This window comes from Collinsella sp. AM34-10 (genome assembly GCF_003469185.1).
In the GTDB taxonomy this organism is placed as follows: Bacteria; Actinomycetota; Coriobacteriia; order Coriobacteriales; family Coriobacteriaceae; genus Collinsella.
On record NZ_QSIL01000003.1, the window covers coordinates 57,672 to 115,342 of the forward strand.

Annotated in this window: 46 protein-coding genes, 4 tRNA genes, 1 other RNA gene and 1 pseudogene (2 of these 52 cut by a window edge); 45 read left to right on the top strand and 7 right to left on the bottom strand. The window is 59.5% G+C overall.

The window, feature by feature from the left end:
• An RNA gene (gene rnpB / locus DW823_RS03620) (RNase P RNA component class A) lies at positions 1–87 on the top strand (it extends 275 nt beyond the left edge of the window).
• A gap of 226 nt (positions 88–313) precedes the next feature.
• A complete protein-coding gene (locus DW823_RS03625; protein WP_199574335.1) occupies positions 314–952 on the top strand; it encodes a YigZ family protein in 639 nt (212 codons plus the stop codon).
• A 67-nt stretch (positions 953–1,019) separates the two neighbouring features.
• Here DW823_RS03625 and DW823_RS03630 read toward each other — a convergent pair whose 3' ends face one another.
• Positions 1,020–1,466, bottom strand: coding sequence for a C-GCAxxG-C-C family protein (locus DW823_RS03630; protein ID WP_233542976.1), 447 nt, complete (start codon positions 1,464–1,466; stop codon positions 1,020–1,022).
• A 231-nt stretch (positions 1,467–1,697) separates the two neighbouring features.
• On the opposite strand from DW823_RS03630, the gene DW823_RS03635 reads away from it, so the two are divergent.
• From DW823_RS03635 to DW823_RS03650, 4 genes are all read left to right on the top strand, one after another.
• Positions 1,698–2,981 (top strand): O-acetylhomoserine aminocarboxypropyltransferase/cysteine synthase family protein, encoded by a 1,284-nt coding sequence (locus DW823_RS03635; protein WP_055251624.1) that lies wholly within the window; start codon positions 1,698–1,700, stop codon positions 2,979–2,981.
• A 141-nt stretch (positions 2,982–3,122) separates the two neighbouring features.
• Positions 3,123–4,427, top strand: a complete 1,305-nt coding sequence (locus tag DW823_RS03640; protein WP_118080400.1) for an MFS transporter — start codon at positions 3,123–3,125, stop codon at positions 4,425–4,427.
• 158 nt (positions 4,428–4,585) lie between these two features.
• A complete protein-coding gene (locus DW823_RS03645) occupies positions 4,586–5,164 on the top strand; it encodes a xanthine phosphoribosyltransferase (RefSeq protein WP_022095227.1) in 579 nt (192 codons plus the stop codon).
• 83 nt (positions 5,165–5,247) lie between these two features.
• Positions 5,248–5,628, top strand: coding sequence for a peptide chain release factor-like protein (locus DW823_RS03650; protein WP_192919550.1), 381 nt, complete (start codon positions 5,248–5,250; stop codon positions 5,626–5,628).
• Positions 5,629–5,713: 85 nt separating this feature from the next.
• Here the strand turns inward: DW823_RS03650 and DW823_RS03655 are convergent, their stop codons facing one another.
• Together DW823_RS03655 and DW823_RS03660 are read right to left on the bottom strand one after the other, a co-directional pair.
• On the bottom strand, positions 5,714–6,679 hold the full coding sequence (locus DW823_RS03655; RefSeq protein ID WP_118080402.1) for a diacylglycerol kinase family protein: 966 nt from the start codon (positions 6,677–6,679) through the stop codon (positions 5,714–5,716).
• 87 nt (positions 6,680–6,766) lie between these two features.
• Positions 6,767–8,188, bottom strand: a complete 1,422-nt coding sequence (locus tag DW823_RS03660) for a chloride channel protein (protein ID WP_118080404.1) — start codon at positions 8,186–8,188, stop codon at positions 6,767–6,769.
• Positions 8,189–8,401: 213 nt separating this feature from the next.
• Between DW823_RS03660 and glp the strand changes: the two genes are divergently transcribed.
• The 25 genes from glp to DW823_RS03780 all read left to right on the top strand — a co-directional run bounded on the left by glp (position 8,402) and on the right by DW823_RS03780 (position 37,710).
• On the top strand, positions 8,402–9,664 hold the full coding sequence (glp, locus tag DW823_RS03665; protein ID WP_118080406.1) for a gephyrin-like molybdotransferase Glp: 1,263 nt from the start codon (positions 8,402–8,404) through the stop codon (positions 9,662–9,664).
• Between the two features lie 10 nt (positions 9,665–9,674).
• Entirely contained in the window at positions 9,675–10,154 is a 480-nt protein-coding gene (locus DW823_RS03670; RefSeq protein WP_118080408.1) for a molybdenum cofactor biosynthesis protein B, read from the top strand.
• A 203-nt stretch (positions 10,155–10,357) separates the two neighbouring features.
• Entirely contained in the window at positions 10,358–11,230 is an 873-nt protein-coding gene (gene modA, locus DW823_RS03675) for a molybdate ABC transporter substrate-binding protein (protein ID WP_118080410.1), read from the top strand.
• A 68-nt stretch (positions 11,231–11,298) separates the two neighbouring features.
• Positions 11,299–12,741, top strand: coding sequence for a molybdate ABC transporter permease subunit (gene modB, locus DW823_RS03680; protein ID WP_233542979.1), 1,443 nt, complete (start codon positions 11,299–11,301; stop codon positions 12,739–12,741).
• A gap of 3 nt (positions 12,742–12,744) precedes the next feature.
• Positions 12,745–13,815, top strand: coding sequence for a sulfate/molybdate ABC transporter ATP-binding protein (locus tag DW823_RS03685; protein WP_118080414.1), 1,071 nt, complete (start codon positions 12,745–12,747; stop codon positions 13,813–13,815).
• Positions 13,816–14,088: 273 nt separating this feature from the next.
• A complete protein-coding gene (gene selD / locus DW823_RS03690; protein WP_369831693.1) occupies positions 14,089–15,138 on the top strand; it encodes a selenide, water dikinase SelD in 1,050 nt (349 codons plus the stop codon).
• 60 nt (positions 15,139–15,198) lie between these two features.
• Positions 15,199–15,825 carry a sulfurtransferase-like selenium metabolism protein YedF gene (gene yedF, locus DW823_RS03695; RefSeq protein WP_118080419.1) on the top strand — a complete coding sequence of 209 codons (627 nt, stop codon included), beginning with the start codon at positions 15,199–15,201 and terminating at the stop codon, positions 15,823–15,825.
• A gap of 19 nt (positions 15,826–15,844) precedes the next feature.
• Positions 15,845–16,096, top strand: coding sequence for a DUF3343 domain-containing protein (locus DW823_RS03700; protein ID WP_118080421.1), 252 nt, complete (start codon positions 15,845–15,847; stop codon positions 16,094–16,096).
• A complete protein-coding gene (locus tag DW823_RS03705; protein ID WP_118080423.1) occupies positions 16,093–17,232 on the top strand; it encodes an aminotransferase class V-fold PLP-dependent enzyme in 1,140 nt (379 codons plus the stop codon). The genes DW823_RS03700 and DW823_RS03705 overlap by 4 nt, the downstream gene beginning before the upstream one ends.
• Positions 17,233–17,299: 67 nt before the next feature.
• Complete coding sequence (gene brnQ / locus DW823_RS03710) at positions 17,300–18,658, top strand: branched-chain amino acid transport system II carrier protein (protein WP_118080425.1); 1,359 nt, start codon at positions 17,300–17,302, stop codon at positions 18,656–18,658.
• Between the two features lie 91 nt (positions 18,659–18,749).
• Positions 18,750–18,826, top strand: a tRNA-Pro gene (locus tag DW823_RS03715).
• Positions 18,827–18,832: 6 nt separating this feature from the next.
• A tRNA-Gly gene (locus tag DW823_RS03720) sits at positions 18,833–18,906 on the top strand.
• A gap of 316 nt (positions 18,907–19,222) precedes the next feature.
• Positions 19,223–20,059 carry a formate/nitrite transporter family protein gene (locus DW823_RS03725; protein WP_118080427.1) on the top strand — a complete coding sequence of 279 codons (837 nt, stop codon included), beginning with the start codon at positions 19,223–19,225 and terminating at the stop codon, positions 20,057–20,059.
• Between the two features lie 185 nt (positions 20,060–20,244).
• On the top strand, positions 20,245–21,702 hold the full coding sequence (gene selA, locus DW823_RS03730; RefSeq protein WP_158567257.1) for an L-seryl-tRNA(Sec) selenium transferase: 1,458 nt from the start codon (positions 20,245–20,247) through the stop codon (positions 21,700–21,702).
• The gene (selB, locus tag DW823_RS03735; protein WP_118080431.1) at positions 21,699–23,669 is read left to right on the top strand and encodes a selenocysteine-specific translation elongation factor; all 1,971 of its coding nucleotides are present in this window, start codon (positions 21,699–21,701) and stop codon (positions 23,667–23,669) included. The genes selA and selB overlap by 4 nt, the downstream gene beginning before the upstream one ends.
• A gap of 41 nt (positions 23,670–23,710) precedes the next feature.
• A tRNA-Sec gene (locus DW823_RS09775) sits at positions 23,711–23,807 on the top strand.
• A 263-nt stretch (positions 23,808–24,070) separates the two neighbouring features.
• The gene (gene gdhA, locus DW823_RS03740; protein ID WP_118080434.1) at positions 24,071–25,426 is read left to right on the top strand and encodes an NADP-specific glutamate dehydrogenase; all 1,356 of its coding nucleotides are present in this window, start codon (positions 24,071–24,073) and stop codon (positions 25,424–25,426) included.
• Between the two features lie 134 nt (positions 25,427–25,560).
• Positions 25,561–26,463: a xanthine dehydrogenase family protein subunit M gene (locus tag DW823_RS03745; RefSeq protein WP_199574337.1), complete on the top strand. Its 903-nt coding sequence runs from the start codon at positions 25,561–25,563 to the stop codon at positions 26,461–26,463.
• Positions 26,463–29,294: a molybdopterin cofactor-binding domain-containing protein gene (locus DW823_RS03750; protein WP_118080436.1), complete on the top strand. Its 2,832-nt coding sequence runs from the start codon at positions 26,463–26,465 to the stop codon at positions 29,292–29,294. Before DW823_RS03745 ends, DW823_RS03750 begins: the two co-directional genes overlap by 1 nt.
• 140 nt (positions 29,295–29,434) lie before the next feature.
• Positions 29,435–29,518, top strand: a tRNA-Leu gene (locus DW823_RS03755).
• 87 nt (positions 29,519–29,605) lie between these two features.
• Positions 29,606–30,907: a trigger factor gene (gene tig / locus DW823_RS03760; protein WP_158567258.1), complete on the top strand. Its 1,302-nt coding sequence runs from the start codon at positions 29,606–29,608 to the stop codon at positions 30,905–30,907.
• 163 nt (positions 30,908–31,070) lie between these two features.
• On the top strand, positions 31,071–31,691 hold the full coding sequence (locus DW823_RS03765) for an ATP-dependent Clp protease proteolytic subunit (protein WP_022095182.1): 621 nt from the start codon (positions 31,071–31,073) through the stop codon (positions 31,689–31,691).
• A gap of 1 nt (position 31,692) precedes the next feature.
• Positions 31,693–33,102 (top strand): ATP-dependent Clp protease ATP-binding subunit ClpX, encoded by a 1,410-nt coding sequence (gene clpX, locus DW823_RS03770; RefSeq protein ID WP_118080440.1) that lies wholly within the window; start codon positions 31,693–31,695, stop codon positions 33,100–33,102.
• 287 nt (positions 33,103–33,389) lie between these two features.
• Positions 33,390–36,086: a valine--tRNA ligase gene (locus tag DW823_RS03775; protein ID WP_118080442.1), complete on the top strand. Its 2,697-nt coding sequence runs from the start codon at positions 33,390–33,392 to the stop codon at positions 36,084–36,086.
• Between the two features lie 280 nt (positions 36,087–36,366).
• Positions 36,367–37,710: a folylpolyglutamate synthase/dihydrofolate synthase family protein gene (locus DW823_RS03780; protein WP_118080444.1), complete on the top strand. Its 1,344-nt coding sequence runs from the start codon at positions 36,367–36,369 to the stop codon at positions 37,708–37,710.
• Between the two features lie 123 nt (positions 37,711–37,833).
• On the opposite strand, the gene DW823_RS03785 is transcribed toward DW823_RS03780, so the two are convergent.
• The 4 genes from DW823_RS03785 to DW823_RS03800 all read right to left on the bottom strand — a co-directional run bounded on the left by DW823_RS03785 (position 37,834) and on the right by DW823_RS03800 (position 42,641).
• The gene (locus tag DW823_RS03785) at positions 37,834–38,922 is read right to left on the bottom strand and encodes a Xaa-Pro peptidase family protein (RefSeq protein ID WP_118080447.1); all 1,089 of its coding nucleotides are present in this window, start codon (positions 38,920–38,922) and stop codon (positions 37,834–37,836) included.
• A gap of 483 nt (positions 38,923–39,405) precedes the next feature.
• Complete coding sequence (locus DW823_RS03790) at positions 39,406–39,804, bottom strand: DUF1667 domain-containing protein (protein ID WP_118080449.1); 399 nt, start codon at positions 39,802–39,804, stop codon at positions 39,406–39,408.
• Positions 39,805–39,808: 4 nt separating this feature from the next.
• Positions 39,809–41,167 carry an NAD(P)/FAD-dependent oxidoreductase gene (locus DW823_RS03795; RefSeq protein ID WP_369831697.1) on the bottom strand — a complete coding sequence of 453 codons (1,359 nt, stop codon included), beginning with the start codon at positions 41,165–41,167 and terminating at the stop codon, positions 39,809–39,811.
• A 19-nt stretch (positions 41,168–41,186) separates the two neighbouring features.
• Complete coding sequence (locus DW823_RS03800) at positions 41,187–42,641, bottom strand: NAD(P)/FAD-dependent oxidoreductase (protein WP_118080453.1); 1,455 nt, start codon at positions 42,639–42,641, stop codon at positions 41,187–41,189.
• 873 nt (positions 42,642–43,514) lie between these two features.
• Here DW823_RS03800 and DW823_RS03805 point away from each other — a divergent pair.
• The 14 genes and pseudogenes from DW823_RS03805 to DW823_RS03865 form a co-directional block, all read left to right on the top strand.
• Entirely contained in the window at positions 43,515–43,946 is a 432-nt protein-coding gene (locus DW823_RS03805) for a zinc ribbon domain-containing protein (protein ID WP_006234085.1), read from the top strand.
• A 211-nt stretch (positions 43,947–44,157) separates the two neighbouring features.
• The gene (thrS, locus tag DW823_RS03810; protein WP_118080455.1) at positions 44,158–45,921 is read left to right on the top strand and encodes a threonine--tRNA ligase; all 1,764 of its coding nucleotides are present in this window, start codon (positions 44,158–44,160) and stop codon (positions 45,919–45,921) included.
• Between the two features lie 326 nt (positions 45,922–46,247).
• Positions 46,248–46,838, top strand: a complete 591-nt coding sequence (locus DW823_RS03815) for a hypothetical protein (protein WP_118080457.1) — start codon at positions 46,248–46,250, stop codon at positions 46,836–46,838.
• 116 nt (positions 46,839–46,954) lie between these two features.
• Positions 46,955–47,620 (top strand): annotated as a pseudogene (locus DW823_RS09905) (sugar transferase).
• Positions 47,621–48,529 carry a glycosyltransferase family 2 protein gene (locus DW823_RS03830; protein ID WP_118080463.1) on the top strand — a complete coding sequence of 303 codons (909 nt, stop codon included), beginning with the start codon at positions 47,621–47,623 and terminating at the stop codon, positions 48,527–48,529. It abuts the pseudogene before it with no gap.
• Positions 48,530–48,590: 61 nt separating this feature from the next.
• Positions 48,591–49,862 (top strand): nucleotide sugar dehydrogenase, encoded by a 1,272-nt coding sequence (locus tag DW823_RS03835; protein WP_118080466.1) that lies wholly within the window; start codon positions 48,591–48,593, stop codon positions 49,860–49,862.
• Between the two features lie 51 nt (positions 49,863–49,913).
• Positions 49,914–51,029 carry a glycosyltransferase gene (locus DW823_RS03840; protein WP_118080468.1) on the top strand — a complete coding sequence of 372 codons (1,116 nt, stop codon included), beginning with the start codon at positions 49,914–49,916 and terminating at the stop codon, positions 51,027–51,029.
• On the top strand, positions 51,008–52,141 hold the full coding sequence (locus tag DW823_RS03845; RefSeq protein WP_118080470.1) for an EpsG family protein: 1,134 nt from the start codon (positions 51,008–51,010) through the stop codon (positions 52,139–52,141). Before DW823_RS03840 ends, DW823_RS03845 begins: the two co-directional genes overlap by 22 nt.
• 238 nt (positions 52,142–52,379) lie before the next feature.
• Complete coding sequence (locus tag DW823_RS03850) at positions 52,380–53,519, top strand: polysaccharide pyruvyl transferase family protein (RefSeq protein WP_118080472.1); 1,140 nt, start codon at positions 52,380–52,382, stop codon at positions 53,517–53,519.
• Between the two features lie 3 nt (positions 53,520–53,522).
• The gene (locus tag DW823_RS03855; protein WP_118080474.1) at positions 53,523–54,926 is read left to right on the top strand and encodes a lipopolysaccharide biosynthesis protein; all 1,404 of its coding nucleotides are present in this window, start codon (positions 53,523–53,525) and stop codon (positions 54,924–54,926) included.
• Between the two features lies 1 nt (position 54,927).
• Positions 54,928–56,145 carry a Coenzyme F420 hydrogenase/dehydrogenase, beta subunit C-terminal domain gene (locus DW823_RS03860; RefSeq protein WP_118080476.1) on the top strand — a complete coding sequence of 406 codons (1,218 nt, stop codon included), beginning with the start codon at positions 54,928–54,930 and terminating at the stop codon, positions 56,143–56,145.
• A 205-nt stretch (positions 56,146–56,350) separates the two neighbouring features.
• On the top strand, positions 56,351–56,506 hold the full coding sequence (locus DW823_RS09780; RefSeq protein ID WP_158567260.1) for a hypothetical protein: 156 nt from the start codon (positions 56,351–56,353) through the stop codon (positions 56,504–56,506).
• A 35-nt stretch (positions 56,507–56,541) separates the two neighbouring features.
• Positions 56,542–57,396, top strand: a complete 855-nt coding sequence (locus DW823_RS09665) for a macro domain-containing protein (protein WP_147350648.1) — start codon at positions 56,542–56,544, stop codon at positions 57,394–57,396.
• Between the two features lie 11 nt (positions 57,397–57,407).
• Positions 57,408–57,671 carry the 5' portion of a molecular chaperone Tir gene (locus tag DW823_RS03865; protein WP_118080478.1) on the top strand. The gene runs 252 nt beyond the window's last position, so only the first 264 of its 516 coding nucleotides appear in the window; the start codon lies at positions 57,408–57,410; its stop codon lies off the right edge, out of view.

The following is a 57,671-nucleotide window of genomic DNA, read 5'->3' on the forward strand; positions in this document are numbered from 1 at the left end:
GGTAGCGTGCGTGGAGCTGCACGGTAACGTGCAGACAAGATAAATGACCGTTCACGACAGAACCCGGCTTATAGGCCCACTTGGCAACTATGTTGACGCTGCGAACCCGTCAGCGCGGCAATCTGCCTTTCAAGCCTTCGGGCATGACCATAAGGTCAATGCCCTTGTCTTTCAAGGCACCTTGCTCGCGCTGACGGGTTCTCGCTGTTGGTGACGGTATCATTGGCGTTTCCGTTCTATTTACCGAGGTTATCGGTACGGCCTTTGCCGTATTATTGAGGCTGTTTGTTGCTTTGCTTGTTGTTGAGGGGCTTTGTTGGACAGCTATTTTACTCTGCAGTCGAATATTGAGGCTTCGGGCGAGTTTGTGGACCGCAAGAGCCGGTTTATTGCCCAGCTTGTCCATATTGAGTCCGAGGATGAGGCGAATGCCTTTATCGAGATGGTTCGCAAGCGTCATTACGACGCTCGGCACAATGTTCCCGCGTGGATTTTGGTCGATGGACGCGAGCGCCAGAGCGATGACGGTGAGCCGAGCCGCACGAGCGGTATGCCGACGCTCGAGGTGTTGCGCGGCGCAGAGCTCAAAAATGTTTGCTGTGTGGTGACGCGCTATTTTGGCGGCACACTATTGGGGCCTGGCGGCTTGGTGCGCGCCTATACCGCGGCGACGCAGGCGGCGGTGGCTGCGGCTCAGGAGGCCGGGCAGATCGTTGAGATGACAAGCGTCGTGCCGGTTGACGTGCATGTGGCCTATCCGCAGTATGAGCAGGTGCTTCGTTTGGCGCAGGATTTGGGTGCCAAGGTTTTGGATACCGATTACGCGGATGCCGTGACACTTCACTTGGTGTTTAAGGCGGGGGAGCAGGAGCTATTTTGCGCCAAGATGCGCGAGCTTATGGCGGGGCGCGAGGAGATCGAGGTCGGCGCTCCCGAATTTGCCGAGTTCTAATGGCGACGGCCGGCGTGCTTTTGGATGGATCCCAAGCGCGCCGGCCGTCGTTTTCTGTTGCTGCCGTTTACTCGGCGAGCTGCTTTAGCACATCGCAGGCGATCTCGACGGCATCGTCGATGCAACCAGGGCAGCTGCGGAGCGGACCCTTATCCGATCCGACGCCCTTGAGCGTGCCGCAGACGGTCGTTGTGTTCTTCGTTTTAAAACGCTTGGCGATTTCGCGCGACAGCTTGTAGGTCTGGCCCTTGGTCTTGGGGTTTTCCATGCCGTCGCTCATTACAAAACCCATGATGGCCACGGCGCCCGAGATGGCGCCGCAGGTTTCGGTCATGCCGCCCATGCCGGCGCCAAAGCCCTCGGTGAGGGTAAAGGCGACCTGGGGGTCGAGTCCGACGGCAGGTGCGAGCGTGCAGGCGACGGCCTGGGCGCAGTTGAAGCCACGGGCATGGTATTCGGCAGCCTGAGCCTGACAGGCGGTGATGTCGAGCTGGGCCGTATCGATTTGCTTCATCGTTGTCTCCTTAGTCACGGTGTACCCGCCTATGGTACCCATGACGGTGCGTGTAATCATCGAGAGCTTCATGGATGCCTCATTTTTATCTATCGAGCAAATGCCCAAGGCTTGAGATAAATACCCCTGATCAATTTGTCCCATAACCTACCTTGGGGATGGGTTGAGAGGGGTGCAGGGTAGCGGTATCGTGAACCGAATAAAAACAAAACCCAAGTAAGGGAGTTGGATATGAGCGAGCAGACCATCGGTACGACATGTGTTCAGGGCGGGTATCACCCGGGAGATGCGGAGCCGCGCCAGGTGCCCATCTACCAGTCCACCACGTGGAAGTACGACACGTCCGAGCACATGGGCAAGCTGTTTGACCTGGAGGAGTCGGGCTATTTCTACAGCCGTCTGCAGAATCCCACGTGCGATTTGGTTGCCGCCAAGATCTGCGAGATGGAGGGCGGCACCGCAGCGATGCTCACGAGCTCGGGCATGGCCGCGAACTTCCTCGCGATCTTTAACGTTGCCGGCGCCGGCGATCACGTGGTCGCGAGCTCCGCCATCTACGGCGGTACCTACAACCTGTTGGCTCACACCATGGGTCGTATGGGCTTGACCTGCACGTTCGTTGCCCCCGACTGCACCGACGAGGAGCTCGAGGCAGCCTTCCAGCCCAACACCAAGCTTGTCTTTGGCGAGACGATTGCTAACCCCGCCCTTGCCGTGCTCGATATTGAGCGCTTTGCCAAGGCCGCGCACGACCACGGCGTACCGCTGATGGTCGACAACACCTTCCCGACGCCCGTGATGTGCCGTCCCTTTGAGTGGGGCGCCGACATCGTCACGCACTCCACCACTAAGTACATGGATGGCCATGCGGCCTACCTGGGTGGCGTGATCGTCGACCACGGCCAGTTTGACTGGATGGCCCATGCGGACAAGTTCCCGGGTCTCACCACGCCTGACGAGAGCTACCACGGCGTGACCTATGCCGAGAAGTTCGGTCGCGAGGGCGCCTTTATTACCAAGGCCACTGCGCAGCTTATGCGCGACCTCGGCCCCATGCAGAACCCGCAGGCGGCGTTCTTCCTGAACAGCTCGCTCGAGAGCCTGCACGTGCGCATGCCGCGCCATTGTGAGAATGGTCTGGCGGTCGCCAAGTTCCTGCAGAGCCACCCCAAGGTACGCTTCGTGAGCTATCCGGGCCTGGAGGGCGACAAGTACTATGACATCGCTCAGAAGTACATGCCCAACGGTACTTGCGGCGTCGTGAGCTTTGGCTTTAACGGTGGTCGCGCGGCGGCCGAGACCTTTATGAAGAGCCTTAAGCTCGCCCAGATCGCCACGCACGTGGCCGACGCCCGCACCTGCTGCTTGCATCCGGCAAACGCCACCCATCGCCAAATGAACGATGAGGAGCTCATCGCCTGCGGCATCTCTGCCGACATGGTACGCCTGTCGTGCGGTCTCGAGGACACGGCCGATCTGATTGCCGACCTTGAGCAGGCGCTCGAGCAGTGCTAGGCTAGCGTTCGCACGAGGCGCCGATGCTGGCAGAAAGCTTCGACGACCTTTCGTTCCGATTCCGTAGGCGGGACCCCAATCGCGACTGTTTGCAGGCGATCGGGGTCCCGTTTTTGCGTTGCGCCACTCGAAAGGATGGATATGGAGAAAACCGCAGAGCAGCTGCGCCGCGAGCACATTGCCCTTGAGGGCGACACCCATGGCAAGAACAAGTGGGCGATTCTGTTTACCGTGCTCATCATGACGTTTATGGTGTGCCTGGATTCGACCGTCGTGACCGTGGCGTTGCCCGTGATGCAAAAGGAACTGGGCGTGGGCCTCGATCGCATTCAGCTGGTGAGTTCGGTGTACCTGCTTGCGACATGCGTGGCTATGCTGCCGTTTGGCCGCCTGGGCGACGTGCGCGGCAAGGTGAATGTGTTCCAGCTGGGCGTCATCGTCTTTACGGTTGGCTCGCTGCTTTGTGGCCTTTCGGCCTCGCTCGAGGTTCTTATTCTGGCACGTATTGTTCAGGGCGTCGGTTGCGCGGCGGCCATGGCCAACAACATGGGTATCATCACCGAGTCGTTTCCGGCGCGCGAACGCGGTCGTGCTATGGGTATTCTCGCGACCTTCGTGGCCCTCGGCATGATGTGTGGCCCCGTGCTCGGTGGCATGCTGGTGGCAAGCTTTCCCTGGGAGAGTATCTTCCTCATCAACCTGCCCATTGGCGTCATCTCGTTTATCGTGGGGCTCTATACGCTGCCGCATGTTAAGCCGGAGGCCGGCGAGCGTCCCATGTCCCTGATCGAGGCTGCTCGTCGCTGCTTTGCAAATTCGGCCTTTACCATCAACCTTGCCTGCATGCTCATCGTGTTCGTTGGCATTGGCGCATCCGAGTTTATTCTGCCGTTCTATTTTCAGGACGCCCATGGCTTTAGCTCCGATATTTCCGGACTGCTCTTTTTGGCACTGCCGATGGTGAATGCCTTTATCGGCCCGCTTTCGGGAACGGTTTCGGACCGTGTTGGCTGCGAGGGCCCCACGGCGGTCGGCCTGGGCGTGTACGTGTGCGGTCTCTTTGCGGTAAGCACGCTCGACGAGCACTCTTCTATCCCTGTGATCGTGTGCTGTGCCGCGTTTATGTCGTGCGGCACGTCGATTTTCCAGAGCCCCAACAACTCGCTGTATATGGGTTCGGCCCCGCGCGAGGCGCTCGGTTTTGCAGGCAGCTTGGGTAGTCTAGCGCGCTATGCGGGTATGGCGGTGGGCATTACGGCGGCGTCGCATATCCTGTATGGGCAGATGAGCGTGGCGATGGGCGAGGCCGTGACCAGTTTTGTTGCAGGCCGTCCGGATGTGTTCCTGTTTGGTTTCCGTTCGGTGTTCTACGTGCTCATGGCTGTGGCCGCCGTGGGCTTTGCGCTTGCCATGGTGCGTTTGGTGAGGGTGCGCGCCCGCCATTAGCTTGTGGAGGCAGGCTTGCCACGAATCGGCCCATCTACTGGTCTTGCGGCTTTATGGTGCGATGCGGCTTGTGGGGCGGGCGGGGTTCGGTCCGTGGTAGACTATCGAACAACGTTTATTAATCGCGCGGTATCGTTGCCGCGAGAAGGGGTTGCGCCATGCAGGAGCTTGAGGATCGTATTCGCCATGACGGCATCGTAAAGGCCGGTAACGTCCTTAAGGTTGATGCCTTCCTCAACCACCAGTGCGACGTTGAGCTGTTTGACCACATGGGTGCCGAGTGGGCCCGTCTGTTCGAGGGCGTCGAGATCAACAAGATTCTGACGATTGAGGCTTCGGGCATTGGCATGGCTTGCATCGCGGCTCAGCATTTTGGCGGTGTGCCGGTGGTCTTTGCCAAGAAGGCGCAGTCCATCAACCTCGATGGCGAGCAATATGCCACGACCATCTACTCCTTTACCAAGCAAAAGGAGTACCCGGTCATCGTTGGCAAGCGTTTCCTGTCCGAGGGCGACAAGGTCCTGATCATCGACGACTTCTTGGCCAACGGCTGCGCGCTCGAAGGTCTTATCAAGATCTGCGAGGCTGCGGGTGCCGAGGTGTCCGGTATTGGCATTGCAGTGGAGAAGGGCTTCCAAGGCGGCGGCGATAAGCTCCGCGAGCGCGGCTTCCGCGTCGAGAGCTTGGCCCGTATCGCCGATATGGACTGCGAGACCGGCGAGATTACCTTCGCCTAAGCGCGCAACACAAGCGATTGGTATGCGATGTGACAAAGGGACCGTCCCTTTGTCACATTTTTTGTATGAGGGGAGGTGTTGATATGGATGAGAACAAGATGGGATGGCGCGAGTATGCGCGCTATGCCGAGATGTCGGCCGAGGAGTTGGCGCGCGATTGCGAGGTGCAGGTGTTTCGCGCGACAGGTCCGGGCGGACAAGGCGTCAACACGACGGACTCGGCGGTGCGCATGAAACATATCCCTTCGGGAATTACCGTGACGGCGCGCGAGAGCCGCAGCCAGTTCCAAAACCGTAGTAGCTGCCTGCGTAAGCTGCGTGCTGAGCTTGAGCGTCGCGGGCGTCCACCGCGCCGACGCGTAAAGACCAAGGTGCCTCAGCGCTCTCGCCAGCGCAGGCTCAATGACAAGCACTTCAATGCCATTAAAAAGGCCAACCGTCGCAAGCCGGGCAGCGACGAATAGCCTCTCCATAAGTTGCGGTGAAATAGGGACTGTTTGCGGCTTTAGCTGCATAAATAGCCCCTATTTCACCGCAACTTAGGGATGGCTAGCGGGTTGGGTGCCAGACCTCGAGGGCGGCGGGAAGGATGTCCACCTCGATGCGCGAGGCGACGATGGGCTCGCCGTCGGCTTGGATGGGGTAGTCGGGCTCCTCGAACGTGAGATCGGCATGATGGCAGCGACGCATGCGTACCGGCGGCAACTTGGTATGGTGGCCGTCCTTGGCCGAAAGAAACATAGGCAGGGCAACCGCGCGAGGGACAGGGCCACATGCGTAGCAGACGTCGAGCATGCCGTCGCAGGGGTCGGCATCGGGGCAGATGCGGTAGCCCGAGCCATACGTGGGGCCCAGCTGAATCGCCATGATGATGATCGCCCTCACGCGCTCGGCAGGCGCGCCATCAAAGCTGGCTGTCATGGGGTAGTTGCGATAGCGCAGGCCAAACTGTTCAAGTCCCGAGAGTGTGTAGAGCGGAGCGCCCGTCAAGCCGGTCTTTTTGCGCAGCTCGGTGGTGCCAAGGCCGATGGCGGCATCGATGCCGATCGAAAGTGTCTGGTCGTAGTACTCAACGGTAGCCTCGCCGCTACCGCTTGCGGGGTTCCATGAGCGAATCCGCCCGATGTCCTGACGCTGCAGCTCACAGGTGAGTAGCGCGCCAAAATCCTTACCGGAGAAATCTTCGATACCGAGCGTTTGGGCAAAATCGTTGCCGGAGCCTACGGGCAGGACGGCAAGCGCCGGTCGAACCATCTCATCCTGCGTCATGAGTCCATTGACGACCTCGTGGATCACGCCGTCGCCGCCAAGGGCGATAACGGTACGATAGCCCTGAGCCTGTGCGGCAAGCTCCTTGGCGTGTCCCATGTGCTCGGTTAGCACCAGGTCAAACTGGGATGCGCGCGCGGTCATATCCAAAAAGCGTTGCAGGCGCTCGGCAACTTCGCGCGCCGCACCCGACTGGGCGGCTGGGTTGGCGATGATGAGCGTGCGACCAAAATCAGTTGCGTGCATGGGGCGACTCCCGGCGTATGACGTGACGGTGCGGTCGCGCTCGGGTCGAATTGCTCCCGATTGTGGCTGCACGGCGAATGTTTACGTCTACTCTATCAGGTCGTTGTGGCGCTCGATAGCCTCTGCCACCGTGCCGCCCTCGTCCACAATAAGCGAGCGGCGCTTAGGGGACACAATGCGCTGTGCGGGATACACGCCACGGTGGCCGCCGGCAAGGTAGCTAATAAACGAAACGATGACAAAGAAGCCCGCGGCCGTTCCATGGAACAGGTCGATGGCCATCATGCAGGTGGTGATGGGCACGTTGAGGCCGGCGCAGAAGACGCCGAGCATGCCAAGGGCCGCCATGAAGCTCGGGTCGAGTCCAGCGAGGCAACCGATCCATCCGCCGAGCGCCGCACCGATACCAAACAGGGGCGTGACCTCGCCGCCTTGGAAACCGGCGCCCAGGGTGAGCGCCGTTACGACGAGCTTGATTGCGGCGTCGGCGAGGGTGGTGTCGCCGGCAAACCCGGCGCTCGAAAGCCACGTGGAAAGGCCGGCATACTCCCAGGCGTCAAGCATCGCATAGGCCGCGAGAACCACGAGCGCACCGATGAGCGCACGGACAAGGTAGTTGGTGATAAAACGCGCGTACAGGCTCTTGACCGTACGGACCGACCAGGCAAAGAGACGCGCTGTGAGGCCAAAGGCGACAGCACCGATAACGACCACGGCAACTGTCCTAGGCGTCATATCGGGAACGCTGGCGATGACGTTGGCCTCGTACTGCGTGCCCAGGGCGAGTGACGTAAAGTAGCCGGTAAACGAGGCGACGAGGCAGTAGATGCCTGCGGTGTAGTCGATCTTGCCGATAAAGCACATCTCCATGCCAAAGAAAGCCCCGGCGAGAGGCGATCCGAACACGGCGCCAAAGGCGGACGAGATGCCGGCGAGCATCAGGTCGTGATGATCGTGCTTTTTGAGATGGGCGAGGTTCGAAACATTGCTGGCGATGGTGCCGCCAATCTGCACCGCAGCCCCCTCGCGACCGGCCGATCCGCCCGTTAGGTGTGTGAGCGTGGAGCAGACGAAGGTTAGGACGGCCATGCGCATATGGATGAGGCGTGTGCCCAGGGCGGAGTCGATGACCAAGTTGTTGCCGCGTTTGGCGGCAAGGCCGTGGTTCTTGTAGACCCACGCGGTGACCACGCCCACGACGGGGAGCAGGGCGTAAACCCACACATGGTGCTCGCGATAATCGGTTGCGATATCCAGCGAGGCTAAAAACGCCCAGGCGGCAACGCCCATGGCGAGCGAGACGACAACTACGAGCGCGAGCAGCTTGGTGCTCGCGAGCATGTTGCGGGCATTGCGGCGCGTATCGGCAGCCAAGAGCTGCTCGGAGCGGGTGAGCTGGTTGCGACCGCTGATGATCAGATCGGCGGGAGAGAAGCTGCTGCCGTCCTTGTCCTGGCGGGTATCATCAGATGGGTCGTGCGCGTTTTCACGTTTATCGATAAAAGCCATAACGTCCTCTTTTTGGTTGCGATGCATGCATTATAAGACGGCGGCCTGGGCTTAAGGCGATTGGCAGGTTTCGGATTTGTTGCCAAGGGCGCGTGGTCGACAGGTGTATTCGCGGTCGCGGGCAATGCCTTGAGCGGGCGGAGGGGGATTATACTGAATCAAATATAAAGAATCGGCGCCGTCGTTGCGCGCCGTGGCATGTAAGAGGTGTATATGGCAGAGACGCTTATCCCGCTGGAGGACGCGCAGTCGATTGTTCTGTCGCACGTTGCTCCGACCGATCTCGTCGAGATTCCTGTGTGGCAGGCGGCTGGTTTCCCCTTGGCCGAGGATGCTGTGGCCGATATCGACATTTCGCCGTTTGCCAACAGCGCTATGGACGGATATGCCGTGCGCTCGGCGGACTTGGCGCAGGCGTCTGGCGAGGCGCCGGTGACGCTCGACGTTATCGGACACGAGGCCGCAGGTCATGTGTTCGATGGCGTTATCGCCCCGGGCGAGACCGTCCGCATCATGACGGGCGCGCCGGTGCCCGAGAGTGCGGATGCCGTGGTGAAATACGAGATCGTCGAGGTGCTTGACGGCGACGGCAACGAGGGCTCACACGTGAGGTTCTCGGCGCCGGCCAAGGTAGGGGAGAACGTTCGCTCTGCCGCCGAGGAGGCCCATGCCGGCGATGTTGTGATGCACGCCGGCGAGGTCGTGGCTCCGGCGGGCGCCGGCCTGCTGGCAAGCGCCGGTTACGCGAGCGTGAAGGTCCATGCCGCTCCGCGCGTGGGCATTATCTCGCTGGGCACGGAGCTGGTCGCGCCGAGTGAGCTGCCGGCGCGCGGGCAGATTCGCGATTCCAACTCCTCGGCGTTAATGGCCGAAGCGCTCGATGCCGGCGCCGAGCCCGTGTTCTACGGCATCGCTCCCGATGATGAGCAGGCGATTGCCGAGCTGGTGCATCGTGCCGTGCAGGAGTGCGATTTTGTCATTACGAGCGGTGGCGCCTCGGCGGGCGATTACGATTTCGTGACGGCGCTGGTTAAGCGCGAGGGCGAGGTGCTGTTCGATCGCATCTCGATGCGTCCGGGCAAGGCCATCACGTTTGGCTTGCTCGGAGGTAAGCCCTACCTGGGGCTTTCAGGCAATCCGGCCGCGGCGTATGTGGGCTTTGAGATGCTCGCCCGCCCCGCGATCCGCAAGATGCGCGGCTTTGCCGAGGATGAGCGTCCCGTGCAGCAGGCGACGCTTACGCATAGCGTGAAAAAGCGCCAGCATCGCTGCTTCTTCGATCGCGCCACGGTTTTGCGCGACCCCAAGACCGGTGAGCTGATGGTGACCGAGGCCAAGACGCAGAATTCGGCGCTGCTCGGCACGATGCAGCGGGCCAACTGCCTGCTGCGTATTGACGAAGGACCGTGCGAGCTCAAGGCGGGAGATGTCGTGGACGTTGTTCGCGTCGACCTGCCCGAGGGCACCGTGTTGTAGGAGGAATGCTGTGGAGTTGAAGATATCGATTGTGACGTGCTCGGATACGCGTGATCTTGCCCAGGACGAGGCTGGAGCCGCACTCGAGGAACTTATCGAGGCACAGGGCTGGACGGTCGCCTCACATGTGGTCGTGCGCGATGACGTCAGCGAGATTGGTGATGCCATTGTGGAAGCCGCCGATGAGTGCCACGCCAATGTCGTGCTCACCTGCGGCGGCACGGGGCTTTCGATGCGCGATGTGACGCCCGAGGCGACGCGTGCCGTCTGCGACCGCGATGTGCCGGGTATTGCAGAGGCGATTCGCGCGTACTCCATGACCAAGACGCGCCGCGCCATGCTCTCGCGCGCTATTTGCATGCAACGAGGTCATACACTTGTCGTAAACTTTCCCGGTTCTACGAAGGCCGCCCGCGAAAGCTGGGAGGCCATAGCAGACCAGCTGGAGCATGCGGCTCAGATGACAGCGGGCGGCGGACATACCAACTAAGCGGTTTACCTGCGGCGGGGCGACCTGAACGGCTGCTCCGCCTTTGTTTTCCACCGAAGCGACGCCGAGGTGCACGCTAACTCGAAACTATATTCTCTGACGAGAATAATTTCTCACTATCATTATTCGCGCGAAAGTATAATCTGATTGCAGATTATAGCCCGCGGTGGGTTACCCGGGCACAAGGTCCGAAAGGGTTGAATATGTTCGATATGGTTTCTCGCCGCGGATTCGTCTCGCTTTCTGCTGTCGCCGCTGCCGGCCTTGGTCTTGCCGGCTGCTCGGGCAGCAAGACGTCCGAGCCGGCCGGATCCGATGCCGGTTCTGCCAAGGCATCTTCCAAGAAAGCTGTCGAGCTGCAAGTCTTTGCCGCCAACTCGCTTGAGAAGGCTCTGCCCGAGGTCCAAGAGCTTTACACCGACCAGACCGGCACCACCTTTGCCGACACGCAGTTTAAGGCCTCCGGCGACCTCGTTGAGCAGATGCGTGCCGGCGCCACGGTCGACGTGCTCATCACGGCCTCCAAGGGCACCATGGATGACGCTGAGACCGCCGAGCTCGTCGACGCCGACACGCGTGAGGACATGTTCGTCAACGACCTCGTGATCATTCGCGCCGAGGGCTCCGACACCAAGGTCGAGGCCATTGCCGACGTTGCGAACCTGGAAGGCATGATTGCCATTGGCGACGCCAAGACCGTCCCCGCTGGCAAGTACGCCAACCAGGCACTGGCTTCTGTGGGCCTCTACACCGGTACCGAGGGCGACGACGGCGAGTATGCTCCCGAGATCGCCGACAAGGTAGCGCTGGCCGACAAAGTTGGTACCGCTGCGGCCTACGTCTCTACGGGCGACTGCGTGGCAGGTTTTGTCTACAGCTCTGATATCTTCCGCTATGACGGCATCGAGGAGGCCTTCGTGTGCCCCGAGGATTCGCACAAGCCCATCGTGTACCCGGGTGCCGTTGCCGAGAGCTCCGAGCATGACGACGAGGCCAAGGCGTTCATCGACTTCTGTCTGACCAACAAGAAAGCTCAGAAGATTTGGGCTAAGTACGGCTTTGAACTTTCCGCGTAGTGCGGCTTGGCGCGATAATTCCATCGTTTTGCGTTTCACTCCGTCCTTGTATTCTCTTGGAGCTTTTCGTGCTTAATAGATTCCGCATGCTTGTCGCCTGTGCTTTGACCTTCGCGCTTTGTTGGGTGCCGGGATTTGCGTTTGCTGGGGACACTGAGGACGGAGCCCAGGTTGCCGCGACCGCTCATGGGCTTTCCTATGGGATCGAGGGTTTTGAGCGGTTGGCCAAGGGGACCGCTCGTGCCATGGAGGGCCAGCCTGAGGGCTACCGGTTTCCCGTTGACGAGGACGTGGACCTTGTAGTGGCGCCCGCTGCCGATCGCGTTGTGGTGTGGATATCCCCCAAGGCGGTCGAGAAGTATGGATTGGATCCGCAGGACAACGAGTGCGTATCGGGTCTCAAGGCCCTCGTCTGTGAGCTCGACAGCGCAAACTGCATGGGAGGTGCGCAGCTAGGGGACGTGGATCTTCCTTGGTATGTCACGGCGGAAACAACGTTTGATGCCGGCGGGTATACCTATGGCTTTGACGAGCGTGGTGCGGATGGGGACCGCTATGTTGTGATTGCATCGGCCTCGGGTGATGCCAAGGGCGGAGCGCGTTGGCTTGATAGCGCTCAAATGGTAGAAGCATCGTCTGTCGTGTTGCGGGATGAGCAGAGACCCTTGACCTCTCTGGCTTCCTTTTTGGGCGACATCGACTATCGCCCGTTTTGGGTGTCCATAAAAACGAGCGGCCTTGCCCTGCTGATCTCTTTTGCGCTGGGCCTGTTTGCCGCGTGGAAGACTATGGGTACCTCGAGTCGCATCAAAGGCCTGCTCGATTCGGTCTTTACGATTCCTATGGTGCTGCCGCCCACGGTCTGCGGCTTTCTGCTTCTCATGCTGTTTGGCCGCTCGACCGGGGTGGGCCAGTGGCTCATTGCGCACGGCATCTCGATCGTCTTTACGTGGCCGGCGGCGGTGATCTCTGCCGTGGTGGTGTCGTTCCCGCTCGTCTATCGTACGGCACTCGGAGCCTTCGAGAGCCTCGACACGCAGATGCTCGATGCGGCGCGCACGCTGGGCTGGTCCGAGCGTCGCATCTTCATCAAGCTTATGATGCCCCTTGGGTGGCCTTCTATTGCCGCCGGTACGGTCCTCGCCTTTGCCCGCGCCATGGGAGAGTTTGGTTGCACGCTGTTCTTTGCGGGCAACTACGCCGGCATTACCCAGACCATCCCTATTGCCATCTACTTTGAATGGATGGGCGGCAACACGTCGGTGGCCCTCTTTTGGGTCGTGGTCGTAATTGCGTTCAGCTTCCTGGTCATCCTATTCATCAACATGTACACGGCGCATTCGCAAAAGTACCGCGAGCACGGCCTGTCCCGCGCGGAGCGCAAGCAGGCCAAGCCGCTGGGCGGCCAGGTCGATTCGCTCGACCCAGTCGGCGGCGATGCGCTGCGTATCGATCGCGAGGCGTTGGCCGAGCTTATGCGCGATGATGCCGCTTTGCAGGGAGGTCGATAGGCCATGTCGCTCGTTCTGGATATCAAAAAGCGCTATCCCGGGTTTGTGCTCGACATGCAACTTGAGGCCGGCGAGGAGCGCGTGGCGCTGCTGGGCGCCTCGGGTTGCGGCAAGAGCTGCACGCTGCGCTGCATTGCCGGTGTGGAGACCCCCGACGAGGGCAAGATCGTTGTCAACGGCGTGACCTTTTTTGACTCGGCGGCGGGCATCAACCTGTCGCCCCAGGAGCGCAAGTGTGCCCTGCTGTTCCAAAACTATCAGCTGTTTCCCAACATGACGGTGGCCGATAACGTGTGCGCTGGCGTTGAGGGTGCAGGCGACGCCGCGGCGCGCAAGCAACTTGCCGAGCGCTACCTGAGTATCTTTGGACTGGCCGACTTTGCCGACCGCTATCCCGCGCGTCTCTCGGGCGGCCAGCAGCAGCGCGTGGCGCTTGCCCGTATGGTGGCGGCGCATCCGGGCATTTTTATGTTCGACGAGCCCATGAGCGCGCTCGATTCCTATCTTAAGAGCGCACTCGAGCAGAACATGCTCGACCTGTTCGATGTGTGCAACCGCACCGTGCTCTACGTGAGCCACGACATCGACGAAGCGTGCCGCCTGTGCCAGCGTATCTGCGTGATGCACGACGGGCATGTTGAGGAGATCGGCTCCATTGAGGACGTGGTCCGCCGCCCGCAGACGCTGGCGGCGCTGCGCCTGACGGGCTGCAAGAATACAAGCCGGGCGCGCAAGATCGGCGACGAAGAAGTTGAAGCCCTCGACTGGGGCATGACCTTTAACGTGGGCCGCGAGGTTCCCGATAATGTGGTGTACCTGGGCATTCGCGCAATCTACTTCCATGTTGACAATCGTGCTGAGCGTGGTCGCAACAGCTACGATTTGCACGTGGCGCGCGTGAGCGATTCGCGTTTTGAGCGCCTGGTGCTGTTGGATGCGCCGCGGGCCGATGCGCCCACGCGTCTGCAGTGGAAGGTCAACAAAGTGGGCATGCCTGTCGACGAGCTACCGCAAGCAGGCGAGACGCTGCGCATGCATTTTGATGCCAGCAGGATCCATTTGGTTTGTCGATAATGTGACAAAGGGACAGTCCCTTTGTCGCATGCGAGGGGGGACGCCGAGGTTGGCATTGGTATCGACATCGGTTCGACGGCCGCGAAGGCCGCGGTGGTGAAAAACGGATGGCGCCATTGCGTGGACCTGTGTCATGCCGTCGGGCTGGTCGTCGGTCGGTGCGGCCATTCGTGCCCAGGCGCTCGCGTAGAGGGGGCTGCGATGCGTCGCCCGCACTCGGCGCCACCATGCGTATACTGGGAGGAACTGATTGACCTATGAGAGGAGGAATCGATGGCTGACGATTTCATCAAGCTCACGCAGATGACCGCCGCCTCTGGTTGAGCCGCTAAGTTGGCTCCTGGAGCCCTCGCCCAGGTCCTGGGCGACTTACCCAATGTGCATAACGACAACCTGCTCGTGGGGTTCGATACCTCCGACGATGCGAGCGTCTTTCGCGTAGGTGATAACTTGGGCCTTGTGCAGTCCATCGACTTCTTCCCGCCGATGGTCGACGACCCGTTTCTGTTTGGCCAGATCGCCGCGGTCAACTCGCTGTCGGATATCTACGCCATGGGCGGGCGGCCGAGCCACGCCATGAACCTGCTCTGCATACCCAGCTGCCTGGGCGTTGAGGTTGCCGGCGAGATTTTAGCGGGCGGAGCCGACAAGTGTGTCGAGGCCGGTTGCTCCATCGCGGGCGGTCACACCATCAACGACGACGAGCCCAAGTACGGCCTGTCCGTGAGCGGCTTTGTCGCGCTCGACCGCATGCTCGCCAACAGCGGCGCGCGCGTGGACGATGTCCTGTTGCTGACCAAGGCGATCGGATCGGGCATCATCACCACGGCCATTAAGGGCGAGCTCATCGAGCAGGATGAGGCCAGCCCGATGTGGAACTCGATGTGTACCCTCAATGAGGCTCCGATTCGCCTGGCCGAGGGGCTCGAGCTTCACGGTTGCACCGATGTCACGGGCTTTGGCCTGATTGGGCATGCGTGCGAGATGGCCGAGGGCTCGGGCGTGCAGATTGAGCTTGTGTCGGGAGCGGTGCCGCTCTTTGACCAGGTGCTCGACATGGCGCGTCTGGGCATTATCCCCGCCGGCGCCTACCGCAACCAGGACTTCTTTGGTCCGCGCGTGGCGGCAGACGATAACCTGGAGCCGGGCATGCTGGATGCGCTGTACGATCCGCAGACCTCGGGCGGCCTGCTCATCGCGGCGCCTGCTGCCGATGTGGATGAGCTTGCGCGCCGTCTGCATGCCGAGGGTCGCATCGCCGCCGTTGTCGGTCGCGTGCACGAGGCAGTGTCGGGCGGTCCTGCCGTTCGCGTTGTGCGCTAAAGAAAACCGTTTATGCGACCGCCCGTCGTTTTGGGCGGTCGCATTCGAAAGGAATTTGCTATGTCTACCAAGATTGAAGTCAATGCCATGGGCGACGCCTGCCCGTTGCCCGTCGTCAAGACGCTCAAGGCTCTCAAGCAGCTCGATGGCGAGGGCGTTGTGGTGACCTCGGTCGACAACGAGACCGCCGTCAAGAACATCTCCAAGATGGCGCAGGAAAAGAGCTGTACGGCCTCGGTCGAGAAGGTTGCAGATGCCGAGTGGCACGTGACCGTGGCGACCGCCGGCACCGTTGCCGTGGACGTGCCCGAGCAGGACGGTGCCGCTTTCTGTGGCGCCAGCGCCGGTAAGGGCAAGCTGGTCGTGGCCGTCTACACCGATTGCATGGGCCGCGGCGACGATGAGCTGGGCCACAAGCTCATGAAGGCCTTTGTTTTCGCCGTGACGCAGCAGGAGGAGCTGCCCGCCACGATGCTCTTCTACAACGGCGGCGCCAAGCTCACCGTCGAGGGCTCACCGGTGCTCGACGACCTGAAGGGTCTGGCCGAGCAGGGTGTCGAGATTCTCACCTGTGGTACCTGCCTCGACCACTATGGCATTAAAGACCAGCTTGCGGTGGGCGAGGTCACGAACATGTACGTGATCGTGGAGAAGATGGAGCAGGCCGTGCGCGTTGTGCGCCCGTAGCGTATTGGTTGGAGTTGCCATGAGGCAGAAGCGCCCGGCGCTTGTCATCACGTTTCCCACCACGGCGGCCGCCATGGGCTGCGAGACCCTGTGCATCGAGCGCGGCCTTCCCGGGCGAACGATTCCCGTACCCGGGGAGGTCGCTGCCGGCTGCGGTCTGGCGTGGAAGGCGTCGCCTGCCGATGAGGAGCTGCTGCGCGCCGAGCTTGCCGCTGCGGGCATTCCCACCGAGGGCTATACCGTGATTGATATGTGGGAGGTCGTGCGATGATCTATCTGGATAACGCGGCGACGACCATGCACAAGCCGCAAGCGGTTATCGATGCCGTGACGCAGGCGATGTGCTCGCTCGGCAATGCCGGGCGCGGCGCCACGTCGGGTGCCCTCGATGCGGCGCGTACCATCCACGGCTGCCGCGCCAAGCTTGCGCGCTTGCTGGGCTGTCCGCGTGCTGACCATGTGTGCTTTACGCCCAACTCCACCGCGGCGCTCAACACCGTTATCAATGGCGTGGTGCGCCCCGGCGACCGTGTGGTCACGACGGTGCTCGAGCACAACTCCGTGCTGCGTCCGCTCAACCGTCTGGCGGCAGAGCGGGGCGTGACCGTTGAGCATGCGGGCTGCGACGTGAACGGCGTGCTCGACTACGACGAGCTCGAGCGGCTGGTCACGCTGGGTACGCGTGCCGTGGTGGTGACACACGCCTCCAATGTGACCGGCAACGCGGTCGACATCGCGCACGTGGCGGCCATGGCCCACGCTGCCGGCGCGCTTGCGATCGTCGACGCCTCACAGTCTGCCGGCACGGTGCATATCGATATGCAGGCCATGGGTCTCGACATTGTGTGCTTTACCGGCCACAAGGGGCTCATGGGTCCGCAGGGGACCGGCGGCCTGGCCGTGGCTGAGGGCATCGATGTGGCTCCGTGGGCTATGGGTGGCACGGGCGTGCACAGCTTCGATGCGCTGCAGCCGCGGGAGTGGCCCACGCGCCTCGAGGCGGGCACGCTCAACGGCCACGGTATCGCCGGTCTTTCTGCCGGTCTCGACTTTATCGAGGTCCAGGGCGGGGTGGAGGCGATTGCGACTCACGAACGTGTGCTGGCCGAGCGCTTCCTCGCTGGCGTTCGCGAAATTCCTGGCATTGCGCTCTACGGTGCGTTTGACCAGCCGACGCGCTCGGCGATCGTCTCACTCAACGTGGGTGATATCGATTCGGCTGAGATTTCGGACGCGCTCATGCAAGGGTGGGGGATTGCGACGCGCCCCGGTGCTCATTGCGCTCCGCTCATGCACCGCGCGTTAGGTACCGAGCGCCAGGGTGTCGTCCGCTTCTCGTTTGGGTATTTCAACACGACCGAAGAAGTCGATATCGCGATTGACGCTTTGCGCGATTTAGCCTGCTAAAGCGTATATACTTGCGGGACGGGTCTTTTGCCCGTTTCGTTTTAGTTTCGACCCGAAAGGTGTGCCCATGGCTTCATCCGCCCCGCGCGGCTTGCGCTCCGACCATGTCGTCACGGTCGGCATCGCCCTGTTCTCGATGCTCTTTGGCGCCGGCAACCTCATTATTCCGCCGCTGCTGGCGCTGCAGGCAGGTTCTGCCACGCCGGTCGCCATGCTCGGCTTTCTGATCGCTGCCATCGGCCTGCCCGTCATGGGCTTTATCGCCGTGGCGCTTGCCGGAACGGCGCGCGAGCTTGCCGGCCGCGTGCACCCCAAGTTTGGCGAGTTCTTTGTCGCGGCGGTGTATCTGGCCATCGGCCCGTGCCTGGCCATTCCGCGCACAAGTTCCACGGCCTTCGAGATGCTGGTTCCGCTACTGCCCGAGGATGTCTCGCTCGGCACGGCGCGCCTGGTGTTTGCCGTTGGTTTCTTTGTCGTCGCGTTTGCGCTCACGCTGCGCCCGGGCGTTATCACGCGCGTGCTCGGCCGCATTACGGGCCCCGCGCTCATCGCCCTTATCGTATTGGTCGTGGGCGCCGCCGTGGTCTCGCCGCTGGGTTCCGCTGCCGCGCCGCAGGCTCCCTATGATGACGGCGCCGCCGTGCAAGGCTTTTTGACCGGCTACCAGACCATGGACCTGCTCGCGTCGCTCGCCTTTGGCATCATTATCGCCGAGACCATCCACGAGCTGGGCGTTACCGATGACAAGCGCGTGGCCTTCGAGATCTCGCGCTCCGGCGTGATCGCCGGTGTGCTCATGGCCATCATCTACTGCGGCCTGGCGCTTGCCGGCGCACAGCTCAGCACTGTGATGCCCGACGCCACCAACGGAGCCGCCATCCTCGCCCGTTCGGCCTCCATGCACTTTGGCCTTGCCGGCACGGTCGTGGTCTTTGCGATCTTCTTCCTCGCCTGCATGAATGTGTGCATCGGCCTCATCAGCTGCTGCTCGCGTTACTTCTGCGAGACGTACGTGGTTGAAGGGGGAGCGGAGGCCTCCGAGGAGGCCATGCGCCGCCCCTTCGCGATCCTCGCCTTTGTGTTCGCGGCGTTTTCGTGCGTGCTTTCCAACGTTGGCCTCGACGTGATCCTTATGTTCTCGGTGCCCATGCTCAACGCCTTGTATCCCGTTGCCATCGTACTGGTACTGATGGGCCTGGTGCACGGCTTTTGCGACGCTCATCCGCAGGTGTGGGTGTGGGTCGGCGGCGTGGTTGCTGTGCAGAGTGTGATCACCTCGGTCCGCGATGCGTTCTTTGCGGGCGCGTGGCTGCCGTTCGATGCACTGCCTCTGGCGGATATCGGTGCCGCGTGGGCGCCGGTTGCCGTGGTTGCCTTTGCGATCGGCCTGCTCCATAGTCGTTTTGTTGCTCATTCGAGGAGCTAAGGCATCAATGCTTGCACAGGCGGGGAGTCTCACCTATAATTTCCTTCGCTTTGGGACACGCAAGGTTTAGACCTTAGCTGCTCAACACCTTCGGGACGTGGCGCAGTTTGGTAGCGCGCCTGCTTTGGGAGCAGGATGTCGCAGGTTCAAATCCTGTCGTCCCGACCATATCTTGCGGGCGTAGTTCAATGGTAGAACCCCAGCCTTCCAAGCTGATGACGCGGGTTCGATTCCCGTCGCCCGCTCCATAAGATTGGCTAACGGCTTTGACCCCTTTTGGGACCAAAGCCGTTTTCGTAGGCGTGCCGGGTGACGGGGATCGAACCCGCCAGGGTGCGAAGCTGAGAAAATGCGTGAGCATTTTCCAGTGCAGCACGCAAGGGCCGAAGGCCCGCAGCGAAACAAGGATTTGTGAAGCAAATCCTTGGACTTCCCGTCGCCCGCTCCATGTAATTTGCAGGTCAGAGGTACGTTTACTTCTGACCTGTTTTGTTTTTGACCATCCGTCGCGGGACACATTCATTGGCAATGCCGGTCCCAAGTCGTAAGAAAGAAGTGGTTGCTATGGCACAGAGCAAGGCAGACTATCCCACCTCCGATTGCCTGGCGCCCGCCGCAATCGAGGCCAAGACCGAGGCCGCCGGCGTTACCAAGGCCAACCTGCCGGTCTCGAAGGCCTTTTTGCTCGCCATGTTCGCCGGCGCGTTCATCGCCTTCGGAGGCCTGTTCTTCACGGTCTTTCTGAGCGATGCGACCCTCGGCTGGGGCGCTCAGCGCTTTGTGGGCGGCCTTGCTTTTTGCCTGGGGCTGGTGCTCGTGCTCATTTGCGGCGCGGAGCTGTTTACCGGTAACTCGCTGATGGTGTGCGCGCTTAAGAGCAAAAAGATCACGCTCATCCAGATACTCAAGGCCTGGGCCGTTGTGTGGGTCGGCAACTTTGTCGGCGCCCTGTTCGTTGTCTTTTTGATTTACATGGCGGCTATTTACAAGCTCAACGGCGAGGCCGTCGCCAACACCATGGTGAGTGTCGCCGCCGGTAAGGTTACGATCGATGCCGTCACCATCTTCTTCCGCGGCATCCTGTGCAACATCTTTGTGTGCCTGGCCGTATGGATCGGTACCGCCGGCAAGTCCGTGGTCGACAAGGTCGTGGGCATTCTGCTGCCTATTGCCGCCTTTGTGGTCTGCGGTTTTGAGCACTGCGTCGCTAACATGTACTTTTTGCCCATGGGCATTTTGATGCACTCCTGCGGCTATGGAGCCGATGTTGCCGGCGCCGCCGCTCTTAACGCGGCGGGTCTGGCGCTCAACCTTTCGGTCTCCACGCTGGGCAATATCGTGGGCGGCGCCCTGATCGTGGCGCTGGGTTACTGGTTTATCTACGCCAACAAGGAGGCCTAAAGGCCCCAGGCCATAACCGACCAAAGAGGGACAGGTTTATTTTGGCAGGTTTTGAACGAGGCGCTGCGCCGTCTTGCCACGAGCTGCCATAATGGACCTGTCCCTTTTGCGTACGCGTCGCCATTGTTTGGCAAATGACGACCATGGGGGACCTGCTTTTTATTGAATATGTCGAAAGGCTTTCCATGAGCGACTGCGAATCCATGCCCGCCGAGGTGCGCGACCGCCTGCGCTCCATTCCCGCTGTCCACGAGCTGCTGTCCGAGTGGCCGGTCATGAAGGCTGCCGGCGATGCGGGCGACACGATCGTGCGCGAGGCGATCGATACCGAGCTCGATGCCGAGCGCGCGGCGATTCGCTCCGGCTCCCCCGCAAGGAACAAACGTGAGCTTGCCTTAGCTATCGAGCGGCGGTGCCACCGCCTGTCGCTACCGACCCTGCGCCCCGCCGTCAACGCGACGGGCGTTGTGATTCACACCAATCTGGGCCGTGCTCCGCTCGCCCCCGCAGCGGTGCAGGCGGTGACCGACGTCGCCCGCAGCTACAGCACGCTCGAGTATGACGTCGCGACCTGTGCTCGCGGGGGCCGCAAGGAACATGCCGCGCGCCTGCTGCGCATGCTCACGGGGGCGCAGGACGCTTTGGTTGTCAACAATAACGCCGCGGCGGTGCTGCTGGTGCTTACCGCGCACGCGGCTGGCAAAGAGGTCATCGTGAGCCGCGGCGAGCTTGTCGAGGTGGGCGGAAGCTTCCGCATCCCCGACATCATGGCAGCCTCGGGTGCCAAGCTCGTCGAGGTGGGCTCTACCAACCGCACGCATCTGGATGATTACCGAAGCGCCATTACGCCCAACACGGCGATGATCCTGAAAGTTCATCCTTCAAACTACCGTATCGAGGGCTTTCACGAGGAGGTTTCGGCGGCGGAGCTTTCTGCGCTGGCGCATGAACACGGCCTTTTGCTTTACGAGGACCAAGGCTCGGGCGCTTTGCTTGCAGACGGGGTGCTCGCCGATGCGGGGGAGAGGCCCACGTCCGTGTCTCTTGGCGCCGGCGTTGACGTCGTCTCGTGCTCGGGCGACAAACTGCTCGGTGCTTCGCAGGCGGGCATCATCCTCGGTAGCGCCCAGGCAATCGCCGCCTGCGCCTCTCATCCGCTTATGCGCGCGCTTCGCCCCGGCAAGCTCACGCTCGCGGCGCTCGAGGCCACCCTGCGCCTGTATGTGGCCGGCTCCGATACGGCGCATCGGGAGATCCCGGTGCTCAACATGCTTTCCGGTGCGCCGGCTCCGCTCGAGCGTCAGGCAAAGCGCCTGCATGACCGCATGCTGCGCAAGCTTCGCGAGGCCCAGTGCGAGGACGCGGTGGAGCTGCAGGTTGTCGAGGGAGCCTCTGCCCCGGGCGGCGGGTCGCTGCCGACCGTCGAGCTTCCGACGTTTTGCGTTGCCGTTTGCCCCGTCGATGGGCGCCTATCTGCCGATGGCCTGAAGCGCGCCATGGTTCAGGAACCCGACACGCCGGTCGTCACGCGCGTGCGGCACGAACAGGTGCTGTTTGACGTCCGCACGCTTTTGCACGATACCGATCTTGATCTGTGCGCGTCTGCGTTGGCCGATGCCGTGCGGGCGGGTTTGCATCGATGAGTGCGTGCGAGCTTGTCGAATGTCCCGTTGTCGTTGGAACGGCGGGCCATGTCGATCACGGCAAGTCGGCGCTCATCGAAGTGCTGACCGGCAAAAACCCCGACCGTCTGGAGGTCGAACGGCGCCGCGGCATGACCACGGAGCTCGGCTTTGGCGAGCTGGCGCTGCCGAGCGGCAAGCTTGTCGGCTTGGTCGACGTGCCCGGGCATGCGCACTATCTGCGCGCGATGGTGCAGGGCGCCACGGGCATCGACGTGGCCGTGCTGGTGGTTTCGGCCGTGGAGGGTGTGATGCCGCAGACCCGCGAGCACGTGCGCGTGCTGGAGCTGTTGGGTGTGACGCATATGGTGGTGGCGCTGACTATGTGCGACCTGGCCGACGACGAGACGGCGGAGCTCGCCGAGCTCGACGTCGAGGCATTTCTTCAGGGGACCGTGTTTGCGGGGGTATCGGTCGTGCCGGTGTCCTCCAAGACGGGTGAGGGCCTGGGCGAGCTGCTCGCGGTGCTCGATGACGCGGTTTGCTCGTGCCTGTCGGAGCGCCTAGAGGCGACCGCGGGCTCGGGCGATACGCCCCGTCTCCCTATCGACCGCTGCTTTAGTATCCGCGGCACCGGAACCGTCGTGACGGGCACGCTGCACGACGGGCCTGTATCGGTTGGCGACGAGCTTGTCGCACTGCCGTCGCGAACGCACTGTCGCGTGCGTGGCATGCAAGTTCACGGGGATACCCAGCGCGCGGTTCCGGGTCAGCGTGTCGCCCTGAACCTGGTGGGTGATGGCGTGGCGCACCTCAAGCGCGGCGAGATGCTCGGCGTCGAGGGTTGCGTGGGGCAGACGCTGCGCTTTTTGATGCGGCTGACATATGTGGGGCACGACGGCGCGCGATCCGGCGTTCTTGCCTCGGGCACGCGCGTGCACGTGATGGCGGGCACGGCCGAGGTGCTCGGTCGCATTATGCTTTTGGACGACGAGCCGCCCCTCGCGGTCGGCGAGACGCGTGTGGTGCAGGTGCGCTTGGAGCGGCCGTTGCCGTTGCGCGCCGGCGATCATTCCGTCATCCTGTCGCACTCTCCGATTTCGCTACTTGGCGGCGGTCGCGTTCTTCTTTCGCGGTGCCGCCGCTCGCGTGACCTCTCCGCGGGCGAGCGCGCGCTGCTCGGGGCCCTGGATGCCGGCGACCGCGCCGCTGCCGTTGCCGCATGGTTGGGGCTGCAGCGCCTGCCCGTGCCCGCCGCGGCTGCAGCCCGTGCTCTCGATCTTTCGGGCGCCGAGGCGGCCGCGCTCCTGCACGGGGCGGTTTCCTTGGGCGACGCCGTGGCGCTTCATGTCGAGCGCTCGACCGAGGAGCTTTATGCCGTCCCCGCTGTGCTCGATGCCGCCCTCGCCGCGCTCTCCGACGCGCTGGCCGCTATGCACGGGGCCGCGCCCAAGCAGACGGGTTTCACACCGGGCGAGGTCGCGCATGCCGCCTGGCCGACAGCGGGCGAAGACGTAGCGTCCGCGCTCGTCCTCGAGGGCTGCGCGCGCGGCATCTGCGCCCAGGAGGCGTCCGAGGTGTTCGACCCGCACTCTGCTGTTGCGGCGATGCGCGTGGTGCGTGAGGCGAGCCGGCGCATCATGACCCTGTTGGACGAGGCGGGTCTCGATGCGCCGACGCTTTCCGAGGTGGGCGAGCGGCTGCAACTTGATCGCGACACCATGACGCGTGCCCTGCGCGAGCTTTCGCTCAATCGCTCAATCGTTAAGATCGAACGTGACGTTGCCTTGTCTGCTGCCGCCGAGGTCCATGCGCGTGAGGTCGTCGCAGTGGCCATCGAGGCTGCGGGCGGCGCTGCCACCACGAGTGTGTTGCGCGAGGCCCTGGGCGTGTCGCGCAAACGAGCCATTAGCATCTTGGAGCACCTGGATGCGGTGCGCTTTACGACGCTCGACAAGGATGCTGGCGGCCTAAGATCGCTGCGCTAGGGGTCGTCGTATTGCTAGTTTGGTAAAATACCGCCACGTTTGGGAGCGGATGGGCTCCGGTGGGCCCCGCGGTCCTCAAAACCGTTGCGAGGCGTGCAAAACGTCTTGGATGTGTTCGATTCACATACGTTCCCGCCAACGCATTTCGTCAAAACCACCACAAAGGTGCCTGTCCCCTTTGTGGTGGTTTCGAAACGTGCGAGAAACAGCTTCGAAACACGCAACTTGCACGTCAGGCGCTCAAAAACGCATCTACCTGCATCGTAATCAAAATGAAACATCCGCCCGCGATCTTATGCGAAACTTTCCCGCAACAGTGCGATATTATCCATACTCGATAAAGTTCGCGGCGCATAGGGTGCCGCGACCGACATTTTTCGTTTCCCATCATTGGAGGAAGCATGAGCTACACGCAGAAAGTTCTCGAAGAGCTCAAGGCCCGCTATCCCGAGCAGCCTGAGTTCATCCAGGCCGCGACCGAGATCCTCGGCACCATCCAGCCGGCGCTCGACGCCCATCCCGAGTACGAGGAGGCCGCCCTGCTTGAGCGCCTCGTCGAGCCCGAGCGCATCGTCATGTTCCGTGTCCCCTGGGTTGACGACCAGGGCAAGGTCCAGGTCAACCGCGGCTATCGCGTCGAGTTCAACTCTGCCATTGGACCCTACAAGGGCGGCCTGCGCTTTAACCCGACGGTCACCCTGGGTATGCTCAAGTTCCTGGGCCTGGAGCAGATCCTCAAGAACAGCCTGACCACCCTTCCCATGGGCGGCGGCAAGGGCGGCTCTGACTTTGACCCCAAGGGCAAGTCCAACAACGAGATCATGCACTTCTGCCAGTCCTTCATGACCGAGCTCTATCGCCACATCGGCCCCAACACCGACGTTCCCGCCGGCGACCTGGGCGTTGGCGGCCGCGAGGTTGCCTACATGTTCGGTCAGTACAAGCGCCTGACCAACGAGTGGACCGGCGTCCTTACCGGCAAGGGCCTCTCCTTTGGCGGCTCGCTCGCCCGTACCGAGGCCACCGGCTACGGCTTGGTCTACTTTGTGGACGAGTACCTCAAGAGCCGCGGCGACTCCTTCGAGGGCAAGAACGTCGTCGTTCACGGCTCCGGTAACGTCGCTATCTATGCGGTCCAGAAGGTCTCCCAGCTCGGCGGCAAGGTGCTGGCCTGCTCCGACACCCACGGCTGGGTCGAGGACCCCGACGGCATCGACTACACCGTGCTCGAGCATGTCTACAACAAGAAGCGCTCCGGGCACGACAAGGGCGTCACGCTCGCCATGTACGTTGACGAGAAGCCCAAGGCTGTGTGGCACGAGGGCGACGGCCGCGGCGTGTGGCAGCTGCCCTGCGACATCGCGCTGCCCTGCGCTCGCGAGAACACGCTGCTGCTCGAGGACGCCCAGGCGCTCGTCGCCAACGGCTGCAAGGTGGTCGGCGAGGGCGCGAACATGCCCACGACCATCGAGGCCACGACCTACTTCCAGGAGAACGGCGTCGCCTTTATGCCCGGTAAGGCTGCCAACGCCGGCGGCGTGCTCGTGTCCGGCCTGGAGATGAGCCAGAACGCCGAGCACCTGTCCTGGACCTTCGAGGAGGTCGACGGCAAGCTCGAGCAGCTCATGCGCGGTATGTTCCACAACGTGGACGACACCGCCAAGGAGTACGGCCAGGAGGGCAACTTCGTCATGGGCGCCAACATCGCCGGCTTCCTGAAGGTCGCCGACGCCATGCTCGCCCAGGGCGTCTGCTAAATCTTCGCTCGACATAGCATGTGATGAGGCTCCCAGCCATTCCGGTTGGGAGCCTTTTTCTATGGTGGCGAGGGTCGTGCGCCCTCGTTTGGTACACTTAGGGGTACTGGACAAGTAAAGAGATGGGGGAGAACGTGCTCAAGTTCGGTACCTACGTCCGTGTTGGAAACGCGGCCGAAGCCTATGAGCTCTTGCAGAAGAACCGCAACAACAAGATTGTGGGCGGCGGTATCTGGATGCGCCTGGGTTCGCGTCGTGTGGCGACGGCGATTGACCTTTCGGCCTGCGGACTCGATCAGATCGAGGAGACCGAGACCGAGTTTCGCATCGGTGCCATGTGCACCCTGCGCCAGCTCGAGCGCCATGCCGAGCTCAACGCGCTCGTCAACAATGTCTTTGAGTTTGCCGTCCACGACATCGTGGGTGTGCAGCTGCGCAATACCGCCACGGTGGGCGGCAGCATCTACGGCCGCTTTGGTTTCTCGGACGTGCTCTCGGCCTTTTTGGCGCTCGATTCGTACGTTGAGCTGACGGGTGCCGGACGTGTGCCGCTCGCCGAGTTTGTGAACATGGGCTACGTGCGCGACGTGATCGAGCATGTTGTGGTCGTTAAGCATGATTACCGTGCAAGTTACGAGGCCGTGCGCAAGGCCGCGACCGACTTTCCCTCGCTCAATGTCACCGCCGCCTGGTGGGATAACAGTTGGCATGTCACCGTGGGCGCCCGCCCGCTGCGCGCGACCCTGCTGCAGGGCGAGGCATGCGGCCTGGTGAACGAGCAGCCTTCCGAGGACGAGCTGCGCGCCCTGGCCGCGTCCGTACGCGCGCTGAGCTACGGCACCAACCTGTGGGGCTCGGCCGACTACCGCCGCCGCATCTCGGCGCCGCTGGCGATCCAGGCCGTGTGCCGCGCCGCCGGCATCGAGCTTTCGGCTGCGCTTGCCCGCGAGCTCGAGGGCGTGCAGATTCCTAAGTTTGCCACGGACGAGTATTCCTGCCGCCGCGTGCCCGGCGTCGATTCTAGCGAGGTGCGCTAATGGCTGCCAAACTCATCGATCTTTCCTTTACGCTCAACGGCCGCAAGGTCAAGGTTCAGATTGCCCCCGATACCATGCTCTTTTCGCTGCTGCGTGAGCAGGGCTGCGCGTCGGTGCGCTGCGCCTGCGAGACCACCAACTGCGGTCTGTGCACGGTGTGGCTCGACGGCGACCCGGTGCTGAGCTGCTCGGTTCCCGCCGCGCGCGTTGAGGGCCGCTCCATCACCACGCTCGAGGGTCTCAAGGCCGAGTCCGAGGCGCTTGCCCGCGCCATGGCCGCCGAAGGCGCTGAGCAGTGCGGTTTTTGCGCCCCCGGCCTCATCATGAACGTGCTGTCGCTTGCCCGCGCCGCCAAGGAGGACCCGAGCCTCGTTGCCACGCGCGAGGAGCTCTCGCGCCAGCTTGCCGGCAATCTCTGCCGTTGCAGCGGCTACGAGAGCCAGCTGCGCGCCATCGTGCGCTTCCTTAACGAGTCTGGCGTACAGGTGGGCTTTGAGATGCCCGAGCTGCCGGTCAACGACACCAGCTGCGACGGCGTCACCTACAAGCAGATCACCCACAAGCAGCCCAAGAAGGACTCTAAGGCCCTGCTCGAGGGCCGTCCCGTCTACACGGGCGATATGGTGCCCGCCGGCGCGCTCATCGTTAAGCTCAAGCGCAGCCCGTATGCCCGCGCCAAGATCCGCTCCATCGACACGTCGCGTGCCCTGAAGGTGCCCGGCGTGGTGGGCGTCTACACCTACGAGGACGTGCCCAAGCGCCGCTTTACCATTGCCGGTCAGAGCTATCCGCAGCCGAGTCCCTACGACCGCCTGATCCTCGAGAACCTCGTCCGTTACCAAAACGAGGAGGTGGCGATTGTCGCCGCCGAGACCGAGGAGGCCGCCGACAAGGCGCTCAAGCTCATCAAGGTCGACTACGAGGTGCTCGAGCCCCTACTCGACTTTACCCAGGCGCTCGATAACGACATCGTGGTTCACCCCGAGGGCGACGTGACCTTTATGTTCCCGCAGGGCGGCGATGTGCCCCGCAACCTGGTGTGCAGCGGTACCAGCGACTTTGGCGACCTGGACGAGGCATTCGCCCAGAGCGACATCGTCTTTGAGCGCACTTACACCAGCCAGGCCACGCAGACCGCGCCCATGGAGACCTTCCGCGCCTTTGCGACGACCGACGCGTTCGGGCGCATCTCGGTGACCACCTCTACGCAGGTGCCCTTCCACGTGCGCCGCATGGTCGCGCAGTCGCTCGACATTCCGCAGTCGCAGGTGCAAGTTATTAAACCGCGCATCGGCGGCGGCTTTGGCTCCAAGCAGACGGGCTGCTGCGAGATCTTCGTGGCGTTTGTGACGCAGCAGACCGGCCGTCCGAGCTACTGCTGCTACACCCGCGAGGAGACCATCACCGCGGGCAACTCGCGTCACCAGATGCAGATGACCGTTAAGCTGGGCGCCATGAACGACGGCACCATCACGGCCATCGATCTGCACACGCTTTCCAACGCCGGCGCGTACGGCGAGCACGCCACCACGACGATCGGGCTTTCGGGCCACAAGAGCCTGCCGATTTACAACCATGTGAAGGCGAGCCGCTTTAGCTGGGACGCCGTCTACACCAATACCAACCGCGGCGGCGCGTATCGTGGCTACGGTGCCACCCAGGGCCAGTTTGCCGTGGAGAGCGCCGTCAACGAGCTCGCCGACATGCTGCACATGGACCCCGCCGACCTGCGCCTTAAGAACATTGTGCGCGAGGGCGAGGTCATGCCGCAGTACTACAACGAGAAGCTCAACGCCTGCGCGCTCGACCGCTGCCTGCTGCGCGCGATGGACATGATCGGCTGGCGCGACAAGCCGCTGGCCGTGGACCTGGGCGATCGCGTGCGCGCCCTGGGCTGCGCGCTCACCATGCAGGGCTCGGGCATCTCCAACGTGGATATCGCCGGCATCGACATGCGCCTGGAAGAGGATGGTTTCATTACCATCGGCACCGGCGCCACCGATAACGGCATGGGCGTCGACACGATTCTGGCGCAGATTGCCGCCGAGGAGCTGGGCGTGGAGAGCTCGCTCATTGTGGTGCGCGGCGTGGACACCGATGTGTCGCCGTTCGACGCCGGCTCGTACGCGAGCTCGGGTACGTACGTGACGGGCCTGGCCGCCAAGAACGCCGCGACCGAGCTGCGCGAGAAGATTTGCGCCAAGGCAGCCCAGATGTGGGATGTGGACGCCGCCGACGTGGTTTTTGATGGCCAGTACGTGCGACTGTCCGACGAGCGCGCCGCGCGCGAGCAGAACCGCTACCTCACGCTGCGCGACTTTGCCAACCTGTGCGTCAAGAACATCGCGGGCGGCGACGCGCTCACCTCGCATGCCTCTGCCTGCCTGCCCGTTTCGCCTCCGCCGTTTATGGCCGGCATTGCCGAGGTCGAGGTCGACAAGGCCACCGGTAAGGTGACTGTTGTGGACTACGTGGCGGCTGTGGACTGCGGCACCGTGATCAACGAGGCGCTCGCACGCGTCCAGGCCGAGGGCGGCATTGCCCAGGGTATCGGCCACGCGCTCTACGAGATTGTCGAGCATGATGATCGCGGCCGCCTGCGCACCGGCAACTTTATGAGCTACAAGCTGCCCACGCGCCTGGATATCGGCAGCATTCGCGTGGCCTTTGAGCCGAGCTACGAGCCGACGGGCCCGTTTGGCGCCAAGTCGATCGGCGAGGTCGTCATCAACACGCCGCTCGCCGCCGTTGCCTCGGCCGTGGCGCACGCCACCGGTCACCAGGTTCGCTCGCTGCCCATCACGCCGGAGAAAGCGCTGCTGGGGGAGTAGCGGGTCAGCGAACAAGTCGTAATGGGCGGGGCGGGGCAACTCGCCCCGCCTTTTGCACTCGTGGTGAGGTCGTGAGCCTGTAAAACGTGTGCGTGCGCTTGCCGCTCGTATCTGCTATCATTCCTAATCTGTGCGCTCATGCGGGCGTGGCGGAATTGGTAGACGCGCCAGATTTAGGTTCTGGTGGGATTCCCGTGAAGGTTCGAGTCCTTTCGCCCGCACCAACGCACCCGCGTCGGCTTATGCCCTCGCGACGCTTGTTGCATAAAGGTACCAGCACCTCAGATAAGCTGGGCAGTATGAGGAGGAACGTGTTGAACATCACCGCTTCTGACGTCAAGGACGCCAAGCTCACCGCTACGGTCACCATCCCGGCCGCCGACGTCGACGCCGCGATCAAGAAGGCCTACAAGGACACCGCCAAGAAGTACCGCTTCCCGGGCTTCCGCGCCGGTAAGGCTCCCCGTCCGGTCATCGACTCTGCTCTTGGCGCCGAGGCTACCCTCGCTCAGGCCACCAACGACCTGATCGCCGCCAACGAGCCCGCCGTCCTCAACGAGCTGGACATCGTCCCCACCAAGAGCGGTGACTACAAGGAGCTCGACCTCGCCAAGGATCACGAGGACTACACCTACACCGTCGAGTTCTCCCTGCGTCCTGCCGCCGAGCTCTCCTCCTTCGACGCCGTCGAGATCGAGATGCCTCCCGCAGAGGTCACCGAGTCTGAGATCAACAACCAGGTCGAGATGCTCCTCAACTACCGTGCCACCTTCGAGGACGTCGAGGGTCGCGCCGTCGAGGCCGAGGACTACGTCACCGTCGACCTCAAGGCCGTCGAGAACGCCGACAACTTTGCCGCCGAGGGCCGCATGCTCATCGCCGGTAGCGACAGCAACCCCAAGGAGTTCAACGAGGCCCTGATCGGCGCTAACGTTGACGACGTCAAGACCGTTACCTGGACCGACGAGGTCGAGGAGGGCGAGGAGGCCGAGGCCCATACCGTCGAGGTCGCCGTCAAGGGCATCAAGGTCCGCAACACCCCCGAGCTCACCGACGAGCTCGTCAAGTCCGATTTTGGTTTCGATAGCATCGACGCCATGCGCGACGCCATCAAGATCGAGATCGAGCAGGACAAGGCTTCCCGCCTCCCGGCCGAGAAGGAGAACCGTTGCGTCTCCGCTCTCGCCGAGCGCCTGCAGCTCGACGAGATGGACGCCGACTACGAGCAGTCCGTCTTTGAGGAGCTTGGCCAGAACTTCCTGTCCAACCTCGCTGCCCGTGGCATGACGCTGGACACCTGGCTGCCCGCTTCCGGCCTGACCATGGAGCAGTTCATCGGCGACCTGCACAAGCAGGCCAACGACGTCGCCCGCGAGTCCCTGGCTCTCGACGCCCTCGCCCGCGAGCTCAAGATCGAGGTCACCGAGGACGACATCAACGCCGAGTTCGAGAAGGCCGGCGTCAAGGACGTCGAGGCTTCCAAGGCCGAGTTCATCGCCGATGGCCGCATGCCTGCCGTCCGCGAGTCCATCCGTCGCTCCAAGGCCGTCGACCACCTGGTCGAGAACGCCAAGGTGACCGAGGTCGACGAGACCGCCAAGGACGCCGAGTAATTCTCGCCACATTGCCCACGAGCGCATGCGTGTGCCCGTGATGGGGTAAAGTTATACACCGGTTATCCGGTTGCTTCGTACGGTGCCAGCCAATGCATAGCATGCGGGCACCGTACGTTTATCTAGAACCAATTTGGTCCGCAAGAGAGAAATGGAGATGCGTATGATCGCTAAGTTCGATTCCGCCCTCGTGCCATACGTTATCGAGCAGACACCGCGCGGCGAGCGCAGCTACGATATCTATTCGCGCCTGCTCAACGACCGCATCATCTTCTTGGGCGAGGAGATCAACTCCGTCAGCGCCAACCTGGTTGTTGCCCAGCTGCTGCATCTTGAGAGCCAGGATGCCGAGAAGGATATCTCGCTCTACATTAATTCGCCCGGTGGCGAGGTCTACTCCGGTCTGGCGATTCTTGACACCATGAACTTTATCAAGCCGCAGGTCTCTACCATCTGCGTCGGTATGGCCGCGTCTATGGCCGCCGTGCTGCTTTCGGCCGGCGCCAAGGGCAAGCGCTTCTGCCTGCCGCACTCCAAGGTCATGATTCACCAGCCCAGCGGCGGTGCTCAGGGTCAGCAGACCGAGATTGAGATCGTGGCCGAGGAGATCAAGAAGACCCGCCGCGAGCTCAACCAGATTCTGTCCGACGCCTCGGGCCAGCCTATCGAGAAGGTCCAGGCCGATACCGAGCGCGACAACTACCTGACCGCTGCCGAGGCCCTCGATTACGGCCTGATCGACCGTATCGTCACCTCGCGCGATCTCGCCGCGAAGGACGCCTAGGATGGCCGGTAACATGCAGGACAACTTTGACGAGAACGGCAACCCCATCCGCTGCTCCTTCTGCGGAAAAGAGCAGGGGCAGGTTCGCCGCCTTGTTAAGGGTCCGACCAACATCTTTATCTGCGATGAGTGCGTCGCCGCCTGCTCCGAGATCCTTGAGGAGTCGCTGGCTTCGGACTTTATGGACGCTGCCCGCAACGGCAAGCTGCCGGGCTTCCTCAACGATCACGGCCAGCCTGCGTCCCAGCCTGCCATGGATCCCGAGGCCGAGGGCTTTGAGCTCGAGGACGACGCCCGCCAGGTCATTACGCACGTGCCGACGCCGCACGAGATCTATGACGAGCTTTCGGCCTATGTCATGGGCCAGGAGGACGCCAAGCGCGCCATGTCGGTTGCCGTGTACAACCATTACCGCCGCGTGATCGAGGGCGGTGCCGCGCTTTCGGCCTTTGACGACGGTTTGGACTCGCAGCTTGACGATGATATGGACGAGGTGGAGCTCGCTAAGTCCAACATTTTGCTGCTCGGTCCCACCGGTACCGGTAAGACCCTGCTCGCCCAGACGCTCGCGCGCATCCTCGAGGTGCCGTTTGCCATCGCCGACGCCACCGCGCTCACCGAGGCCGGTTACGTGGGCGAGGATGTGGAGAACATCCTGCTCAAGCTCATCAACGCCGCCGATGGCGATATTGAGCGCGCACAGGTTGGCATCATCTACGTGGACGAGATTGACAAGATCGCCCGCAAGGCCGAGAACCTCTCCATCACCCGCGACGTTTCGGGCGAGGGCGTTCAGCAAGCGCTGCTTAAGATCCTTGAGGGCACGGTGGCAAGCGTTCCGCCCACCGGCGGCCGCAAGCATCCCCAGCAGGAGCTGCTGCAGATTGACACGACCAACATCCTGTTTATCTGCGGCGGTGCCTTTGTCGGTCTGGACAAGATTATCGCCGATCGCGTGGGCAACAAGGGCGTGGGCTTTAACTCCGAGATCGCCGGTCCCACCTCGGTCGACGAGAACGACCTGCTGCGCCAGGTGCTCCCGCAGGACCTCAACGCCTTTGGTATGATCCCCGAGTTTGTGGGACGTACGCCTGTCGTCACCCAGACGCAGGCGCTCGACGAGGACGACCTGGTGTCGATCCTGACTGAGCCCAAGAACGCCGTGGTGCGTCAGTACCGCAAGATGTTCCAGCTCGAGGACGTTGAGCTTGAGTTTGAGGACGCCGCCCTGCACGAGATCGCCCGCATGGCGCTTGCCCGCAAGACCGGCGCCCGCGGCCTGCGCTCCATCTGCGAGGACGTGCTGCAGCAGACGATGTTCGACCTCCCCAGCGAGGAGGGCGTCGCCAAGGTCATCGTGACCGAAGCCTCCGTAAAGGGCGAAGAGCAGCCCCAGCGTATCTACGGCTAAACCAGCCTAAAACGTGTTTGCAAATAGCCTCTGACCATTCGCGGTCGGAGGCTATTTTATATATGCGCAATAACCCCAACTACCTGTGTTATTCTGTGTGTTTGTTTAAGCCTCAGCGAAGTCATATCAGACTGAAGTAATCGATACCTAAGGGGAGGAATGTAGGCCCGATTTTCGTAGATTCCGCACGAGCCGAAGACCACTTAATGTGGTCTTCGAGCGAGCCCAGGACCTGACCGAGCGAAAATCGGGCCTACATTCCTCCCCGGCGGGACAGGGAGAGATATATGGAAGAGATGCCCAAGAACTACGATCCGTCGACCAACGAGCCGGCGATCCTGCAGAAGTGGCTCGACGGCGGCTACTACAAGCGCCGCGAGGGCGTGGGCGACTGCACCGTCACCATTCCGCCTCCCAACGTGACCGGCAAGCTCCACATGGGTCACGCCACCGACGACTCCATTCAGGATGCCATCATCCGTATGGCCCGCATGCGCGGCAAGTCCACGCGCTGGGTGCTCGGAACCGATCACGCCGGTATCGCCACGCAGACCAAGGTCGACAAGAAGCTTAAAGAGGAGGGCATCAGTCGCCTGGAGATCGGTCGCGACAAGTTTGTCGACGCCTGCTGGGATTGGACCCACGAGTACGGCGGCATCATCGTCGAGCAGATTAAGCGCATGGGCTGCTCCGTCGACTTCGATAACGAGCGCTTTACCATGGACGAGGACTACGCGCAGGCCGTGCGCAAGGTCTTCTGTGACTGGTACCACGATGGTCTGATCTATCGCGGCAAGCGCATCGTCAACTGGTGCCCCAACTGCACCACCGCTATCTCGGACGACGAGGCCGAGTACAAGGACGAGAAGGGCCATCTGTGGCACCTGCGCTACCCGCTGACCGAGCCGGTCAACGGCCAGGACTACATCGTCGTCGCCACCACGCGCCCCGAGACCATGCTCGGCGACACGGGCGTGGCTGTCTCCCCGAAGGACCCCGAGAAGGCCGCCTTTGTGGGTAAGACCGTCAAGCTCCCCATCGTCGACCGCGAGATCCCCATCTTTGAGGATTGGCATGTCGACGCCAACTTTGGCTCCGGCTTTGTCAAGGTCACGCCGGCCCACGACCCTAACGATTACGCCATGGGTCAGGCCCACGACCTGCCGCAGATCAATATCTTCGATGAGCACGCGGTGGTCGTCGAGGGCTACGGCGAGTTTACCGGCATGACCCGCGAGGAGTGCCGCGAGGCCGTCATCAAGTGGTTCGAGGAGCATGACCTGCTCGATCACGTCGAGGACCATGACCACTCCGTCATGCACTGCTACCGTTGCGACGCCGCGCTGGAGCCGTGGCTGTCCGAGCAGTGGTTCGTCGCCGTCGACAAGCTCAAGGGGCCGGCGCTCGACGCCGTCAACTCCGGCAAGGTCACCTTCCACCCCGCGCGCTGGACGCAGACCTACACCACCTGGATGGAGAACCTCAAGGACTGGTGCATCAGCCGCCAGCTGTGGTGGGGTCACCGCATCCCCGTGTTCTACTGCGAGGACTGCGGCTGGGAGGATGCCCTGACCGAGGACACCGACGTGTGCCCCAAGTGTGGCGGCCATCACGTGCATCAGGACGAGAACGTGCTGGACACCTGGTTCAGCTCGCAGCTGTGGACCTTTGCCACGCAGGGCTGGCCGCAAAAGCCGGAGCTGCTCGAAGGCCATCACCCCACGACGGCGCTCGTCACCGCGCGCGACATCATCGCGCTGTGGGTCGCCCGCATGGTCATGAGCTCGCTGTACTTCCTGGACGAGGTGCCGTTTAAGGACGTCGTCATTTACCCGACGATTCTGGCCAAGGACGGCAGCCGCATGTCCAAGTCCAAGGGCAACGGCGTTGACCCCATGGACCTTATTGGCATGTACGGTGCCGACGCCATGCGCTTCAACCTGCTCACGCTGTGCACCAACAACCAGGACGTTAAGTTCGATGCGAACATCGACAAGAAGACCAAGAAGCTCATCGACAGCCCGCGCACCGAGCAGGCTAAGTCGTTTGTGACTAAGATCTGGAACGCCAGCCGCTTCCTGCTTATGAACATGGAGGGTTACACGCCTGGCGAGCCCGTCGTGGAGACACCGGCAGACGCCTGGATGTTCAGCCGCCTGGCCAAGGCCGTCAAAATGGTCACCGAGGGCATCGAGAACTACACCTTTGGCGACATGGCCCGCGGCGTGCAGCAGTTCTTCTGGAACGAGGTCTGCGACTGGTACGTCGAGGTCACCAAGGCCCGCCTGAAGGGCGAGGGCCGTCTGCAGGCGCAGCGCAACCTGATCTTTGTGCTCGATACCTCCATTCGCCTGATGCACCCGCTCATGCCGTTTGTCACCGAGGAGATCTGGGACAACATGCCGGCGAGCGTGCTCGACCTGGACGCCGAGGGCAACGTGGACCGCGCCGAGGCACTCATGATCGCCAAGTGGCCCGAGCCCGCCGACTACGCCAAGTATATTGACGAGGACGCCGAGCGCGCGTTTGAGCTGTGCCGCACCGTCGTTTCCGCCGCCCGCGCCACGCGTTCGCGTTATCGCTTGAGCCCCAAGGCCGAGCTCGACGTGGTCGTGCGTGCCGGTGCCGAGGATATCGAGAAGCTTGAGAGCCTGCGCTCGACCATCGAGCCGCTGGCAAACACTGCCTCGCTGGTCATGGGTACCGATGTCGAGAAGCCGGCTGCGAGCATCGCCGTGGTCGACAGCGGCGTCGAGGTCTTTGTGGTGCTCGAGGGCAAGGTTGACCTTTCGGCCGAGAAGGCGCGCCTGGAGAAGGAGATTGCCGCGGCCCAGAAGGAGCTCGCCGGCTGCGAGAAGACCCTTGCCAACGAGGGCTTTGTGGCTAAGGCCGCGCCTGCCGTGGTCCAGAAGAAGAGGGACCGTGCAGCTGAGCTCAAGGAGATCCTGGCGGCGCTGACTGCTCAGGTTGCTGACTTCTCGTAAGGTTTACTCGGGGGCGCGTCCCGATGCTTTGCTCTCCGCTGCGGACAGTCCTGCGCAAGACGGACAGCACATTAAGTGCTGTCCTTTGCGTGCGGAACTTGCGGCGAGCAAAGCATCGGGCCGCTCCTAGTTCGTTTACGTGGTCGTTTGCATCTGGTTGGTCAGGGCCACTGGGTTGTGGCCTTGATTCCGCTGCAAAGCGGTGTTTGGCTGATATTTTGAATGGGAGGGGCTCGTTGTTTATTACGGGCCTCTTTTTATGTTGAGGGGACTTTGGGTTATGGCTAAGCGTTCGGGGTCGTATTCTGTGCCGTTCTCGTTTGAGTTGCTTTCGTTTGGCGAGGCTGTGGGGCTTGCTGCTGATACGGGGCGGATTTCTGGGGATGCTGGTCCTCTGCTTGAGACGGTTGTCGATATGCTCGATGAGCTGGGACGTCCGGACGAGTATTTCGATTGCATTCAGGTTGCCGGTACCAATGGCAAGACTTCGACCACGCGTTTTTCGGCTGCCATCCTTCGTGGTGAGGGGTTAAAGACCGCGCTGTATACGTCGCCGCAGTTGGTGCGCTATCCCGAGCGCATGGAGGTCGATGGGCGCGTCGTGAGCGATGAGGCGTTTGCCCGTGGCGTTTCTGCCGCTGTCGAGGCGGGGCATCGCGTGAATGCTCGTCGTGTGGCGGCGGGGGAGCGCGCCTATACCATCACGCCGTTTGACCTGCTGACGGCTGCCGCACTGGTGGTGTTTGCCGAGGCTGCGGTGGACGTTGCCGTGCTCGAGGTCGGCATGGGCGGCCGGTGGGACGCCACGAGTGCGACCGATCCCGTCGCCGTTGCCATTACGGGTATCGGCCTCGACCATACACGTATTTTGGGCGACACGCTCGAGGCCATTGCGGGGGAGAAGGCCGCGGTCATCAAGCCCGGGCGCTTGGTTGTGCTGGGCGAGGGCACGCATGAGGCGAGCGTTCAGCGCGTGATGGATGCCCGTTGCCGTGAGTGCGGTGTGGTGCCGCTCGTGGTGAACCATGTCACGACTAAGGTGCCGGCGCATGTGGGCGACACGGTTGAGTTCAGCTGCACCACGCCGCGCGCGATCTATACGTCGAGGATGGTTAAACCGGCGTATCAGCCGCAGAATGCCGCGTGCGCGATTATGCTGTGCGAGGGGTATCTGGGCCGCGAGCTCGACCACGATGCGCTCGACGCTTCGCTTATGGGCTGCCCCACGCCGGGTCGCTTTGATGTGCTGGGAACCGATCCACTCAAGCTGATTGACGCCTGCCATAACCCTCAGAGCTGCGAGAACTTTGTGAGCGCACTGGACGAGATTGATCCGTGCGTAGAGAATCGCCCTACGTTGCTGTGCGCCGCGCTGGCCGATAAGGACGTGGCGGGCATCGTCGACGTGCTTGTTCCGGCGTTCCCCCGTGTGGTCGTGACGCAAACCGATTCCGATCGCGCCCTGCCGGCAGAGGAGCTCGCTGCCCTGGTGGACGCCGATAAGCTCGCGGGCGTGTACCCCAGCGTGTCCGAGGCCCTTGCAGCTTTCGAGGCCGCGGGCGAGCCCTTCGTAGCCGCCGGCACCATCACCCTAGCCGGCGAAGTGGCGGGGCTGCTGCGCTAGCCCGCCCTGCTCCGTTAACCCATCCCCTCATCAGTTGCGGTGAAATAGTTCTTATTTTTGGGTTCTAGCAGCCCATCCAGGAACTATTCCACCGCAACTTCTAGGGGAGCTTTGGTTGCGTGCCTAGTCTAGGCGGACTGGATCGTGGGGGTAGGCGTTGAGGATCTCGACGCCGGACTCGGTAACCAGGGCAAGGTCCTCGATGCGGACGCCGGTGCGGCCGGGGAGGTAGATGCCCGGCTCGATAGAGAACGTCATGCCTGGCTCTACGACCTGCTCGTTAACGAGCGAGACATCGCCCGGCTCGTGGTCCTGCAGACCGATCGAGTGCCCCAGGCGGTGCGTAAAGTACTGTCCATAGCCCGCATCCTCAATCACGTCTCGCGCGGCGCGGTCCAGGTCGCACATGCGCACGCCCGGTGCGATGAGTGCCTCGGCAGCCTCGTTGGCGCGGCGCACGATGTCGTAGATGCGTACAGTCTCCTCGTCCGGCTCGCCCCAAAAGAACGTGCGTGTCATGTCCGAGCAGTAGTTGCGATGACGCCCGCCAATGTCGAACAGCACCACGTCGCCGCGCTTGAGTACGGTGTCGTCGGGCTCGTGGTGCGGGTCGCCGGCGTTGGCGCCAAAGCTTACGATGGGCGGAAAGCTAAAGCCCTCACAGCCGTGCTTGCGATACAGGCCGAGCATCTGGTCGGCAATTTCGCGCTCCGTCACGCCCTCGTGAACGAGCTTGATGGCGTCGGCCATCACGGCGTCGTTGGCGGCCGAGGACGCGCGCATGAGTTCCTGCTCGGCTTCGTCCTTGTGGGTGCGTGCGGCGGTGACGGCAAAGTCGCCCAGGAAAAACTCGCTGGCGGCGTGGCGCTCCATGAGCGGCATCAAAAAGCCGGAGCGCATGACGGTATCGATGCCGAGGGGCTTGGCAGGATTGACCTCGCGTGTGATGGCGTCGGTCACGACGTCGGTATCGGTGTGATAGGCGACGCGGGCATTGTCATACTCGGGCAGCTGATGCAGAGCGTTGACCAAGATCACGGGCTCGCTACCGCGTGCGAGCAGTACGCCGCAAAAACGTTCGAACATATCGGCATAAAAGCCGGTCAGGTAATAAATCGACCACGGGTCGTTTACAAGCAACTGCGCGCCGGGGTGCTGAGCCTCGAGCGCATCGAGCACGCGCGCCACACGCTGGTTATCGACATGTGCCATGAAACATCCTTTCGCTAGGTTGCCACCATGGTATCCCATGCTTGGCAGCTAGGGACGTTCCTTTTATACCGGCACTTCGGGACACTCCTTGGCATGGCCAGCCTGGCAAGCGTGCAGGAAAAAGGAGTCAGAAGAGGCCCGTCCCAAATGGGCTGCTAGCAAAACTATGGCGGATTACGGGGCTGGACCTGTATTACTTGACCATGGGAAAAATCGCGAGATTAAAACCGCAGGTAGAAGGCTTATCAAAAATCGAAAATTGCCGGTATGGATGGGGGTCTCCGAATCAGCCCCGTAATCCGGCATAGTTTTGAAATGGCACTAAAGTAGGCACAAGCTAAATACCGATCCCAAGGCAAGTTGCGGTGGAATAGTTCCTGGATGCCGGGGTTTTGGCGGAAATCAGGAGCTATTTCACCGCAATTGAGGAGGGGCGGGGTGGATGGCGGGGTAGGTAAAAGAGCCCCGTCCCAAATGAGCTGCTTAGGTTGGGTCGATGTCCATGCTGGCGATGAGGTCGATGCCCGTGTTGAGGAGGTCTTTCAGCACGACGTCGCCCATGTGGATGGGGGCGTCGACGACCAGACCGCGGATGAGGTCCATCGCCTGGGCGTGGAGTGCCAGCGGGATGGCTTCGGCCGTGCGTACGGGCAGCAGCGCCTCGTCGCCGCCGGATGCGGCCACGGTGGTGGTGAGCACGCGCATAGGGCAGGTGAGCTCCTGATGCGCGAACGTATCGCCGCGCGGGCAGCTGTTGCCGGTCACGGAGCGCACCTCTACCACGGCGCCGTCTGCGTCACGCTCTACCTCTACGGTCAGGAGGCACTCGGATGGGCAGGTGGTGCAGTTGAACTGCAGCGTTTCGATCGCGTTTATGCTCATGGCCTTACGCCTCCTCAACGGGATCGACGGAAAGAACAATTTCGCTGGCACCTAGGTCGAGTGCGCGCTGAATCACCTTTGCCGGCAGCGGGAAGCTTTCCATAACGCTCGGTTTGAACGGGCGGACCTTGCCTGCAAACAGTTCCTCGCCGCCTGCCAGAATGCGCACGCGGGCGGCATCGACCGGCCGGCGTACGCGGAAGTTGAGTTTGGTGAGCGCCACAGCCGTAATGCGTCCCGGCAGCGCGTAGCCCGCGATACCGGCGGGGGAGACTGTGAGTTGGCAGCCCGGGTCTATAGCGTCCGCGTCTGCCCCAGCCCCACAACCCAGCGCGTACGCCGCCGCAGCCGTACCAGCACGTTCAGACTCGGTCGTCACGTTGTCGGCCAGGTCGTGCACGTGCAGTACGTTGCCGCAGGCAAAGATGCCTAGCACGCTTGTTTGCAGGCTCTGGTCCACCACGGCGCCGCGCGTGCGTGGGTCAAGTTCAACGCCCGCGGCAACCGAAAGCTCGTTCTCGGGAATCAGGCCAACCGAAAGCAGTAACGTGTCGCACGGAACAACGCGCTCCGTCCCGGCAATGGGTGCCAGGTGCTCGTCGACCTTGCTCACTTCGACGGCCTCAACGCGGTCGTGCCCAATCACACGTGTGACGGTGGTGGACAGGTGCAGCGGAATGCCAAAGTCGTCCAGGCAGTTCTTGACGTTGCGGCGCAGGCCGTTGGCGTACGGCATGAGCTCGTACACGCCCTCGACCGAAATCCCCTCGAGCGTGCAGCGGCGCGCCATGATCAGCCCAATGTCGCCCGAGCCCAAAATGACGGCGCGCGAGCCGGGTTTGAGGTTCTCGATATTGATGTATCGCTGCGCCAGGCCGGCCGTAAACACGCCGGCGGGTCGGCTGCCGGGAATCTTGATCTCGCTGCGTGTGCGCTCGCGGCATCCCATGGCAAGGACGACGGCGCGCCCGGTGAGCTGCAACATGCTGGCGGGGCTCATGAGCGTGACGGTGTGAAGTGCGGCGTCTTCCGTGGACTCGCCCGAATCAATCCCAAGCACCATGCTGTCCAAGAACAGCGCAATGTCGGTTGCGCGAACCTGGTCGATAAAGCGCTGCGCATACTCGGGGCCGGTGAGCTCCTGCTTAAAGTGCGAAAGGCCAAAACCGGGATGGATGCACTGGCGCAGAATGCCGCCCAGATGCTGCTCACGTTCCACGATGGCCACGCGCGCCCCGCCCTTATGCGCGGCAAGCGCGGCTGCCATGCCGGCAGGTCCGCCGCCGATAACGACCACGTCGAACGCCTGCGTGGGTACGGCATCGCCCGCAGCTGCAACCGCGGTATCTCGCCCAGCAACCATATTCAGAGTCGTCGCCATCCTAGCGCACCCCCTTTAGCGGTCCCTCGACCAACCAGGATCCGGCATCCTCCAACAACACCTCGCTGGGGTCGCAGCCCAGTTCGCGCGCCAGGATCGCTACCACGCGGCTCTGGCAAAAGCCGCTCTGGCACCGACCCATGCCGGCACGACAGCGGCGCTTGATACCCTCGACCGAAACCGCGCCCGGGCGGCGTCGGATTGCGGCCACGATCTCGGCCTCGGGCACCGTCTCGCAGCGGCAGACGATTTGTCCCCACGCGGGATCGGACTTGATCAGCTCTTCCTTGCGTGTAAGCGGCGCACGGTCAAAGTCGTCCGGTGCGTGGCGAATCGGGTCCCAATCGTCCCGTTCGCGTAGGGCCGCGCCGGCATCGCGCAGCACCTGCTCCATGCGCTCGGCAATGGCCGGCGCGCTCGCCACGCCCGGCGACTGAATGCCCGCCGCCTGGAACAACCCCGGCACCACGGCCGACTGCCCAATAAAGAAGTCGTTCGTCCCCTGAATGACCGGACGCCCGCCAGCAAACGCGCGCACCACGCGGCGCGTGTCCAGATCGGGCACCAGCTTGCGCGCACCGGTCAGGAGCGCGTTGACATCGGTCGCGTAGGTCTGCGTGTCGCCGGGCTCGCGCACGGCGACCGTCGCGGTAATCACGGTGTTGCCATGAACGGTCCCCGTCACGATGACGCCCTTGGACACCGTCGTGGGAACAGGGTAGAGCGGCATGAGCGTACGCGACTCCTTGTCCAGCACCACAATATTGCCCTGGCGCCAGACCATCTGGAACTCCTCGGCGCCCGCCATATGCGAGATGTCTGCGGCACCGTTGCCCGCGGCGTTAATCAGGTAGTGGCAATGCACGTCGCCGGCGGGCGTTGCCAGCGTAAAGCGCGCGGCTCCGTCATCCGAGTCGGCAACCTCAATGGCCTCCACCGGCGCGGAGCGCATAAACGTCACGCCGTTGGCAACGGCGTTCTCCAACGCGGCGATGGCCACTTCAAACGGGTCGACGTAACCGGTCGAAGGGCACCACAGCGCGCTCGTTGCCTCGGCGCTCGCTCGCGGTTCCAGCTCGTGGATGTGCTCGGGGCCGATAATCGACAGCGCGGGCACGCCGTTGGCCAGGCCATTCTGGCGCAGCTTCTCCAGGTGCGCGCGGTCTTCGTCGTTGAAACCCAGCACCATCGACCCGGTGCGGCGGAACAAAAAGCCTAGCTCCTGGGCCCACGTGCCATATAGCTCGCAACCACGGGCGTTGACCTGCGCCTTGACCGTGCCCGGAGTTGGATCGTAGCCGGCGTGCACCAGGCCGCCGTTGGCCTTCGAGGCGCCCAGCGCGATATCGTTGGCCGCTTCGACCACACAAATGGACATGTCAAAACGCGCAAGCTGCCGCGCGATGGCGCATCCCGTGATGCCCGCGCCCACAATTGCGATATCAAACGTTTCCATCACAGTGCCTCCCAGACAAGTTGACAGGCTGTCAATAGGACTATCCTACGGTCTGCACACCCCCAGTGCAGCGGCAATGCGGCGAACAGCCCCGCAACACCCGCCAACGGCAGGCGAGGGCCGGCCCAGCACGGATGCCGGCCACGTTAGACCGTGAGATCCTTCCACCCAAACTCGCGGTCTGCGCCGCCATCTGATACAGATTGAGATGTTAGCCCGTCGGGTTATTCGTATGTCTCGATCTGTAATAGCTGGCAGGTTTTTTTGGGTCCTTTCTGTTACAGGTTGAGACAAACTTTCCGACGGATTCTGGTTGTCTCGATCTGTAACAGTTAGAACTGTTTTTGGGTTTTAGATGTTTCAAATTGAGATTTAAGCCGGGGAGAGAATAGTTTGTCTAAATCTGTAACATCTGAGACTGTTTTTGCCGAGTTGTTGTTACAGATTGAGATTTAAGTCGGGTAGAGAATGGTTTGTCTGAATCTGTAACATCTGGGACTGTTTTTGCCGAGTAACTGTTACGGATTGAGACATTCGGCCTGGACGTTTTCTTTTGTCTCAATCTGTAACAGTTAGCTGAGGATTTGGGTTCTAGATGTTACAGATCAAGACAAACCTTCCGACGGATTTTGAATGTCTCGATCTGTAACAGTAAGAGGGGTTTTGGGACCCAAGATGTTACAGATCGAGATTGAAGTCGGGGAGGGACCCCCTGTGTCTCGACCTGTAACATCTAGACCCGGATTTCGCCTCTACCTGTTACAGATTGAGATGTTTGTGTCCGCACCGGCCCCGCTTGCAACCGTAGCCCCATATAAACAAACCCCGTGGTAAACTTGACCAGACTGTAAATATTCCGAAAGGTACACCTCAATGTCCAAGTACATCTCCGAGCTCATGTCGCCGCAGCTTATGGGCGTCATCTATGCCTTTGTTGGCTTTATCATCGCCCTGTACGTGCTGTCGGTCGTCTATGTGTTCATTGACGCTCGCCGCCGCGGCGCCAGCGCCTACGTGGCATGGGGCATCATCGCCCTCATCCCGTTTGTGGGTCTCATCGCCTACCTGGTCCTGCGCCCGCACTCCTACGCGGCCGACCGCGAGGAGCAGGAGCTGGACATGGCCCTGCGCGAGCGCCAGCTTGCCCAGTACGGCACTTGCCCGCAGTGCGGCGCCCCCATCGAAAAGGACTTTGTCGTCTGCCCCGTGTGCGACACCCAGGTTCGCAACGTGTGCCCCAGCTGCCATCGCCCGCTCGATGCGCACTGGAAGGTCTGCCCCTACTGCCGAACTCGCATCCAGTAACGCATCCATCGTCGGGCCGGCCGCAAGCCACGCGCGCCCCGCAGGCACCCACCCCCACACGATGAAGCATGCGTAGAAAATCGCCCGCCGTGCCATTAAGGTGCGGCGGGCGCTTGTATACCAAGGCAACCTGCCTATAATGATGCAAGTCAAAAACGCCGAGCGCATCGCACGCACTTGCATCAGGCATCCGAGAGGAGAAAACATACCCATGAAGGCACTCTACAATGACGGTTCGGTGGCCGAGCTTCCGCAGGACGAGGTCACGCACGTCATCCGCCACTCCGCCGCGCACATCATGGCGCAGGCCATCAAGCGTCTCTATCCCGAGGCCGACTTTGCCTACGGCCCCGCGACCGACAACGGTTTTTACTACGACGTCGACCTGCCCGAGGGCGTCAAGATCAGCGAGGACGACTTCCCCGCGATTGAGGCCGAGATGAAGAAGATCGTCAAGGAGAACATCAAGTTCACCGTGTACGAGAAGCCCCGCGCCGAGGCCATCGCCCTTATGGAGGAGCGCGGCGAGAAGTACAAGGTCGAGCACATCGGCGACCTGGACGACGACGCCCGCATCACCTTCTACCAGCAGGGCGACTACATCGACATGTGCGTCGGCCCCCACATCTGCTACACCAAGGCGCTGAAGGCCTTTAAGCTCACCGGCGTCTCGGGCGCCTACTGGAAGGGCGACAAGGACAACAAGATGCTCACCCGCATCAACGGCGTCGCCTTTGCCACCAAGGAAGAGCTCGACGAGCACATGCACATGCTGGAGGAGGCCAAGAAGCGCGATCACCGCAAGATCGGCCGCGAGATGGACCTCTTTATGATGCGCGACGAGGCTCCCGGCTTCCCGTTCTTCCTGCCCAACGGCATGATCCTTAAGAACACGCTGCTGGACTACTGGCGCGAGATCCACCACAAGGCCGGCTACGTGGAGATCTCCACCCCGCTCATCATGAACAAGCAGCTGTGGAAGACCTCGGGCCACTGGGACCACTACAAGGACAACATGTACTCCACCGTCATTGACGACGAAGAGTACTGCATTAAGCCCATGAACTGCCCGGGCGGCGTGCTGGTGTACGCCTCCAAGCCGCACTCCTATCGCGAGCTGCCCATCCGCGCCGGCGAGATTGGCCTGGTGCACCGCCACGAGCTGCGCGGCGCCCTGCACGGCCTGTTCCGCGTGCGCTGCTTTAACCAGGACGACGCCCACCTGTTTGTGCGTCCCGACCAGCTGACCGACGAGATCGTGGGCGTGGTCAACCTTATCGACTCCGTGTACCAGAAGTTTGGCTTTAAGTACCACGTTGAGCTTTCCACCCGCCCCGATGACTCCATGGGTTCGGACGAAGACTGGGCGCGCGCCGAGGAGGGACTGCGCACCGCTCTGGAGAAGCTGGGCATGGACTACGAGGTCAACGAGGGCGACGGCGCCTTCTATGGCCCCAAGATCGACTTCCACCTGGAGGACTCGCTCGGCCGCACCTGGCAGTGCGGCACCGTCCAGCTCGACTTCCAGATGCCGCTCAACTTTGACCTGGAGTACGTGGACGCCGACGGCACCAAGAAGCGCCCCATCATGCTGCACCGCGTGTGCTTTGGCTCCATCGAGCGCTTTATCGGTATTTTGATTGAGCACTTTGCGGGCAAGTTCCCCACCTGGCTGGCTCCCGTGCAGGTCAAGGCGCTTCCGGTTTCCGAGAAGAGTCGCGACTACGCCCACGAGGTGTGCGCCAAGCTGGAGGAGGCCGGCATTCGCGTGGTCTGCGACGACCGCGACGAGAAGATCGGCTACAAGATCCGCGAGGCCCGCAGCATCGACCGCGTGCCCTATATGCTCATCCTGGGCGAGAAGGAGGTCGAGGCCGGCAACATCTCCGTCCGCGACCGTTCCAACGAGACCGTTCAGATGAGCGTTGACGAGTTTGTGGCCAAGGTGCTCGAGGAGATCAAGACTCGCGCCTAGCACAAACAATACAAGAATTTACAAAGGCGATCGTCCTCGCGGGCGGTCGCCTTTTTTGTTGTCTATAGAAGAAAAGCCGCTGGTTAGAGCGGCTTTTTTGTTGTGCAAAAAGGTACAGGTTTTTGTAGAGGCGTATGGAGATGCACCCATTCGCGGCGCATTTTGTGCAATCTGGGAAAACGCGAGCAGTTTGCTCGTATAATGAACCCCGTCGAAAGATACAAAAACCTGTACTTTTGCGACTGCGCCTAGCTGCGAGCGAGAAGCCTGTTCTTAACGCCCCTGCATCCGCGTGCGTCGCGGATGCAAGTTAAGGGGGGCGAGAGATGGAACAGACAATGCGGCGCCAAGAGCAGCTGCCCGGTGCCTTTAGTGGCGCCACTACCAACAGCCAGCATGGCCGCGTCCGCTGGTATCTGGTTCACACCCCCAACGGTAAAGAGCGCGAGACCTGCGAAAAGGTCCGCCGCATTATCCCGCACGAGCTGATGCAGGACGCTTTTGTTATGCAAAAGGAGTTCTGGTTTAAGCGGGACGGCGCCTGGTCGCTCCAAACCAAACCAATGTACAAGGAATACTTCTTCGTCGCCACTCGCGATGCCGCCCTGCTCGATAGGGCTTTGGCCCAGTTGAGCTTTGGCTGCCGCATTGCCGGCAGCAGAGAGCGGGCCTATGCGCCCATGCCGGACGATGCGCAGGACTGGTATCGCAGCGTGCTCGACGACGACGGCGTGGTGCGCAACAGCGTAGCCCGCATAGAAGACGGCGTGCTGCATATAGAGCAAGGGCCCTTGGTGGGGCAAGAGGCCCGTGTAAAGAAGATCGACCGTCATAAGCGCTGGTGCCTGGTAGACGTGGGCGAAGGCGACTCTGCTTTTAGGGAGCTGCTTCCGTTGGACGTACCCAGTAAGACGTAAGGGGACGTCGCACTGGCAATTCATTCGCATTTGAATTCATCGATTGGGGGATCCCTGGGGACAGGGACGTGGATTTGAACTTGACTGTTGAAGAGAAGACTGAAAGCAGAGCATCCATGGGGGAGACGCTAACTATTCGGAAGATACAACCGAGCGGTACGTTGGTCTACCGTTTCTTGAAGAGGCTGTTCGATTTCGTGTTCAGCCTTTGTGTGAGCGTGGTGCTGATAATTCCAGTGTCTATTGTTTGCGCGTTTATTTCCCTTGAATCTCCCGGAAATCCGTTGTATGCACAGGAGCGCGTCGGCAAGGGCGGCAAGACTATCAAGATCCTTAAGCTTCGCAGCATGGTCGCCGACGCTGGCGATGTATAGAAGTATCTGAGCCCTGAGCAGCTACATCAGTGGGAAGTCGAGCGCAAGGTCGACGATGATCCTCGCATTACCAAAATCGGTCAGTTCATCCGCAAGTGCTCCATTGATGAGATGCCGCAGTTCCTGAGCGTGCTGAACGGCGACCTTTCCGTCATCGGACCTCGCCCCATTACAAGAGACGAACTTGAGCAGCACTTTTCCGATGAGGAAAAGGCTGAACTGCTTTCTGTCCAGCCCGGCATTACGGGCCTGTGGCAGGCGACTGACCGCAACGCTGCGACCTTCGAGAGCGGACTGCGTCAAATAATTGAACTTCATTACGTGCGCAATCGCTGCTTTCGTATGGACTGGAAGTGCTTCACAGGCACTTTTGGTGCCATGTTTGGCAAGAAGAGGACGGGGCGATAGATGGCTATTGAGAATGGACCTCTGGTTAGCGTTATTGTCCCAACCTATAAAAGGGCAGATCGGCTGGCAAAAGCTTTAAGTTCTATTTCGAATCAGTCATATAAGAACCTGGAAATTATTGTCGTTAACGACAATGAAGTGAATTCCGAGTGGGACAAGGAAACAAACAAAGTACTTTCAGCATACGAAGATTCGCGTCTAAGGACTATCCATACTGCTGGTCGTACGGGCGGAGGTTCCGCGCGTAATTATGCATGTCGTCAAGCGATGGGCGATTACCTGGCATTTCTTGATGATGATGATGAGTTTCTCTCAGATAAGGTCGAAACGCAGCTTGTCTATATGCTGGAAAATGGCCTCGATATGTGCTGGCAGGATGTCTCTTGGTATAACGAGTCAGGTAAACTCGTGGAGCATCGCCGGCTCAATCATTGTGATGATTTCTCAAAACAGGGTTTGCTCAGAGCACATCTATTAACGCCAATAGCACCCACATCAATCTACATGCTAAAGAAGAGTCTGTTTGACGTGACCGAGGGATTCGGCGAAGTTGCCACGGGCCAAGACTGGTGGCTAATGCTTCGTTGTATTGAAGCCGGTGCACGTATTGGCTATATGCCAGAAGTCCATGTGCATCAGTATTTGCATTCTGGCGAGCGCCTTTCCCTGGGAAACAACAAGATCGAAGGCGAAGTGGCGAGACACAAAGTCGTTCAAAGTTATTACCCACAGCTCGATAAGAAAGATATTAACTATATAGAGTTTCGACATAACGCCGTCCTGGCATTTGCAATGAAGCGTAGCCGACGATATATGGATGCGTTCGGCTACGCGATCAAGGCTTTCTTTGCGTCGCCGAGTGCCTGCGTTACCGAAGCATTTGGATTCTTTAGGAAAAGTAAATCTTAGAAAAGTAAATCTTAGCAACGAGTTATGAACCGTAACTTCAATTCTTCTGAGGAGTCGTTTTATGACTGAAAAATTAAAAATTGCTGTCGCCGGTACCGGCTACGTCGGTCTGTCCCTCGCCGTCCTGCTTTCGCAGCACAACGAGGTGCACGCGCTGGACATCGTGCCCGAGAAGGTCGAGAAGATCAACAACTTCGTGTCGCCCATCCAGGACGACGAGATCGAGCGCTTCCTGGCGGGGGCCAAGGCGGGGGAGTGCGAGCTCGACCTGCACGCCACCGTCGACGTTGCAGATGCATACACGGGCGCCGACTACGCCGTCATCGCCACGCCCACCAACTACGACTCCGATAAGAACTTCTTCGACACTTCCTCCGTCGAGGCCGCCATCGCCGCCGTGCGCTCGGTGAACCCGGACGCCTGGATCGTCATCAAGTCTACGATCCCCGTGGGCTACACCGCGGGCCTTCGCGAGAGGCTGGGCGACAGCAAGATCTTCTTCAGCCCCGAGTTCCTGCGCGAGAGCAAGGCACTCTATGACAACCTGCACCCCAGCCGCATCGTGGTGGGCGCGCCCAAGGACGACGCTGACGCCGTCGCGGCCGCCGAGCGCTTCGCCGCCCTGCTCGCGCAGGGCGCCGACCCCGCCGAGCTGGAGCGCGTGAACGCCGACGGCACCGTGGGCATCCCGGAGTTGGTGCTGGGCACCACCGAGGCCGAGGCCGTGAAGTTCTTCGCCAACACCTACCTGGCGCTGCGCGTGGCCTACTTCAACGAGCTCGACACCTACTGCGAGGTGCGAGGCCTCAACACCCGCGATGTCATCGACGGCGTTTGCCTGGAGCCGCGCATCGGAAGCCACTACAACAACCCCAGCTTCGGCTACGGCGGCTACTGCCTGCCCAAGGACACCAAGCAGCTGCTGGCCAACTACAAGGACGTGCCACAGAACCTGATCGAGGCCATCGTGGACGCCAACCGCACCCGCAAGGACTTCGTGGCCGACGAGGTGCTGCAGATGGTGTGGGACCGCGTGTACGCCGGCAAGGAGAAACCGGTCGTGGGCGTGTACCGCCTGACGATGAAGTCGAACTCCGACAACTTCCGCGCGAGCTCCATCCAGGGCGTCATGAAGCGCGTGAAGGCCAAGGGCGTGCCCGTGGTGGTCTATGAGCCCACGCTGGACGCGCCGGAGTTCTTCGGCTCTGAGGTGACCCACGACCTGGAGGCCTTCAAGGCCGGCTGCGACGTGATCGTGGCCAACCGCTGGAGCGACGAACTCGCGGACGTGGCGAACAAGGTGTACACGAGGGATCTGTTTAAGCGGGACTAGCCCAATTGATTTGTTTTGGGTATGTTGCGCCAGAAGTAGGAAGAGGTTCACTTGGGTTTCGAACGCACAAAAGTACTTCAGTTGGTTGGCCACCTTGGCTGCGGTGGTGACACGACTGCAATTATGAATGCTATACACGGTTTTAAGGATGACTCAATTGATGTCGATTTTCTTACCCATAGTGGCTGTGATGTTTCTTTTATTGAGACGCTGCGCAACGAAGGCCATAGGGTCGTGGTTCTTGATGGCGATTTTCGAAAACTAAAGTTCAAGTATTCCATTGCTGTTGAAAATGCAATTCGAAGTCTTGATACCAATTACGATGTATTTCATGCACACACTTCTCTTCAGTCTGGCTTGGCTCTAAAAGCGGCAAAAAAACTGGGGATTCCGAAGAGGATTTGTCATTCTCATGTAGGTGCAATACAACGAAGAACAAGTTTTGCCCAGCGTGCTGTCCTTGAATCTCCGCTTAGAAAAGAGTGCGTACAGAATTCCAGCCTCCTAGTCGCGTGTAGTCGTGCTGCAGGGGATTTTCTATTTAAAGATAATCCTTATAGATTGCTTTATAACGGGGTTGATGTGTCTGCCTCGGATTCAGTTTCGAATAAAGACTGTAAATCTTTTCGAAATGAAATCGGCTGTCCTTCTGACGCGATTCTAATTGGTCAAGTGGCAAGGTTTAGCAGTATGAAAAATCAGCTGTTTACGCTTGACCTTGCAAAGAATTTAAAGAATTCCGATAAATACTTTTTCGTTTTTGTCGGAGAGGGTTCAAGCCTTAACAAGATTCAAGAAAAGGCAGCTGAATACGGGCTTCTAAATACTTCTTTCATTGGTCGACGAGACGATATGGCCTGCATCATGAAGTCTTTGGATTGTCTTTTACTTCCGTCTCTTCCGGGTGAAGGTTTTCCGATGACAATTCTTGAGGGAGTTTCTGCCGGTACTCGCTGCCTTATTTCTGAGAACGTTACTGAAGAGGTACTCATGCTCGGTCCAGCGTTAGTAACGCGACTGCCTCTTGATGGCAAGCGTTGGACTGAACAAATTCACACATTGCATCACAAAGATAAGGCTCAAATAGATCTCGGTCAAAACGCCATGATTGATAACGGGCTTGATTTAGGGACCTTTTCCGAAAAATGGGAAAGAATGTACAGGTAAGAGATATGGCGATATATCTGTTTGAAATGACCTTTATTGCTTTATTTGGTGCAGTCCTGTGTCGTGAGACTGAGAAGAGAACAAAGCTGTATATTACGTTATGTTTCTTTATGCTAACTTTCGTTGCGGGGATTCGTTCGGTAAACGTTGGAGTTGATACCGAGCAGTTTTGCAGAGCTTATCAAATGATAGGCATGACGCCTTGGGATAACTTGTTTTCCAGTTTTCGCTATGAGTGGGGCTTTTTGGTTCTTTGCAAGGTGCTGAATTATGTCTCTGTGAACCCGCAGCTGTTGATCATTGTCTCAAGCATATTGATAAATGTGCCATTGGGAGTATTTATATTTCGTAATTCTTCCTCTGCTGCTTTGAGTACTTTTCTATATATCGGTTTAGGCTTGTACGCTTCTAACATGAATATCATGCGTGAAGCTATTGCGGTATCTTTTGTTTTAATTGGTTTTGAAATGCTTAAGGCAAATCGCAGTTTGCTGTTCTTCCTGTTTGTAGCGATTGCGTCTGGCTTTCATCAAACTGCTCCGTTTTTAGTAATTCTATGGCCTCTATGGCGACTTGGATTTAATAGAAAGTCGATCTTGGTTTACGTCATTTTATTCATGGTAGCGTTTATTTTTGCTCATCAAATATCAAATCTCCTTGCGAGTTTAGTGGGCAGGGAGCAGCTCTATAACAGTGAGTTTACTGGTAGCAATTATTTTGGCGCTCTGCTCAAGGCCCTTTTGGCGCTGTTTGTTGCTGTTATTGTTTTGAATTATTTTCGGGTTGGGCAAAGGGTTGGAATTCAACTCAGTAACGTTGATCAATTTTACTGTCATATGCTCATGTTTTGGATATTATTTTCAATTCTTGGTATGCAAATTCAGATATTTAGCCGCCTCTGTATGTATTTCAATGTATTTGCGCTTGTTGGAATTACTTGTGCGCTTAGGTTTATTGAAAACGCCGGCGAGCGGGTTTTCATGATGTTGTTATTGGGCGTTGTTGCATTAAGTTATTTCATCATTGTTGGCTTATTTAGGCCGGAGTGGCAAGGCGTAATTCCGTATGAAGTCGGAGTTAACTTTTCTGACTGCGCATCTCTCATGCGTTAGCTGGAAAGCTTTACGGTGCGCTCGTCAATATCGAATTAACTTAAATTCATTATTTGAGTATAAGTATTTGCCTTCCGTTGTTGCTTGCGCTGGGGTTTCTGGGCTTATTGGGTTTCCATGTCGAGGTTCTTCCCCTGGATTCGTCTTGCTGTGTCGCGCTGTTCGACGTTGTTGTATAGATCTCAAATGAGGTTAGGAATTGTCGGCTACGACAAAGATTTGATTAGTGAGGATAGGAATGAATAATAAAGTTAAAATGGCCATTAAATCCGTGCCAGTCGTCTCTGGTATTGCAAAGGGTTTGAATCGCACAGTGGGGATAACCTTTCGTCATGCCGTCCGTTATCCTTCGATGCGTGAGTTGAACGTCAAACTTGTCAACTCGTTGCAGAAATTGAATGATGCTAATGACATGAGGATCTGGTATTTTGGAGTTCCAATTCATCAGAATTTGGGAGACCAGGCTCAAAAATTCGTTATCGAAAAATGGCTTGAAAACAATTATCCGATGGCGGAGATTATTAAAATACCGAGTCAAGCGTTTAACGCTGGTACTCGTAGAGTTATCCGTATAATAAAGAAGTTTATTCAGCCCAATGATTTAATAGTCATGCAGAGCGGTCATACGATGGACGGACTCCACGACGATGAGACGCCGCATAGGCTTGCTTCAACTTGTTTTCCCGATAACAGAATTATTTTTTTCCCGACTTCAATTCGTTTTAACAGCAAACGTGGTAAAGAATTGGACCGTAAGGCAATAGGGTCACACGTTAATACTTTGTTTTTGGCTAGGGATGCCGTCTCTGCACAGATTGCTCGAGATTTGTATCCTCGACTTGATGTCCGTCTTTATCCTGACGTTGTGACCTCATTGATTGGGAAATATTCCTTTGATAACCAGCGCGAAGGTGTATTGCTTTGCGCTCGAAACGATGGCGAGAAGCTGTACTCTTATGCGGCCATCGATAAGCTTGCTTCTGCTCTTTCCGGTCTTTGTGATGTTTCTCGGACTGACACCACCGTTAAATGGGATGGTATCGATTTGGACTCTCATGATGCTTGGACCGGAATCGAGGGCGTCATTGAATCTTATTCGCAAAAGTGCGTTATTGTTACCGATCGTTATCATGGCACGATATTTGCCCGTATTGCCGGAACGCCCGTTGTGGTTCTTAAGACTAATGATCACAAGGTTGTCTCAGGTGCCAAATGGTTTACAGATGCAGGGGATAAGGGGATTGTTGTTGCTGACAATCTTGAGGAGGTCCCAGGGCTTGTGTCCGATTTCATGAAGCGCTTCCCGGACGGCGTTTCCGCTCCTGCTTTCGCTGCCGATTATTATGATGGTCTGAAATCCGTTATTGAGGAAATGTAATACATGAAGAAAAGCTATAAGGCACTTGTAAGCGATGCTGCAGTTTTTGCTGCCGGCAACATGCTTACGAAATTGATACAGTTCTTATTGCTTCCGATGTATACCGCACTGCTTACTACTGAGCAATACGGTATTGGTGAGCTTGTAAACAATACTGCCGAATTGCTGTATCCCCTTTGCTGCCTCGGTGTCTATGAGGGCGTGTTTCGTTTTTCAATCGATCGGGACTCCGATAATAAGGCCGTACTCTCTACGGGTATCGGTATTGCTCTTTCCCTTTTGCCGGTTGTGGCAGCTGCGGGAATTTTCGGCTATTCATTTACTGGCTTTGATTACACATGGCAATTGGTCATTCTCTGCTTTATTACTTCCTTTAAAGTGATTTTCCTTCAATTTTCCAAGGGCATCGGTAAGACTCGACTTTATGCCTCATCGGGGGTTTTGGGCGCACTAACGTTGTTCTGTGCCGGCTACCTTTTCCTCGGCGTTTTTGGTATGGGCGTAAATGGCTACCTGCTGGCGCTGATTCTGTCGCAGGGCATTCAACTTTTGCTTGTCTTTTTTGGGGCCAAAGTCTGGCGTTTTGCCAGTATGGGTGCATTTTCAAAACCACTGGCGCGTGACCTGCTGCGTTATAGCCTCCCAATGATTCCTAACGCCCTGGCTTGGTGGTTTGTTAATCTCTCCGGTCGTTATATCGTTATGTTCTCGCAAGGCGCCGATGTCGCAGGACTATACACAGCCGCTTCTAAGTTGCCTGCGGTGATGAATATGGTTGTTACCATTTTCCAACAGTCGTGGCAGATTTTCTCAGCACGTGAGTACGATGCAAGTGATTCTAGGAGTTCCTTCGGAACAGTTTTTAAGGTCTTTACTGCATTCCTTTTGTGTGCTGGTTCATTAGTTATTGCACTGACTGTTCCACTTTCGCGCATTATGCTTAGCGGTGATTTTTTTGCCGCTTACGTCTTCGTGCCTTTTCTGATGCTCAGTTCTGTCATTAGTGGATATTCGACTTATTTCGGCACGCTATACAACGCAGCTAAGAACAACAGCATGATATTTGTGACAACTATGGTTGGCGCTTTTGTTAATGTGGTGCTTGGCGCTTTGCTCTCTTTTGCAATCGGGGCCTGGGGGCCCATCATTGCTGGTGTTGTTGCCTATGTTTTGATTTCACTCATGAGGGCTTATGACACAAAGAGATTAATTAACATTGATGTTGACATCCCATATCAGGTCATTGGACTCGGGCTGCTGCTTGTTGAATGTGTCCTCATTTCATTTGGTTTTGCATTCGCAACTCTGGTTTCTATCGTCTGCTCTCTCCTCTTCATGCTGTTCACGCTATACAGGTATCGAAAGATCGTTAAAACTCTCTTGAAATCATTGAAAGTAGGACATTAACGTGTATAAAGAAGAGAGAATTGGTTTACCAGCTCCAGATAATTGCCTTGGTTGCTCGGCATGTGTGGCAGCGTGCGCTAGGGGAGCCTTGAATCTCGAACAGGATGAGCGCGGCTTCTATCGGCCGTCGGTTGATGATGGGCTTTGCGTTGGTTGCGGCGCTTGCTCTAGGGCATGTCCTGTTGTTGGTTCGCCAACCTCACGACGCAGGCCTTTAAAGACGATGGCTGCCTGGGACAAGGATCGGGGTCGTCGTTTGGCCGCAACATCTGGCGGCATGTTTATGCTTCTTGCCGATGCCTTTGTGAGTCAAGGCGGCTGGGTGTGCGGTGCGGCCATGAACGAAAATATGATTGTTGAGCACATTGTCTCTAACGATATTAATGTCATCGTCAAGATGCGCGGTTCGAAGTATGTCCAGAGCCGTATTGATGCGGCTCTGTCAGACTGTCTTGATTTGCTTAAACGCGGTGAGAGGGTTCTGTTTTCCGGAACTTCCTGCCAGGTCGATGCGATGCGCAGATTGGCGCGCGGCCGACTTTCCGCGAATCTTATGACGGTAGATGTTCTTTGCCATGGCGCACCGTCTCCCAGGGTTTGGAGCGACTATGTTTCTTATCGTGAGAGGGAGGTCGGAAGTAAGGCTGTTTCTGCACGATTTAGGAAGAAAGATCCTTCGTGGACAGTATTCAGCCTTGAAATGCTGTTTGAAAACGGGGATAGACGTTCTTGGTGCACTGTGGACGACTATTATCTCCGAGCTTTCCTCGGTGATTACATTACGCAAAATGCTTGCCATTCGTGTCCCTATACGGGGACTGACCGATTGAGCGATATCACGCTCGCAGATTTCTGGGGCTACGTTTCGGAGTCGCGCGCTGATAGAAATACCGAAGACGGTATTAGTCTTGTTCTTGTTAATTCTGATGCTGGAATGGGTTTGCTTAAATCCGTTGACGGTGTCCACTTGATTGACAAAGAGCTTGGCGAGGCGGTTAAGGGCAATCCCCCTTTGAGGACGGTGTTTCCCGCAAATGGCAGGTCCGATGAGTTTTGGGCCGATTATGAGAAAGGCGGTTTCGAGTCTGTTCTTGACGAGTATTTGGGACCGCGTGCTTCTAGTAAAAAGCATCAGCTTAGTCTCTGGTTCAATGATCATGCCTATTTCTTCCCGGGCCCGCTTCGTCACGCATTGGTAAGCGCGAGGGGTGGAAAATAGTCAGGTGGCTATTTGCTTATGGGACATGTAGCGTGTCGGTTTGAGGGGTATTGGCGAAAGCCGGTGCCCTTTCTTATTCGTCGCGGTGTCCACTTCAATAGGGTTCCCGGGGTGTTATTGATTCACGCGCTCACTGTCTGGAGCATGACGTTGTATATTCGCATACCGATCTGTTAATAGGGTTGGCTAATAACGGGGGATTGTTATGCCGCTGGCCGATAGCGTATTCATTGGTTTAAATATGAGTGGCACCCCTGAAGATAGTTATCAAGAAGAGCTCGAGTGCCTGCTGTTTGAGCTCGATTGGGCTCGTGAGAACCATAGAGTGCCTTTGGATTATATCGTTTCGGCTAAGGATTAGTGAAATGCGGATGACTAAACTTATCGACACACTTCGTGTTCGCAGCCATCTTTGGCGAAGCTGTTTTTGTTAAATGGTGCGGGGGAGTGTTTGGGATTTGGGGTGTATTAGTTTCCTTTATTTCCCTAGATGACCTTGGACTAAGTAATACTTGCCTAAAGATTATGGCTCTTTTGGTCTTGCTCTTTTTGTCGTGCGTGGGCAGTACTGCTCACGCCGCTCTTAAGCGAAATCGAGAGTTTTGGTCTTGTGGCAGCTCGTCGCTGCAGGCGTGTTATGGGGATTTGTTTTCGTTCGCAGACGATTTTGAAGGTGGTCATTGTTGTTGCGTTATTCCTGTCAATACGACTTTCGATACCGTAGTCGATAAACCGGGCTCCTGCATGCATCCACTCGTTTCGCCATTTAGCCTGCATGGCCTTTGGCTTTCCAAGATGCAGGAGCGCGGTCTGTCTGTTGCCGAAATTGACCGAAGGATTTACGACGCTCTTACGGATGTCGATCCGGTGTCCGTTAAAACAGCTCCTGTTGAATTTCGTGGCAAAACAAATGAGTATCCGGTTGGGACCGTTGTTCCCTTTTCCGTCGGTAATATTACGTACCTGCTTACTGCTCTATCTCAATTCGATGGCCGGAATGTCGCTCATAGTGATAGAGAGAACCTACTTTTGGCTCTAAATGGCGTGATTGAATTCCATGATGGAAACGGTCAGGGTTGTAATTTGGTTATTCCTCTAATGGGTACAGGTTTATCGCGCATGGGTTTGGACCATAAGGGATCATTCAGTTTAATCACTTCATTTTTAACGCTCCATCGCGATAAATTGATCGGGCATACGACAGTTGTCGTCTACTCTGGCGATGTTGATAAGGTTTCTATTTGGGATTAAGAGGAGCTCGCATGGTTTATCGTACAAGAACCTATATTGCAGCTGATTGGGACCATGATTTCGACGCTGTTGACCAATTGAGAAAGTGGAACGACAGCGGCTATTGGTCGCTTAGTTTTACCGATGCCCATGAGCTTCATCAGTCTCGTGATACAAGCAAGCCCTGTAACATCAAGGCATCTCTTAGGCAACGCATGGACGCTTCAAAGCGTTTTGTTCTAGTTGTGGGTGACCATACCGACACGGTAACAAAGGGTAGCTGCCAGTGGTGCTGG

Bases quoted from the DNA above. Each gene is read 5' to 3' on its own strand.
- brnQ (WP_118080425.1), top strand. From the start codon at position 17,300: ATGGCTTCATCCGCCCCGCGCGGCTTGCGCTCCGACCATGTCGTCACG.
- DW823_RS03855 (WP_118080474.1), top strand. From the start codon at position 53,523: ATGAAGAAAAGCTATAAGGCACTTGTAAGCGATGCTGCAGTTTTTGCT.
- DW823_RS03725 (WP_118080427.1), top strand. From the start codon at position 19,223: ATGGCACAGAGCAAGGCAGACTATCCCACCTCCGATTGCCTGGCGCCC.
- DW823_RS03685 (WP_118080414.1), top strand. From the start codon at position 12,745: ATGTCGCTCGTTCTGGATATCAAAAAGCGCTATCCCGGGTTTGTGCTC.
- DW823_RS03830 (WP_118080463.1), top strand. From the start codon at position 47,621: ATGGCTATTGAGAATGGACCTCTGGTTAGCGTTATTGTCCCAACCTAT.
- DW823_RS03800 (WP_118080453.1), bottom strand. From the start codon at position 42,641: ATGGAAACGTTTGATATCGCAATTGTGGGCGCGGGCATCACGGGATGC.
- thrS (WP_118080455.1), top strand. From the start codon at position 44,158: ATGAAGGCACTCTACAATGACGGTTCGGTGGCCGAGCTTCCGCAGGAC.
- DW823_RS03660 (WP_118080404.1), bottom strand. From the start codon at position 8,188: ATGGCTTTTATCGATAAACGTGAAAACGCGCACGACCCATCTGATGAT.
- DW823_RS09780 (WP_158567260.1), top strand. From the start codon at position 56,351: ATGCCGCTGGCCGATAGCGTATTCATTGGTTTAAATATGAGTGGCACC.
- gdhA (WP_118080434.1), top strand. From the start codon at position 24,071: ATGAGCTACACGCAGAAAGTTCTCGAAGAGCTCAAGGCCCGCTATCCC.
- DW823_RS03785 (WP_118080447.1), bottom strand. From the start codon at position 38,922: ATGGCACATGTCGATAACCAGCGTGTGGCGCGCGTGCTCGATGCGCTC.
- DW823_RS03790 (WP_118080449.1), bottom strand. From the start codon at position 39,804: ATGAGCATAAACGCGATCGAAACGCTGCAGTTCAACTGCACCACCTGC.
- DW823_RS03795 (WP_369831697.1), bottom strand. From the start codon at position 41,167: ATGGTTGCTGGGCGAGATACCGCGGTTGCAGCTGCGGGCGATGCCGTA.
- selB (WP_118080431.1), top strand. From the start codon at position 21,699: ATGAGTGCGTGCGAGCTTGTCGAATGTCCCGTTGTCGTTGGAACGGCG.
- DW823_RS03635 (WP_055251624.1), top strand. From the start codon at position 1,698: ATGAGCGAGCAGACCATCGGTACGACATGTGTTCAGGGCGGGTATCAC.
- DW823_RS03805 (WP_006234085.1), top strand. From the start codon at position 43,515: ATGTCCAAGTACATCTCCGAGCTCATGTCGCCGCAGCTTATGGGCGTC.
- modA (WP_118080410.1), top strand. From the start codon at position 10,358: ATGTTCGATATGGTTTCTCGCCGCGGATTCGTCTCGCTTTCTGCTGTC.
- DW823_RS03645 (WP_022095227.1), top strand. From the start codon at position 4,586: ATGCAGGAGCTTGAGGATCGTATTCGCCATGACGGCATCGTAAAGGCC.
- DW823_RS03850 (WP_118080472.1), top strand. From the start codon at position 52,380: ATGAATAATAAAGTTAAAATGGCCATTAAATCCGTGCCAGTCGTCTCT.
- DW823_RS03815 (WP_118080457.1), top strand. From the start codon at position 46,248: ATGGAACAGACAATGCGGCGCCAAGAGCAGCTGCCCGGTGCCTTTAGT.
- DW823_RS03640 (WP_118080400.1), top strand. From the start codon at position 3,123: ATGGAGAAAACCGCAGAGCAGCTGCGCCGCGAGCACATTGCCCTTGAG.
- glp (WP_118080406.1), top strand. From the start codon at position 8,402: ATGGCAGAGACGCTTATCCCGCTGGAGGACGCGCAGTCGATTGTTCTG.
- DW823_RS03630 (WP_233542976.1), bottom strand. From the start codon at position 1,466: ATGAAGCAAATCGATACGGCCCAGCTCGACATCACCGCCTGTCAGGCT.
- yedF (WP_118080419.1), top strand. From the start codon at position 15,199: ATGTCTACCAAGATTGAAGTCAATGCCATGGGCGACGCCTGCCCGTTG.
- DW823_RS03655 (WP_118080402.1), bottom strand. From the start codon at position 6,679: ATGCACGCAACTGATTTTGGTCGCACGCTCATCATCGCCAACCCAGCC.
- DW823_RS03765 (WP_022095182.1), top strand. From the start codon at position 31,071: ATGATCGCTAAGTTCGATTCCGCCCTCGTGCCATACGTTATCGAGCAG.
- DW823_RS03705 (WP_118080423.1), top strand. From the start codon at position 16,093: ATGATCTATCTGGATAACGCGGCGACGACCATGCACAAGCCGCAAGCG.
- DW823_RS03780 (WP_118080444.1), top strand. From the start codon at position 36,367: ATGGCTAAGCGTTCGGGGTCGTATTCTGTGCCGTTCTCGTTTGAGTTG.
- selA (WP_158567257.1), top strand. From the start codon at position 20,245: ATGAGCGACTGCGAATCCATGCCCGCCGAGGTGCGCGACCGCCTGCGC.
- DW823_RS03700 (WP_118080421.1), top strand. From the start codon at position 15,845: ATGAGGCAGAAGCGCCCGGCGCTTGTCATCACGTTTCCCACCACGGCG.
- DW823_RS03845 (WP_118080470.1), top strand. From the start codon at position 51,008: ATGGGAAAGAATGTACAGGTAAGAGATATGGCGATATATCTGTTTGAA.
- clpX (WP_118080440.1), top strand. From the start codon at position 31,693: ATGGCCGGTAACATGCAGGACAACTTTGACGAGAACGGCAACCCCATC.
- DW823_RS03750 (WP_118080436.1), top strand. From the start codon at position 26,463: ATGGCTGCCAAACTCATCGATCTTTCCTTTACGCTCAACGGCCGCAAG.
- DW823_RS03650 (WP_192919550.1), top strand. From the start codon at position 5,248: ATGGATGAGAACAAGATGGGATGGCGCGAGTATGCGCGCTATGCCGAG.
- DW823_RS03775 (WP_118080442.1), top strand. From the start codon at position 33,390: ATGGAAGAGATGCCCAAGAACTACGATCCGTCGACCAACGAGCCGGCG.
- DW823_RS03835 (WP_118080466.1), top strand. From the start codon at position 48,591: ATGACTGAAAAATTAAAAATTGCTGTCGCCGGTACCGGCTACGTCGGT.